The sequence below is a fragment of the Faecalibacterium sp. An122 genome, assembly GCF_002160895.1.
GTDB lineage: Bacteria > Bacillota > Clostridia > Oscillospirales > Ruminococcaceae > Faecalibacterium.
Genome location: NZ_NFLL01000001.1, coordinates 288,020 through 344,190 on the forward strand (window position 1 = coordinate 288,020; position 56,171 = coordinate 344,190).

The 56,171-nt window shown below is 60.7% G+C and carries 57 protein-coding genes (2 of these 57 running past the window's edge); 7 read left to right on the forward strand and 50 right to left on the reverse strand.

What is annotated here, in order from left to right:
• From B5E67_RS01325 to B5E67_RS01370, 11 genes are all read right to left on the reverse strand, one after another.
• On the reverse strand, positions 1-456 hold the 5' portion of the coding sequence (locus B5E67_RS01325; protein ID WP_087382008.1) for a SpoIIIAH-like family protein. The gene continues 186 nt to the left of window position 1, outside the view; only the first 456 of its 642 coding nucleotides appear in the window; its start codon is at positions 454-456; the stop codon falls past the left edge of the window.
• Positions 457-560: 104 nt separating this feature from the next.
• Positions 561-1,073 (reverse strand): stage III sporulation protein AG, encoded by a 513-nt coding sequence (locus B5E67_RS01330; RefSeq protein ID WP_242956700.1) that lies wholly within the window; start codon positions 1,071-1,073, stop codon positions 561-563.
• Positions 1,074-1,078: 5 nt separating this feature from the next.
• Entirely contained in the window at positions 1,079-1,558 is a 480-nt protein-coding gene (locus B5E67_RS01335) for a hypothetical protein (protein ID WP_087382011.1), read from the reverse strand.
• Between the two features lies 1 nt (position 1,559).
• Complete coding sequence (locus tag B5E67_RS01340) at positions 1,560-2,651, reverse strand: hypothetical protein (RefSeq protein WP_087382014.1); 1,092 nt, start codon at positions 2,649-2,651, stop codon at positions 1,560-1,562.
• The gene (locus tag B5E67_RS01345; RefSeq protein WP_242956701.1) at positions 2,633-3,019 is read right to left on the reverse strand and encodes a stage III sporulation protein AD; all 387 of its coding nucleotides are present in this window, start codon (positions 3,017-3,019) and stop codon (positions 2,633-2,635) included. The genes B5E67_RS01340 and B5E67_RS01345 overlap by 19 nt, the downstream gene beginning before the upstream one ends.
• A 10-nt stretch (positions 3,020-3,029) precedes the next feature.
• Entirely contained in the window at positions 3,030-3,224 is a 195-nt protein-coding gene (gene spoIIIAC / locus B5E67_RS01350; RefSeq protein ID WP_087228655.1) for a stage III sporulation protein AC, read from the reverse strand.
• A gap of 32 nt (positions 3,225-3,256) precedes the next feature.
• The gene (locus B5E67_RS01355; RefSeq protein ID WP_087382019.1) at positions 3,257-3,742 is read right to left on the reverse strand and encodes a stage III sporulation protein AB; all 486 of its coding nucleotides are present in this window, start codon (positions 3,740-3,742) and stop codon (positions 3,257-3,259) included.
• Positions 3,739-4,635 carry an ATPase, T2SS/T4P/T4SS family gene (locus B5E67_RS01360; RefSeq protein WP_087382022.1) on the reverse strand — a complete coding sequence of 299 codons (897 nt, stop codon included), beginning with the start codon at positions 4,633-4,635 and terminating at the stop codon, positions 3,739-3,741. The genes B5E67_RS01355 and B5E67_RS01360 overlap by 4 nt, the downstream gene beginning before the upstream one ends.
• A gap of 157 nt (positions 4,636-4,792) precedes the next feature.
• Positions 4,793-6,022, reverse strand: coding sequence for a SpoIVB peptidase (spoIVB, locus tag B5E67_RS01365; RefSeq protein WP_242956702.1), 1,230 nt, complete (start codon positions 6,020-6,022; stop codon positions 4,793-4,795).
• Positions 6,019-6,894, reverse strand: coding sequence for a hypothetical protein (locus tag B5E67_RS15790; protein WP_242956703.1), 876 nt, complete (start codon positions 6,892-6,894; stop codon positions 6,019-6,021). The genes spoIVB and B5E67_RS15790 overlap by 4 nt, the downstream gene beginning before the upstream one ends.
• 1 nt (position 6,895) lies before the next feature.
• Positions 6,896-8,353: a spore germination protein gene (locus tag B5E67_RS01370; protein ID WP_087382028.1), complete on the reverse strand. Its 1,458-nt coding sequence runs from the start codon at positions 8,351-8,353 to the stop codon at positions 6,896-6,898.
• A gap of 101 nt (positions 8,354-8,454) precedes the next feature.
• Between B5E67_RS01370 and B5E67_RS01375 the strand changes: the two genes are divergently transcribed.
• Positions 8,455-9,150, forward strand: a complete 696-nt coding sequence (locus B5E67_RS01375; RefSeq protein WP_087382032.1) for a YetF domain-containing protein — start codon at positions 8,455-8,457, stop codon at positions 9,148-9,150.
• Positions 9,151-9,166: 16 nt separating this feature from the next.
• Entirely contained in the window at positions 9,167-9,535 is a 369-nt protein-coding gene (locus B5E67_RS01380) for a DUF4363 family protein (RefSeq protein ID WP_158098833.1), read from the forward strand.
• A 92-nt stretch (positions 9,536-9,627) separates the two neighbouring features.
• Here B5E67_RS01380 and nrdR read toward each other — a convergent pair whose 3' ends face one another.
• The 34 genes from nrdR to B5E67_RS01550 all read right to left on the reverse strand — a co-directional run bounded on the left by nrdR (position 9,628) and on the right by B5E67_RS01550 (position 48,222).
• On the reverse strand, positions 9,628-10,089 hold the full coding sequence (nrdR, locus tag B5E67_RS01385) for a transcriptional regulator NrdR (RefSeq protein ID WP_087245772.1): 462 nt from the start codon (positions 10,087-10,089) through the stop codon (positions 9,628-9,630).
• A 56-nt stretch (positions 10,090-10,145) separates the two neighbouring features.
• A complete protein-coding gene (secF, locus tag B5E67_RS01390; RefSeq protein ID WP_087382040.1) occupies positions 10,146-12,464 on the reverse strand; it encodes a protein translocase subunit SecF in 2,319 nt (772 codons plus the stop codon).
• 156 nt (positions 12,465-12,620) lie between these two features.
• Positions 12,621-13,901: an aminotransferase gene (locus B5E67_RS01395; protein ID WP_087382043.1), complete on the reverse strand. Its 1,281-nt coding sequence runs from the start codon at positions 13,899-13,901 to the stop codon at positions 12,621-12,623.
• Between the two features lie 217 nt (positions 13,902-14,118).
• On the reverse strand, positions 14,119-15,450 hold the full coding sequence (gene clpX / locus B5E67_RS01400) for an ATP-dependent Clp protease ATP-binding subunit ClpX (RefSeq protein WP_087245778.1): 1,332 nt from the start codon (positions 15,448-15,450) through the stop codon (positions 14,119-14,121).
• A 45-nt stretch (positions 15,451-15,495) separates the two neighbouring features.
• On the reverse strand, positions 15,496-16,095 hold the full coding sequence (locus tag B5E67_RS01405) for an ATP-dependent Clp protease proteolytic subunit (protein ID WP_087364401.1): 600 nt from the start codon (positions 16,093-16,095) through the stop codon (positions 15,496-15,498).
• A gap of 157 nt (positions 16,096-16,252) precedes the next feature.
• On the reverse strand, positions 16,253-17,551 hold the full coding sequence (gene tig, locus B5E67_RS01410) for a trigger factor (protein WP_087245782.1): 1,299 nt from the start codon (positions 17,549-17,551) through the stop codon (positions 16,253-16,255).
• 203 nt (positions 17,552-17,754) lie between these two features.
• Entirely contained in the window at positions 17,755-18,438 is a 684-nt protein-coding gene (locus B5E67_RS01415) for a metallophosphoesterase (protein WP_087364399.1), read from the reverse strand.
• A 20-nt stretch (positions 18,439-18,458) separates the two neighbouring features.
• Complete coding sequence (thrC, locus tag B5E67_RS01420; RefSeq protein ID WP_204246507.1) at positions 18,459-19,919, reverse strand: threonine synthase; 1,461 nt, start codon at positions 19,917-19,919, stop codon at positions 18,459-18,461.
• Positions 19,920-19,921: 2 nt separating this feature from the next.
• The gene (locus B5E67_RS01425) at positions 19,922-20,326 is read right to left on the reverse strand and encodes a YraN family protein (protein WP_087245788.1); all 405 of its coding nucleotides are present in this window, start codon (positions 20,324-20,326) and stop codon (positions 19,922-19,924) included.
• Positions 20,326-20,970, reverse strand: a complete 645-nt coding sequence (gene rnhB / locus B5E67_RS01430) for a ribonuclease HII (RefSeq protein ID WP_087382049.1) — start codon at positions 20,968-20,970, stop codon at positions 20,326-20,328. The genes B5E67_RS01425 and rnhB overlap by 1 nt, the downstream gene beginning before the upstream one ends.
• Entirely contained in the window at positions 20,967-21,878 is a 912-nt protein-coding gene (ylqF, locus tag B5E67_RS01435; RefSeq protein WP_087245792.1) for a ribosome biogenesis GTPase YlqF, read from the reverse strand. Before ylqF ends, rnhB begins: the two co-directional genes overlap by 4 nt.
• Positions 21,875-22,432 (reverse strand): signal peptidase I, encoded by a 558-nt coding sequence (lepB, locus tag B5E67_RS01440; RefSeq protein ID WP_087245794.1) that lies wholly within the window; start codon positions 22,430-22,432, stop codon positions 21,875-21,877. Before lepB ends, ylqF begins: the two co-directional genes overlap by 4 nt.
• Before the next feature lie 151 nt (positions 22,433-22,583).
• Positions 22,584-22,925 carry a 50S ribosomal protein L19 gene (gene rplS / locus B5E67_RS01445; RefSeq protein WP_087245796.1) on the reverse strand — a complete coding sequence of 114 codons (342 nt, stop codon included), beginning with the start codon at positions 22,923-22,925 and terminating at the stop codon, positions 22,584-22,586.
• 206 nt (positions 22,926-23,131) lie between these two features.
• Positions 23,132-23,800, reverse strand: coding sequence for a TIGR03936 family radical SAM-associated protein (locus B5E67_RS01450; RefSeq protein WP_087245798.1), 669 nt, complete (start codon positions 23,798-23,800; stop codon positions 23,132-23,134).
• A complete protein-coding gene (locus tag B5E67_RS01455; protein WP_087382053.1) occupies positions 23,775-25,631 on the reverse strand; it encodes a TIGR03960 family B12-binding radical SAM protein in 1,857 nt (618 codons plus the stop codon). Before B5E67_RS01455 ends, B5E67_RS01450 begins: the two co-directional genes overlap by 26 nt.
• Positions 25,632-25,718: 87 nt before the next feature.
• Complete coding sequence (locus B5E67_RS01460) at positions 25,719-26,180, reverse strand: M50 family metallopeptidase (RefSeq protein ID WP_087382056.1); 462 nt, start codon at positions 26,178-26,180, stop codon at positions 25,719-25,721.
• On the reverse strand, positions 26,177-26,689 hold the full coding sequence (locus tag B5E67_RS01465; protein WP_242956704.1) for a M23 family metallopeptidase: 513 nt from the start codon (positions 26,687-26,689) through the stop codon (positions 26,177-26,179). Before B5E67_RS01465 ends, B5E67_RS01460 begins: the two co-directional genes overlap by 4 nt.
• A gap of 163 nt (positions 26,690-26,852) precedes the next feature.
• The gene (ppk1, locus tag B5E67_RS01470; RefSeq protein ID WP_087382062.1) at positions 26,853-29,270 is read right to left on the reverse strand and encodes a polyphosphate kinase 1; all 2,418 of its coding nucleotides are present in this window, start codon (positions 29,268-29,270) and stop codon (positions 26,853-26,855) included.
• Positions 29,271-29,298: 28 nt separating this feature from the next.
• Complete coding sequence (locus B5E67_RS01475) at positions 29,299-29,652, reverse strand: helix-hairpin-helix domain-containing protein (RefSeq protein WP_087364382.1); 354 nt, start codon at positions 29,650-29,652, stop codon at positions 29,299-29,301.
• Between the two features lie 66 nt (positions 29,653-29,718).
• On the reverse strand, positions 29,719-30,552 hold the full coding sequence (locus B5E67_RS01480; protein WP_087382066.1) for a haloacid dehalogenase: 834 nt from the start codon (positions 30,550-30,552) through the stop codon (positions 29,719-29,721).
• Complete coding sequence (locus B5E67_RS01485; RefSeq protein ID WP_087245812.1) at positions 30,549-31,481, reverse strand: RluA family pseudouridine synthase; 933 nt, start codon at positions 31,479-31,481, stop codon at positions 30,549-30,551. Before B5E67_RS01485 ends, B5E67_RS01480 begins: the two co-directional genes overlap by 4 nt.
• 3 nt (positions 31,482-31,484) lie before the next feature.
• The gene (lspA, locus tag B5E67_RS01490) at positions 31,485-31,955 is read right to left on the reverse strand and encodes a signal peptidase II (RefSeq protein WP_087364381.1); all 471 of its coding nucleotides are present in this window, start codon (positions 31,953-31,955) and stop codon (positions 31,485-31,487) included.
• 162 nt (positions 31,956-32,117) lie between these two features.
• Positions 32,118-34,910 (reverse strand): isoleucine--tRNA ligase, encoded by a 2,793-nt coding sequence (ileS, locus tag B5E67_RS01495; protein WP_087382069.1) that lies wholly within the window; start codon positions 34,908-34,910, stop codon positions 32,118-32,120.
• A 145-nt stretch (positions 34,911-35,055) separates the two neighbouring features.
• Positions 35,056-35,796, reverse strand: a complete 741-nt coding sequence (locus B5E67_RS01500; protein WP_087382072.1) for a DivIVA domain-containing protein — start codon at positions 35,794-35,796, stop codon at positions 35,056-35,058.
• A gap of 27 nt (positions 35,797-35,823) precedes the next feature.
• Entirely contained in the window at positions 35,824-36,645 is an 822-nt protein-coding gene (locus B5E67_RS01505; RefSeq protein ID WP_087382075.1) for a YlmH/Sll1252 family protein, read from the reverse strand.
• On the reverse strand, positions 36,629-37,090 hold the full coding sequence (locus B5E67_RS01510) for a cell division protein SepF (RefSeq protein ID WP_087382078.1): 462 nt from the start codon (positions 37,088-37,090) through the stop codon (positions 36,629-36,631). Before B5E67_RS01510 ends, B5E67_RS01505 begins: the two co-directional genes overlap by 17 nt.
• A gap of 192 nt (positions 37,091-37,282) precedes the next feature.
• Positions 37,283-38,626 (reverse strand): HlyD family efflux transporter periplasmic adaptor subunit, encoded by a 1,344-nt coding sequence (locus tag B5E67_RS01515; protein ID WP_087382081.1) that lies wholly within the window; start codon positions 38,624-38,626, stop codon positions 37,283-37,285.
• A gap of 6 nt (positions 38,627-38,632) precedes the next feature.
• Positions 38,633-39,580 (reverse strand): tRNA (adenosine(37)-N6)-dimethylallyltransferase MiaA, encoded by a 948-nt coding sequence (miaA, locus tag B5E67_RS01520; protein WP_343286506.1) that lies wholly within the window; start codon positions 39,578-39,580, stop codon positions 38,633-38,635.
• The gene (gene mutL, locus B5E67_RS01525; protein ID WP_087382083.1) at positions 39,564-41,684 is read right to left on the reverse strand and encodes a DNA mismatch repair endonuclease MutL; all 2,121 of its coding nucleotides are present in this window, start codon (positions 41,682-41,684) and stop codon (positions 39,564-39,566) included. The genes miaA and mutL overlap by 17 nt, the downstream gene beginning before the upstream one ends.
• 30 nt (positions 41,685-41,714) lie before the next feature.
• On the reverse strand, positions 41,715-44,330 hold the full coding sequence (gene mutS, locus B5E67_RS01530) for a DNA mismatch repair protein MutS (protein ID WP_087382086.1): 2,616 nt from the start codon (positions 44,328-44,330) through the stop codon (positions 41,715-41,717).
• A gap of 117 nt (positions 44,331-44,447) precedes the next feature.
• Positions 44,448-44,855 carry a YlbF family regulator gene (locus tag B5E67_RS01535; protein ID WP_087245830.1) on the reverse strand — a complete coding sequence of 136 codons (408 nt, stop codon included), beginning with the start codon at positions 44,853-44,855 and terminating at the stop codon, positions 44,448-44,450.
• A gap of 54 nt (positions 44,856-44,909) precedes the next feature.
• Positions 44,910-46,292: a tRNA (N6-isopentenyl adenosine(37)-C2)-methylthiotransferase MiaB gene (gene miaB / locus B5E67_RS01540; protein WP_087364367.1), complete on the reverse strand. Its 1,383-nt coding sequence runs from the start codon at positions 46,290-46,292 to the stop codon at positions 44,910-44,912.
• Between the two features lie 245 nt (positions 46,293-46,537).
• Entirely contained in the window at positions 46,538-46,945 is a 408-nt protein-coding gene (locus B5E67_RS01545) for a transcriptional repressor (protein ID WP_087245834.1), read from the reverse strand.
• A 14-nt stretch (positions 46,946-46,959) separates the two neighbouring features.
• Positions 46,960-48,222 (reverse strand): replication-associated recombination protein A, encoded by a 1,263-nt coding sequence (locus tag B5E67_RS01550; RefSeq protein WP_087245836.1) that lies wholly within the window; start codon positions 48,220-48,222, stop codon positions 46,960-46,962.
• 163 nt (positions 48,223-48,385) lie between these two features.
• On the opposite strand from B5E67_RS01550, the gene nth reads away from it, so the two are divergent.
• The 4 genes from nth to B5E67_RS01570 all read left to right on the forward strand — a co-directional run bounded on the left by nth (position 48,386) and on the right by B5E67_RS01570 (position 50,590).
• Positions 48,386-49,072, forward strand: a complete 687-nt coding sequence (gene nth / locus B5E67_RS01555; protein WP_087245838.1) for an endonuclease III — start codon at positions 48,386-48,388, stop codon at positions 49,070-49,072.
• A gap of 23 nt (positions 49,073-49,095) precedes the next feature.
• Positions 49,096-49,347, forward strand: coding sequence for a GlsB/YeaQ/YmgE family stress response membrane protein (locus tag B5E67_RS01560; RefSeq protein ID WP_242956705.1), 252 nt, complete (start codon positions 49,096-49,098; stop codon positions 49,345-49,347).
• 155 nt (positions 49,348-49,502) lie between these two features.
• Positions 49,503-49,940 (forward strand): MarR family transcriptional regulator, encoded by a 438-nt coding sequence (locus B5E67_RS01565; protein ID WP_087382089.1) that lies wholly within the window; start codon positions 49,503-49,505, stop codon positions 49,938-49,940.
• Positions 49,937-50,590 carry a DUF6198 family protein gene (locus B5E67_RS01570; RefSeq protein WP_087382091.1) on the forward strand — a complete coding sequence of 218 codons (654 nt, stop codon included), beginning with the start codon at positions 49,937-49,939 and terminating at the stop codon, positions 50,588-50,590. Before B5E67_RS01565 ends, B5E67_RS01570 begins: the two co-directional genes overlap by 4 nt.
• A gap of 329 nt (positions 50,591-50,919) precedes the next feature.
• Here B5E67_RS01570 and B5E67_RS01575 read toward each other — a convergent pair whose 3' ends face one another.
• From B5E67_RS01575 to B5E67_RS01595, 5 genes are all read right to left on the reverse strand, one after another.
• Complete coding sequence (locus B5E67_RS01575; protein ID WP_087368905.1) at positions 50,920-51,714, reverse strand: ABC transporter ATP-binding protein; 795 nt, start codon at positions 51,712-51,714, stop codon at positions 50,920-50,922.
• Entirely contained in the window at positions 51,707-52,654 is a 948-nt protein-coding gene (locus B5E67_RS01580; RefSeq protein WP_087245846.1) for an ABC transporter permease, read from the reverse strand. The genes B5E67_RS01575 and B5E67_RS01580 overlap by 8 nt, the downstream gene beginning before the upstream one ends.
• A 180-nt stretch (positions 52,655-52,834) precedes the next feature.
• On the reverse strand, positions 52,835-53,860 hold the full coding sequence (locus B5E67_RS01585) for an ABC transporter substrate-binding protein (RefSeq protein WP_087382094.1): 1,026 nt from the start codon (positions 53,858-53,860) through the stop codon (positions 52,835-52,837).
• 209 nt (positions 53,861-54,069) lie between these two features.
• Entirely contained in the window at positions 54,070-54,792 is a 723-nt protein-coding gene (locus B5E67_RS01590; protein ID WP_087382097.1) for a YkgJ family cysteine cluster protein, read from the reverse strand.
• A complete protein-coding gene (locus B5E67_RS01595) occupies positions 54,789-55,553 on the reverse strand; it encodes an AAA family ATPase (protein ID WP_087382345.1) in 765 nt (254 codons plus the stop codon). The genes B5E67_RS01590 and B5E67_RS01595 overlap by 4 nt, the downstream gene beginning before the upstream one ends.
• Before the next feature lie 430 nt (positions 55,554-55,983).
• On the opposite strand from B5E67_RS01595, the gene B5E67_RS01600 reads away from it, so the two are divergent.
• Positions 55,984-56,171: the start of an RING finger protein gene (locus B5E67_RS01600; protein ID WP_087382100.1), read on the forward strand. The gene runs 772 nt beyond the window's last position; 188 of the gene's 960 nt are visible here — the first part of the coding sequence; the start codon lies at positions 55,984-55,986; the stop codon falls past the right edge of the window.

A 56,171-nucleotide genomic window follows, 5' to 3' on the forward strand; every position in this document is an offset into this window, starting at 1 on the left:
GATCTCATTTTCAGCGTTGATGTCCTCCAGATTGGCGGTCATCTGTGCGGTGTACTCCGCTTTCTCGACGTCGGACAGGGAGGAATCCTTGAGGGTCTTTTGGATGGTGTCCAGGGCCTCGTCGTGGGCCTTTTCCCGCTTGAGGCGGGCTTCATCAAAGAACTGACTGCCGGTATCGTTGGCCACACTGACCAGCTGGGCCTCGCCATAATTTTTGTTGGCTGCCGATGCGGCCTCGGCCTCGGTGAGCAGAGCGTCGGTCACCTGCCCCGAGCTGGAGGACGAAGAATCCGACGCCGCCGACGATGCGGAAGAGGTGGCCGCGGCGGCGGTCTCCACCGCCAAGGTGTCCATATCGGTCCGGGCATACTGCCAGTTCAGGTAACAGGCCACCGCCAGCGCGGCAGCCAGCGTCACAGCAGTGGCACGGCGGGTATTTTTAGCCATACTTCTCATACAATGGTTCCTCCCTCAGGTTTGTTGCAGTTTTCGCATTTGCAGAAGAATATGCAGGCATCACCGGGGCAATACCGGCGCGGGATATTTGTGCTCAAAATGTACTAGCTGCGCTGCTCCACGCAGATCCGGTTGGACGGCACATCCAGAAGTGCGGAAACCAACGCGGTGATCCGCGCTTCCACCCCCACGTCGCCTCCCCCGTCACAGACAACCGCCACACCGCAGACGGTGGGCAGATAGACCGTCTCCTCCAGAGCGGTGCCGTCCTCCAGCAGGACGTGGGTCTGTTGGCTTTGGTCCCCGCCGGTCTGGGTATCCGTTGCATAGATCCTCTCCTCCCCGCTTTCCAGTGTAATCATGACGGTGGTCTCGCCTGCCCCGTTGATCTGTTCGATCAGGGCCGCCAGCTGGTTTTCCAGGCTGGCCCGGTAGGAGTCTGCGGTCTGCACCGTCTCCCCTCCAGGCGGGGCGGCCGGGCCGTCGGACGCGGGCCACAGCTCGCTCAGCAGGATCAGCAGCATGGCAGCGATCCCCAGTAGGACAGCCAGAGAGGCGGCCCGGGGCTTTTCTCTTGCCCCTTTCATCCAGCCTGTCAAACGTTCCTGCAGGGCCATTGCGTTCACCCTCCTTCCGCCTGTCCGGTCCAGGCAATGGCTTCCGCCCCGGTTTCCAGCGTATTGCAGAGCAGCTCCTGCACGGCAGTGCGGTCCTGCAGGGTGGTCCCGGCGGGGGCGGACACCTCCGCCCGCACCACCTGCACGCCGGTCTGTGTGGACGCCAGCACAATATCCAGAGTCACAGCCAGACCGGTCTCCTCTGCAATCTGTGCTTCCAGCCGGTCAGCAAGGCTGCGCTGGGCCTGCTGCAGGACAACATCCTCCATGGTGCCAAAGCTTGCGGCCGGCACATCGGGCGGCGCAAAGGAGGCCACCCCGGCCCGAATGCTGGGCAGGGCATGAAAAAGGGCTACTAGAATATATAGCCCCGCCGCAGCCTTTATGCACTGGCGGCCCCAGATGTCTCCCAGCAACCGGCCCACCAGCTCGGCGCAGATGCAGGCGGTGCAAAACACCGCCACCGCTGTCTTGAGCTGCTGCATCTCAGCCACCTCCCACCATAAACAGCAGCGCTGTTCCCAGCACTGCAATCCCAAAAACAAGGGCTGTGGCCGCCGCCAGTCCCTGCACGGCCTCCCGCAGGCAGTTGAACAGAGCTGCACAGCGGCCGATCCCTGCCGCGCTGCACAGCATCTCGCAGCCAAAGAGCAGCACCGCATGGACCATCAGAATCATGTACAAGGGCAGGAACTCTGCCGCCAGAAAAGCGATGGCCGCAAAGCCCAGCCCGCTCTTGAGCAGCTGGATGCCGCTCAGGACGGTGCTGGCGGCGTCACTGAGGCTCTGGCCGATGATAGGTACCGTGCCGGTCAGCAACTGACCCAGCTGTTGACTGGTCCGATCCAGCTGACAAGTAAAAATCCTTTGCAGGCTTAAAAGCGCTCCAAAAGCCCGTCCAGCCCAGCTCAGCCCTTTGCGGAACAGTCTCCCCACCCCGCGGCAGGCAGCGGACAGCGCCGCCTCGGTACTGATGCAGCAGGCCGTACTCAGGGCCAGATAACAGTGCAGAAGGGGCGGCACCCAGCTGCAAAGAAGCTGGGTCAGCAGGCACAACCCAGAGAGAAAGAGCCCTCCCGCCGCGGTGGCCGCGATGGCCTCTCCCCCCGCCAGCAAGACTCCCTCGTAAACCGGCACAAATCCCAGCAGGAAGACCCGCCAGCTGTCCAGCTTTTCACAGACCGTTTCTGCCAGCGCAGCCAGAGCCGTCCAGCACAGCAGCGCGCTGCCCCCTGCGGCGGCCAGGTCCAGCAGATCGGCCTTGTCCTCCCCCAGAAAAAAGGAGATGAGCATCACCAGCAGCAGAAACAGAAAAACCTGGGCATAACTGCCCACCGAGTCCCGCACAGTCCGCACCATATCCCCAGGAAGAAGCCGGCGCACTGCGTCCAGCGGGTCCTCCACAAAGTCCTCCATCTCCACAGGGGCGTCGTCCAGATAGGGCTGCCAGCTCTCACTGCCCGGCAGCAAGGCCTGTCCGTCCTGTGTTCCGGCCGCCCGGGCCGCCGGAGAACCAACCACCATCATCACAGCCAGCGCCCCGGCAAGGATGGTGCGTTTCAACCGGTCAATTCCCATATCATTCCACAGACCTCCTCCAGCAGGGGCCAGAGCGCCGCCAGGGTCAGCACCCGGCCCGCAAACGCCGTACACCAGGCCAGAACCTCAGCTTCGGCCTCCTTGCAGATGGTGCAGGCATAGTCGGTCAGGAGCAGGACGCCTGCACAGCGCAGCAAACTGGAAAACGCTATCCCATCCACCCGTCCAGCCAGGGCCGTCAGCCCTGCAATCATCCCCTGCAAAAAGAATACAAGGCGTCCCAGAATCACCACGCCTGCCGCCAGCGACAGCAGCATGGCAAAGGCGGGGGACTGCCTGCACAGCAGGCCATACAGGAGCGCCGCGGCAACCGCCAGGCCCAGAGTGGGCAGCAGACTCTCCATCATTGCCGCAGCCCTAGAGGGCAAAGAGGGACTTGATGGTCACAAACAGGTCGCTGATCTGCTGCACCAGCATGGACAAAACCACCACCAATCCGGCCAGGGTGGTCATCATGGCCTGATCCTCCCGGCCCGAACGGATCAGCAGCTGGTTGAGGACCGCTACAATGATCCCTATGGCGGCTATCTTAAACACGAGGTCGATCTCCAAGCCCTTCATCTCCTTTTCGTTTGCCGTTTCCTTTACAGCACCAACAGCCCCAGCATTACCCCCACCGCCAGGCCCAGCCGCCGGTCCAGGCTGGCGGAACGCTGTTCCTCCTCCCTGGCCTGGTTCAGGAAACCATCAAAGCGTTCCCGGTAATAGTCCAGACGGGCGCACTCCTGTTTGGCGTCGGCATGGCCCAGACCGCCAAAACAAGCGGCAAAACAGGCGACCTCCTCTTCCCGAAGGGTGGAGGGCGGCTGCATCTGTCCAAAGCCTTCTGCATCGCGAAAGACCTTCTCCAGCGGGCCGCCGGGGCTGCACCCTGCCGCAAGAACATCATAAAGCCGGTTCAGGTCGGTACGGCGATAGGCAATTTCCTGCCGAAGGCGGGTCAGCAGTTCCAGAACTGCTTCCAGTGCGCGCCGCCGGGCGGTGAGCTTCTGCCGCCGGGCCTCCCCCACACAGAATCCTCCCACCGTCAAAAGTACGGCCGCCGTCAGGCGAAGCACCGCGCCGCTCATAAGGCATACACCCCGGCAATCTGTCCCGGGGCTTGTCTGCCTGCCAGCTGGACGATGGCCCGCAGCATATTCTGTTCCTTCATGTAAGCCACCTGAGGACGGCAGAGAGCTTCTTCCGGGCTGGAGGCGTGGAGGCTGGCTATGTAATCCACACCGCTGAAAAAGCCCTGTTCCAGGCCGCGCACTTCTTCCATGCCGCCCAGCTCATCCAACAGAATAACCTGCGGCGCCAAGGTGCGCAATGCCATCTGGACCGCCTGTTCCTTGGGCAGGCCCGCCACAAAGTCCACCGGCGGCCGGCTAATGTTTTGCGCCGCAGGCCAAAGTTCCTCCCGCTCATCAATCACCGAAACAGCTTTCCCCAGCCCCGCCAAAAAGGAAGCGATGCTCCGCAGCAGGGTGGTTTTGCCGCTGTCCGGTTCGCCGGACACCAGCAGACCGGTGAAGTGCCCGTTCAGCATCTGGGTGAGCTGGGGCGGCAGAACAACCTGTTTGACCCGGGCAATCCGAATGTTGAGGGAATGCACTTCCTGCAACACCACCCCTTCTTGCGGATGGGAGAGATACCGCCCTCCCACGCCCACCCGATGCCCGCCGGGCAGCGTCAGATAGCCCTCCGCCAGCTCATTTTGATGGGTATGAACCGAACCGCCGCAGAGCGTATAGAGAATTTCCTCCATCTGGGCCTGGGTGGGACGCAGATTTTGCAGCCCGGACGGGCAGCCGGGCAGCTGCTGAGCCGGGCAGAGAGCTCCCCCGATGTTCAGCCAGACTGGACAGCCTACCCGCAGGCGCACCTCATGCACCCGGCCCGCCGTCTCTGGTCTGACTGCGCCCAGCGGCTCTGCCAAATAGCCGGGCAGCGCCTTTACAGCCTGTTTGTATGCTTCCATGGTGTTTTCCTCCCCGGCGCGCCTTTGGCCGCCGCCCCGGTCTGTCCGGGTTACCACACTATATGGGACAGCCTGTCTGTTTAGAACTGCGTGTCCATCCCCAGCAAAAAAGACCGCCGAGCCGCAAAAGGCTTGGACGGTCTTGGATATGTCAGTCTCAATCGGCCAGCTGTTCGGCCTGGCTCAGCATAGTCTCTGCAAAAATGGCGTAGCCGCGGGTGGGATCGTTCACCAGAACATGGGTTACTGCCCCCACCAGACGGCCATTCTGGATGATGGGGCTGCCGCTCATTCCCTGAACGATGCCGCCGGTTTCAGACAAAAGGTCCGGATCGGTCACATGAATCACCATATTGCGGACCGACTCGGCATCGGAGACCTTTTCAATCTCCACGTCATAGAGCTTGGCGGTCTGGCCCAGGGTGGTGGTCAGGATCTGGGCCGGGCCGGTGACCACTTCCTGTGCAAAGGCCACTTCCATCTCCTGCCCGTCAAAGGCAGAGCGTGTCTCACCATAGACGCCGTTCTCGCCATTGATGGCAATGGTGCCCACGGCATGGCTGCCAATGAACTTGCCTTTCAGTTCGCCGGGGCTGCCGGCGGTGCCAATGGTGCAGCCCACAATCTCACAGGGGACAATTTCGCCGCTGCGCAGGGCAATGCTCTGGCCGGTGTCTCCATCGCTGATGGAGTGGCCCAGACCGGCGAACACCTCATTTTCCTCATCAATAAAGGTCAGGGTGCCCACGCCGGCGGAAGAATCCCGCACCCACATGCCGGCACGCCATTCCCCTGCCAGCGAATCCCAGCATGGGGTGAGGGTGGTCTGCTGCTGTTCGCCATTTCGGACATAGACCACCCGAACCGGTTGACCGGCAGCTGCCTCCAGGGCCGCTTTCACCTGGTCGTTGCTCTCCGTATTGGTGTCCCCTATGCAGATCACCCGGTCACCCAGCCGCAGGCCCGCCTCTTTGGACGGGTTGACCGGTGTGCCGTTGGCGTCTGTGATATCGGTAAAGCCCACCACGAGAGCTCCCTCCGAGAACATTTTCACTCCGAAGGGGGTGCCGCAGACGGTGACGATCCGCCGGGGCGTGATGACCGCCTGTACGGTTTTGACCGGAAACACCCCGCCAATGGACAGGGTGGTCTGATAGCTGCCCACCGTCTGGGTGCTGACAACGTTCCGGGTGCTGCCGCTGCCCAGGGGCTCAATATAGGCAAAACGGGGCAACTGCAGAGCCTGCCCCGGTTCCAGAAGAATGTGATCCGGGAGGCTGTTGTACAGCCAGCCCAGAGCGACCGCCGATGCGGCCAGCAGATAGGCGGCGCAGGTGCGCCGAATCCGGCGGCCTGACCCAGCCTTGGAATTACTTTTCTTTCTCACGTTTGTGCTCCCTTGTTTTGATTCCTGATGCAGGCATTCTTTTCCATTCCGCTGTTGCGCTGCCAAAGCGTGCGCAGCACAAAAGCCAATAGACAAATCCTCCACAGAGCCGCCGCCGACCACAGCAACAGCAGCAGCGCATCCAAACGGGAAAAATACCCCAGCGCCCAGGCCCGTAGCAACTCCAGACCGGAATAGTCCGGCCCGGCGGCCTGCCCCAGCACCAGTTCCAGCACAAAAGCATAGCCGGCCTGTACGGCATAACTCCAGAACGGCAGCAGGGCGCCGCGGCGCACCTTTTTCCCCTGGCAAAGGAGAGGCAGGGCAAAGTATTCCGGGTAAATCAGGATTTTGGGCCAGCCGTCCGCCCACAGCGAGGGGTCCTCTGCTCCAAAGAGCCGGTGCCAGTGCATTTGGTCCCAGAGACCCGCCAGACAGGCCAGAATCCCGGCGGCCAGCAGCCACCAGATGGCCCGGGCCGAGCGGTCCAGGGCGCTGCCGTTCATCTGCCATGAAACCAGCAGCAGAACCGGCAGTACGGTGATCAGGGCGTTGGACCCAAAATGTTCCCGGCAGACGATCTGGGCAGCAGCTATGGTGCGGCCGGTTTCCAGGGCAAACCAGACAAAAAAGCCCCACCCTGCCAGTTTGGGCAAAAAGCCCTGACCGCTGAACAGATCAAACTTTTCGGCCAGAGCCGCAAACAGTCCTGCGGCAGCCGCCAGCCCCGCCGTACTCAAAAATCCCAGCAAAAGAATGCTGCGGGCCCCATAGGCCCCGGCGGAGCTGTAGAAACATTCGGCCAGAGATGCCGTTACCAGGCCCAGCCCCAGCGCAGAAAGAGAGAATCCTCTGTCTTGTTCCTGCTGCATCTCATCCCCTCCTCTGCCAGATGTTGAAGGGCTGGCGGGACATCTGCCGGTAGTCCCTCCGGATCACGCCATCATCAGCCAATGGCTTATGAGGGAACGGATGCTGTGCCAGATAGGGCACGCCCATGGCCGCCACCTCCGAAAGGCTGAACAGGAACACCAGAAAGACTCCCGCCAGTCCCACCGGCCCCGCCAGGCCGGCGGCCGTCACAACCATCAGCCGCAGCAAGGTGGCCGGTTCATAGAGGGACGGGGTGATGAACAGCGCCACCGACGTGATGCAGGCGGTCAGGATGACCGGCGTACTCATCAAACCGGCTGCCACGGCTGCGTCTCCTATAATCAGGGCTGCCACCAGGCTGACCGAATGGCCCAGCGACTGGGGCATCCGCAGGCCGGCCTCCCGGATGAGTTCCAGAATCAGGATCACCATCACCATCTCGGCAAACAGGGGCAGCGGCGTCCCCTGTTCGGCGGCGGCAATCTTGGAGAGGAGTTGGGGCGGAATCAATTCGGGCAGATAGACCGCCAGGCAGACAAAGATCCCCGGCAGAAAAATGGTCAGGTAAAAGGACACATATTTCAGAATGCGGATGAAGGAGGAGAAAAACGCTGTGGTGGCGTAGTCATCCAGGCACTCGAAATTTTCTGCAAAGAGGGCCGGGAGAACCATGGCCGACGGGCTGCCGTTGACCAGGATCAGGATTTTTCCCTCGCAGAGTTTGGCGGCCGCCACGGCGGGCCGTTCGGTGTAGCTGACCGGGGTGAACAGCCGGTAGCGCACCGGCAGCAGCCACGGCACAAAGTAACTGGAATCCAAAAGCAGCTCGGGCCTGGCCTCCTGCAGAATCTCCCGCACCCTGGCCACCATCTGGGCGTCCGCCTTGTCCCGCTGATAGCACAGAGCGTATTCGGTTTTCATGGCAGTGTCCGCCTGGGCCACCTCCATCACCAGGGTTTCGCTGCGGATCAGCCGCCGCAGCAGGCTCAGATTGATTCGCAGCAGGTCCGAGAATCCTTCCCGGCTGCCGCGGAGATTTCCCTCCCCGGAGGGCTCTCCCACCGAGCGAAATTTCAGGTTCTGAACCGCAAAGGCCATCCCCTGTTCGCACCCGTCCAGCAGCAAAACCGCAAATCCCGCCGTCATCCGCATGATGACATCGTCCAGGGTCCGCGCCGGGGTGCTCTCGGCCGGCAGATCGGAATGGTGCATCAGGTAATCGTACACCTGCTGGCCGGGAGCCGGGTTCTCCTCAAAATCGGTGAACTGATCCTCCCGGTTGACTGCGTCCAGCAGCAGAGTCCACAGGGACGAAAGGCTCCCCATGCCATCAAACAAAAGGATGGCTGCCGGACAGCCGCAGATGCTGATCTGCTTTGCATAATAATCGGCTGAGGCGCCAAACATGGTATTAAGCGCCGCCAGGTTCTCGCTGAGTTTTGTCGTGAGCTGCTGCATCCCTACAGTTTCACCGTCCTTTTCTGATTGCAAACCCAGTATGCCCGAAAGGCCCTGGATTCATACTCCCCCATTCCCACCCAAAAGGAGGACTGTTCCCTTTGAAGCTGCTGATCTTCCGCACCTTGTTGATTTATCTGTGCGTTCTGTTTGCCATGCGTTTGATGGGCAAGCGCCAACTGGGCGAATTGCAGCCCGAGGAGCTTGTCTCCACCATGTTGATCTCCAACCTTGCCTCCATTTCCATCGAGTCAGAGGAGGTGCCCATCACCGCCAGTCTGGTCCCTCTGTTTCTCATTGCGCTGCTGGAGCTGCTGAGCTCGGTGCTCAGCTTCTACAGTCAGGGCTTTTCCAATCTGGTGGCCGGCCGGCCCAAAACCGTCATTCAGAACGGCCGGATTGACCAGCAGGCTCTGCGGATGCTTCGTCTATCCGCCGCCGATCTGCTGGAAGCTCTGCGCTCCAAGGACATTTACGACCCGCGGGATGTCTCTTACGCCATTGTGGAGACCAACGGCACCTTATCGGTGGCCCTCAAGCCGTCCAGGGAACCGGCCACCCTCTCGGACCTGGGCATTGCCGTCCAGCGGGCACAGGCCACCATCCCCTTTGTGGTGGACGGGCAGGTGTTGGCCGACAATTTACAGTTTTGCGGCAAGGACATGGACTGGCTGGAGCGCACCGCCACAGCCAACACCCTGATGGTCAGCGAAATTCTGCTTTTGCTGGGCAATGACACCGAGGACTATTTTCTGCTGCGAAAAGAAAAAGGCGCCCCTGCCAAGGGCGCCCAGTGACAAAGGAGCTGATACCATGAAACGGATCTGGCTGTGTCTTGGGATCACGCTGGGAATTTTCATTTTGATGGGCTACAGCACCTTCAAAGTGCGGGCCTTTGCGGACCAGGTAACCGTTCAGGTGGAGGCCGCCGTCACCGCCCTGGGTCAGGACGATCTGCCTGCCGCCCATCAGGCCGTACTGGACGGGGCCGCCCTCTGCGAGGACATGCGCCGGAGCAGCGTCCTCTTTCTGCGCACCGAGGATTTCATCGAGCTGGAATCCAGCCTGCGAGTGGCTGCCAGCTATCTGGCCGAGGGTTCCCGGGAAGAAGCGCTGGGCGAACTGGGCCGGGCAGCTTTTCAGGCCGAGAGCATCGACTGGCTCACCCGGCGCTGGCTCTGAGTCCGCTTTTCTCCCCCGCTGACAGCAAAACAGCCCGGATGCGAAATTGCATCCGGGCTGTTTAAGGGTTTATGGAGTGGTTGGCCAGAAACTCAGGGCTTGCGGTCCTTCATCAGTTCTTCCAGCTCTGCAAAGAAGCTCTCCACATCCGCAAAGCGGCGGTAAACCGAAGCGAAGCGGACGTAGGCCACCTCGTCGATTTTTTTCAGCTCCTGCATGGCCAGTTCGCCGATCTGGACGCTGCTGACCTCCCGGTCATAGCCGTTGAGCAGGGTCTGCTCGATGTTGCTCACGGCCTGTTCCAGCTGTTCATAGCTGACCGGCCGCTGAGCACAGGAGCGGAGCATCCCGTTCAGAACCTTCTGGCGGTCAAAGAGTTCCCGCGAGTTGTTCTTTTTGATGACCATCAGGGGCAGCGTCTCGACAGCCTCGTAGGTGGTGAACCGCTTGTGGCAGGCCAGGCACTCGCGACGGCGGCGAATCCGCTCGCCGTCTTCGGTGGGGCGGGAATCAATGACCTTGGACTCCTCGCCGCCGCAATAGGGGCATTTCATATCGTGTCCTCCATGTTGTCAAAGTGGTCCGGCCAGCCTGGCCAGCCGCCTGCAAATCAATTCTTGCGGCTGTCCTTCCGGCCGATCCAGGTAACCCAGGCCGAGGTGGAAACGCACAGCGAAGTATAAACGCCGCTGATCATACCCACCATCAGGGGGAATGCAAAGGTGAAGATGCTGTCCAGGCCATAGAGCACCGAGACAATGCACATGACCGACAGGGCTACCACCGTGGTGATGGTGGTCATCAGGGTGCGGCGGAGAGACTGGTTCAGAGACTGATTCACCAGCTCACCGAAGGAGACCTTCTTGCCCAGGAGCTTCCGGTTCTCACGGATACGGTCGTAGATGACGACGGTATCGTTGACCGAGTAGCCCAGGATGGTCAGCAGGGCGGCGATGAAGTTGCCGTCCAGCGCCACACGCAGCACCACAAACACGCCGAAGATCACCATCAGGTCGTTCAGCAGGGCCAGGATGGCCATGGCGCCGCCGGTCAGGCCGCCGATGTTCTTGAAGCGGAAAGCGATATAGATCAGGATCAGGGCCAGGGCAAAGACCACAGCCACCAGGCTCTTCTGCAGGAAGCGGGCGCCCATGGCGGGGCTAACGTTGCTCAGAGAGAGCTGGGCGAAATTGTTGTCGGGGAAGCTCTCGGTCAGATTGTCCAGCAGGCCGGCCACCTGTTCGGTGGTGACGGTCTCGCGGCCGGGCATCGAGATCTTGAGGGTATCCTCACCGGTGGCCACATTCTCGCCGGTCTGAATGGTCAGGCTACTGGTATCCAGAGCAGTCTGGGCAATCTGCTTGACCTCAGACAGGTCGGGGGTGCCCTCATAGCTCAGGGTAATCATGGCGCCGCCGGTGAACTCGGTATCCATCTTGACCCCCAGCACCGCAGCACACAGGATGATCACTGCCATCAGGCAGGCGGAGAAGGTCAGGAATGCCTTGCGCTTGCCCACAAAGTCAATCTGCTTGCGCTCCTTGGGCTGCTTGTCTGCGCCGTAGAGCAAGGGGTTCTGCAGAGCCTTGATGGAGGCCGCACCGGCGATCATCACGCGGGTGCAGAACACGCCGAACACAAAGTTCAGCAGAACGCCGGTGAGCAGCGTATAACCGAAGGCGTAGATGGTGCCGGCGGTGGATGCGCCGAAGGCGAAGAACACGAAGTTCAGCAGCCGGGCAAAGAAGCCGTCGGTGGGACCAAAGGCGCCCATCAGGATGATGGCCACAATCACGATGGTGACGTTGCCGTCAATAACCGGGGTCAGGCCGCGGGCAAAGCCGCTCTTGAGGGCGCCGGGCAGGGACTTGCCGTTGCGCAGCTCCTCCTTGATGCGCTCCGCCGTGATGACGTTGGCATCCACGCCCATGCCGATGGCCAGGATGATACCGGCGATACCGGGCAGGGTCAGGGTGAAGCTGTTGAACACCGGGAAGTAGCCTGAGACAAACGCCAGGGTCGCAGCCACCTGGCCCAGCAGGGCCACGCAGGCCAGCGCGCCGGGCAGGCGGTACATAAAGATCATGATGGCAAAGATCAGGATGAAGGCGATGATGCCGGCGTAGACCATGGCCTCCAGGCTGTTCTCACCCAGGGTAGGGCTGATGGTGGAGTAGCTGTCCACCGTCAGGGCAAAGGGCAGCGCGCCGGAATTGATCTGGCGGGCCAGGGTGACCACGTCCTCCCGGGTGAAGTTGGACCCGGTGATGACGGCCCGGCCATCGGTGATGGCCGAGTTCACGGAAGCCACGCTGATGTTCTGGTCGTCCAGCCAGATGCTGATGCTGCCGCCCTCCTGATACAGGCGGGTGGTGGCGTCGCCAAAGGCGGCTGCGCCGTTGGCGTCAAACTCCAGAGCCACATAGTACTCCGAAGCGCCGCCGTTGGTCACCGGGCCATACTGGGCGGTGGCGTTTTCCACGCTGGAACCGTCCAGAATCAGGGCGCCGTCGGCGCTGCTCCCCTCCCGGAAGGTCAGGTAAGCGGTGGTGCCGATCTCCTGGATGGCGGCCTCGGGATCAAATGCGGTCTCATCGGACTGCCAGGGGAACTCCAGGATCAGGCTGTCCTGGTTGTAATCTGCATAGAGCTCGTAGTCGGTGATGTTCAGGGCAACCAGACGGTTCTCGATGACCGACTGGGCTGCATCCAGCTGCTCGTCGGTGGCATCAAAGCCGTCGGAGGGAAGGAACGTCACATTGACGCCGCCCTTGATATCCACACCAAAGCGGATATCGGACATGCCTTTGATGTAGGTGGTCGTCACATCTCCGTACTTCACCGACACGCCGAAGAACGCGGTGAATGCAAACACCACGATCAGCAGCACCGTGACCACGAGATGCCATGCTCTGCCTTTTGTCTTCATAAAATTTTGGAAACCTCCCAATTAAATAACCTCCCGCCCGCCGGTTTCCCGGACGGGCAGAGGAGATTTTTCAGGATGCATCTGAAAAGTCAAACAGGCCGAACCATGGCAAGCAAAGCGCTGGGGGACTTTTCAGACCGGCCCCGAGCCAGAGGCTCAGACCTTATTCTTGAGCAGGAGCTCAACGGTAGCCAGCCGGGTGCAGACGGTCAGCAGCTCGGAGGCCTGCTCCACCTCGCTCAGGCTGGGGTAAGTGGGGGCGATGCGCAGGTGCGAATCCTCGGGGTCCTTCCCGTAGGGGAAAGCTGCGCCGGCGCCCGTCAGCACCAGACCTGCCTCCTTGCACAGCTGAGCCACACGCTTGGCGCAGCCGGGCATCACATACAGGCTGATGAAGTAGCCGCCCTTGGGGTTGGTCCAGTGGGCAATGTCGCCGCAGGGGGTCAGCTTCTGGGCAAAGGTGGTCTTGACTGCGTCAAAGCAGGGCACCAGACGGCGGCGATGCTTGAGCATATGGGCCAGCACGCCTGCCTTGTTCTTCAGGAACCGCACATGGCGCAGCTGGTTCATCTTGTCGTAGCTGATGATCATGACCTCGAAGCGCTTGCAGACATACTTCATCATGTTGTCGCTGCAGGCCAGAGCCGAAACACCAGCGCCGGGGAACGTGATCTTGCTGGTGGAAGTGAACATAAAGACGCGGTCCTCGTGGCCGTAAGCCTTGCTCTCCTCCAGCAGAACGGGGGTCTCGATGATCTCATCGGTCAGGTGATGGACGATGTAAGCCTCATCCCAGAAGATCTTGAAGTCGGGGGCGGCGGTCTTCATGGCGGCAAAACGGCGCACCGTCTCATCGCTGTAGGTGTAGCCGTCGGGGTTGGAATACTGCGGCACACACCAGATGCCCTTGATGGTGGGATCCTCGGCCACCAGCTTCTCCACCATGTCCATGTCGGGGCCTTCCGGGGTCATGGGGATGTTGATCATGTCGATGCCAAACTCCTCGGTGATCCGAAAGTGGCGGTCATAGCCGGGCACCGGGCAGAGGAACTTGGGGTGATCCACCTGGGACCAGGGGCAGGGAGACTCGGGGAAGCCGAAGGTGTAGCCGACACTCACCAGGAAGTACATCAGCTGCAGGCTGGAGTTGCCGCCCACAAAGACGTTCTCCGGCTTGACGCCCATCACTTCACCGAACAGTCTGCGGGCCTCGTACAGGCCCTCCAGGTTGCCGTAGTTGCGGGCGTCGGTGCCGTCCTCCGAGGTGTAATCGGTGGTTTTGAACAGGTCCATCGCCAGATCCATCTGGTGAGGGCCGGGCTTGCCGCGGGCCATGTTCAGCTTCAGACCCATGTTCTTAAAGTTCTGATAGGCGCTGCGCAGCTGCTTCTCCTCTGCCTGCAGTTCTTCGGTGCTCATCTCCAGATAATTTGCCATATTCAGTACTCCTTTACTATACTTTCTGTCCCTATCACCGCTGCTTTTCCTGCCGGAGGAAGCGCGGCGGAAACGCCTTTTGCATCGGCCGGACCTGCCGGCGCGATCCCAGACCTTATTATTATAGTACACTTTGCTTTGAGAAACAAGAATTTTACACGAAAAAAGCCCGGCCAGAGGGCTTTCATCCCCTGGCCGGGCCTGGATTTCAGGAAACTCAGTTTGCCGAAATCTGATTCTTATAGCGCTTGCGGACAGCGCCGTACTCCATGTGAGGTTCGCCGCCCTCCACCGTATCCTGGTCGATGGTGACCCGGACAATGGTGGGGTCGCTGGGCACGGCGTACATCACCGGCATCAGCAGGCTTTCCATCACGCTGCGCAGGCCGCGGGCGCCGCTCTTGCGCTCGATGGTCTTGCGTGCGATGGCCCGCAGGGCATCGTCGGTGAAGGTCAGTTCCACATTGTCCATCCCAAGCAGTGCCTTGTACTGTTTGACCAGGCTGTTCTTGGGCTCCTTCAGAACCCGGACCAGGGTCTCCTCGTCCAGGTCGTCCAGAACGGTGATGACCGGCAGACGGCCGATCAGCTCGGGGATCAGGCCGAACTTCACCAGATCGTGGGGCTCCACCTTCCGCAGCAGAGCCTTCTGTGCGTCGGAGGAATTGTCCTTCAGCATGCTGCCGAAGCCCAGAGCCGAGTTGTCGGTACGGCGCTGGATGTATTTGTCCAGCCCGTCAAAGGCGCCGCCGCAGATGAACAGGATATTGGTGGTGTCGATCTGGATGAACTCCTGCTGGGGATGCTTGCGGCCGCCCTGGGGCGGGACGTTGCTGACGGTGCCCTCCAGGATCTTCAGCAGAGCCTGCTGGACGCCCTCGCCGCCCACATCACGGGTGATGGAGGGGTTCTCGCTCTTGCGGGTGATCTTGTCGATCTCATCAATGTAGATGATGCCGATCTGTGCCCGCTGCACATCGAAATCGGCGGCCTGGATCAGCTTGAGCAGGATGTTCTCCACATCCTCGCCCACGTAGCCGGCCTCGGTCAGGGTGGTGGCGTCCGCAATGGCGAAGGGAACGCCCAGCATCCGGGCCAGGGTCTGGGCCAGCAGGGTCTTGCCCACGCCGGAGGGGCCCAGCAGCAGAACGTTGGACTTCTGCAGCTCCACGTCGTTGCCCTTGCCGCTCATGATGCGCTTATAGTGGTTGTACACCGAAACGGACAGAACCCGCTTGGCGTCGTCCTGGCCGATGACGTACTGGTCCAGACCTTCCTTGATCTCCTCGGGAGTCATGATGTTGATCTGGGCGGGAGCCGCCGGCTGAATCCGGGCGCGGGCGCTGGGCGCGCCGCCCCGGCTGGGCCGGTTGCCGCTGGAGCGGTCAGGCTTTTCGCCCAGCAGATCGTAGCACAGGTTGATGCACTCGCTGCAGATATTGACGCCGGGCCCAATGATCATCCGCTCGACTTCGTCCTGATGCTTGCCGCAGAAGTTGCAAACAAGGTCTTTTTCATTCTTATCTCTGCCGGAATTGTTATTTGCCATAGCTGTACTTTCCTTTATTGTGCGTTTCTGCGCTCAGCCCTTGGTTCAGCGTGTGGTGATAACCTCGTCAACCAGGCCGTACTCCTTGGCCTGCAGGGCGGTCATATAGTTATCCCGCTCGGTATCCTCCCGGACACGCTCGATGGGCTGGCCGCTGTACTCGCTGAGCAGGCCATTGATCTTGTCGCGCAGGTAGACGATGTGGTCGGCATGGATCTTGATATCGGTGGCCTGGCCCGAGAGGCCGCCCCCCTGCCCGCCGGCGATCAGAGGCTGATGAATCAGAATCTCCGAGTTGGGCAGCGCAAAGCGCTTGCCCTTGGTGCCGCTGGCCAGCAGGAATGCGCCCATGGAGGCAGCCATGCCCATGCAGATGGTGGAGACATCGCACTTGATATAGCGCATGGTGTCATGGATGGCCATGCCTGCGCTGATGGAGCCGCCGGGGCTGTTGATATACAGGCTGATGTCCTTGTCCGGGTCCTGCCCCTCGAGGTACAGCAGCTGGGCGACAACCAGGCTTGCAGAAGTATCATTGACGTCCTCGCTGAGGACGATGATGCGGTCGTTCAGCAGACGGGAGAAGATGTCGTAAGAGCGCTCTCCGTGGGCCGTCTGTTCTACAACGTAAGGAACAAAACTCATAACAGTTCGCCTCCTGAAAATCAAATTGGATTCGCTATTTTTGCAAAATTGACCGATGCGGCATCAAAAAACCGCCGCATCGGTCAATTTCAACAACATGTGCACAGGCAGGATGCGTTTCGCGCTTTTCTGCCCGGACTCAGCTCACCGGCAGCGATTACTCGGCGTCGGCAGCCTTCTCCACGATATTGGCGTGGCTCTTGATGAAGTCGATGGCCTTATTGACAGCCAGGTCCTTCTTCAGCTCGTCCATGTTGACCAGCTCGCGGACCTTGTCCTCCTCCATCTTGTACTGGTCGGCAATGCGCTTGATCTCAGCGTTGACGTCCTCCTCGGAAGCAACGATGTTCTCAGCGGCAGCCACAGCCTCCAGAGCCAGACGGATCTTCACCTGCTTCTCAGCCTGGGGCATGAAGGAAGCACGGAACTGCTCCATGGTCTGGCCCATATACTTCAGGTAGGTGTCCAGGCTCAGGCCCTGCTGCTCCACACGGAAAGCAAAGTCGTTGACCAGCTCGTCCATGCGGACATCGTACATGGCCTGGGGAATCTCAGCCTCCATGCCGGCGATGACCTGATCCACCAGAGCGTTCTCAACAGCCAGGTCGTCCTGCTTGTTCAGCTGCTCCTGGTTGGACTTGCGGATGGACTCCTTGAACTCCTCCAGGGTGTCGTACTCGGAGCAGTCCTTGGCCAGCTCGTCATCCAGAGCGGGCAGCTCCTTGTACTTAACCTCGTGCAGCTTGATCTTGAAGACAGCGGGCTTGCCAGCCAGCTCAGAAGCCTGATACTCCTCAGGGAAGGTGACGTTCACGTCGAACTCCTCGCCTGCGCTGTGGCCCACAACCTGATCCTCGAAGCCGGGGATGAAGCTGCCGCTGCCCAGGGTCAGGCTGTAGTGCTCAGCCTTGCCGCCCTCGAAAGCAACACCGTCGGTGAAGCCCTCAAAGTCGATGTCCACGATGTCGCCGTTCTGGGCGGCACCGTCGCGGGTCAGCTCGCGGGCGTTGCGCTCCTGCACACGCTTGAGCTCGGCGTCAACCACCGACTCCTGCACAGTATGGACCGTCTTCTCCACGGTCAAACCGGAATATGCACCGATCTTGACCTCGGGCTTGACAGCGACCTTGACGGTCAGGACTGCGCCCTGATCATCGCTGGCAGACTCCACGGTCACCTCGGGACGGCCCACAGCCTCGATGTTGGCAGCCTTGACAGCAGCCTCGAACTCAACCGGGAACAGGTTGTTGATGGCGTCGTAGGTGAACACGTCGGGACCGTACATCCGCTCGATCAGATGACGGGGGGCCTTGCCCTTGCGGAAGCCCTGGACGGTGTACTTCTTGCCCTCGGTCTGGAAGACCTTCAGGACCTCGTTCTTATAGGTCTCAGCATCGATGGAAAACTGCAGTTCGACCATGCTCTTCTCGAGCTTTTCACACTTGATAAGATTCATTTTGCTTTTCCTCCGCTCAAAATTTGGTGCTGGGGCAGAGGATCCCTCTCCCCGCATCTGCGCCGCGCGCCCATTTTCTTTTCAAACGGCGCACGCGCCTTTGGGTACGACAATCGCGTCAGCGCTTATTATAACACGTTCGCCGCATAAAAGCCAGTTGTTTTTTCACATTTTGGGAATTTCCATTGGTTTTCCGGGGCATTTCATGTGATTTTATACGGGCAGAAGCGCAGCCCGTCCGCGCTGACCAGCTTATAGCGGATGCCGTCCACCTCGCCCTGCACGGCAAAACGAAGGGCTTTGCCATGCAGGTGGGCGTAAAAGCACCGCTGGATTCCATATTCCTTGAGGACGGCCACAATCTCGGGCGCGTCGGCTCCGGTGTACACCGGCGGGTAGTGGAGAAACACTAGCTTCTCCTTCCCCGGCTCGGCTGCCTCCAGGCTCAGCCGCAGGCGGCCGATCTCCCGGTTCATCACCTTTTCATCGTGGGGCTCCCCCACGTCGAACAGCCAGCCCCGGGTGCCGCACAGGGCATAATCCCCCACAGTGTAGGAGTTATTGTGCAGCAGCTGGAGGCTGTCGAAGCCCTCGGCCTTGAAAAAGGCGTTCATCTTATTGGCGGTGGACCACCAATAATCGTGGTTGCCCTTCATCAGGAGCTTCCGGCCCGGCAGGCTGTGGAGAAAGGCGAAGTCCTTGCGGGTATCCGACAGGCGCATTGCCCAGCTGATATCCCCCGCCAGCACCACCGTATCCTCCGGCTTGACCAGCTTGCGCCAGTTGGCCTCGAGCTTCTCCACATAGCCGTCCCAGCCCGGGAACACATCCATGGGTTTCGCGCCGCCCAGCGAGAGATGGGGGTCGCCCAGCACAAAAAGTGCCATTCGTTTCTCCTGTTCTAGTTTTATTCCTGATAGCTCAGCGCCACCCCGGCGATCTCAGCCGGGTCGATGACGGCGTCGAAACGCTCCGCCTTCTGGCGCAGGCAGGCCAGGCTGGCAGGAGCGGTGCGGCCGGTGGACTGTTCCAGAGACTGCATGGCCTCAAAATCGTTCTCCGGCGCAGCCTGGCCCAGAGCGGCCAGCACGCTGCGGGGAAACTTGAAGGGCGACGCGGTGGACAGAACCACCATCGGCACCCCTTTCCGCTTCTGTTCGCGGGCCACATGGAAGGCCACGGCGGTGTGGGTGTCGCAGAGATAGCCGTCCTTCTCCCAGCGGGTGCGGATTTCCTGGGCCACCTGGTCCTCCTCGGCATAGCCGCAGGCAAAGGTCTCCTGGATGGCAGCCAGGGTCTCAGGACGGACGGTGTAGCTCCCCTCCTGGTTCAGGCGGCTCATCAGAGAGGCCACCTCGGCGTCGCTGCCGGTGACATGGTACAGCAGACGCTCCAGGTTGGAGGACACCAGAATGTCCATGCTGGGGGAAGAAGTCTTATAGAAGGTCCGCTTGGCGGTATAGGTGCCGGTGCGCAGGAAATCGGTCAGGACGTTGTTTTTATTGGACGCGCAAACCAGACGGCCCACAGGCAGACCCATCCGCTTGGCGTAATAGCCCGCCAGAATATCGCCGAAGTTGCCGGTGGGGACGCAGAAATCCGCTTCCTGACCAAAGGATATCTTCCCCGCCTTGACTAGCTGGGCATAGGCCGCAAAATAGTAGACAATCTGCGGCACCAGGCGGCCCCAGTTGATGGAGTTGGCGCTGGAAAGGTGAATGTTCCGCTGGGCCAGCTGGGCGGCGATGGCCTTGTCGGCAAAGACCCGCTTGACGCCGGTCTGGGCATCGTCAAAGTTGCCCCGCACTGCGTACACCGCCACATTGGCGCCTTCCTGGGTGGCCATCTGGAGGCGCTGGATTTCGCTGGTGCCGCCGGTGGGATAGAACACAGCGATCTCCACACCGGGGATATCGTGGTAACCGTCCAGGGCGGCCTTGCCGGTATCGCCGCTGGTGGCCACCAGAATCAGGGTCTTTTCGGTGTGGTTCAGGTTGCGCTTGGCCTCCACCAGAAGCTTGGGCATCAGCTGCAGGGCGTAATCCTTGAAGGCGCAGGTGGGACCATGCCACAGCTCCAGCGCCCAGGTATCCCCTTCCACAGGGGCCAGATAACCCGCCTTGCCCCCAAAGGCGTCGCCGTAGGTTTTGGCGGCTGCCTCGGCCAGGAAGGCCGGATCATAGTCGGTCAGATATTCTTTGAGAACTGCGGCTGCCATGGCCGGATATTCCAGATCGCAGATGGCCTTGGCATCCACCTGGGGGAAGGACTCGGGTACAAACAGGCCGCCCTCATCCGACAGGCCCTGCACGATGGCCTCCGAGGAGGTCACACGCCGGCTCTGGTCTCTCGTGCTGAAAAACTGCATTTTCAATCGCTCCTTTTCCATCCTGAGTCGTAGTTTCGCTCGCTTGCATCAAATGCCCTTTTAATAATATGTACCATCCAGCGTCCACTGTCAAGAGGGGTTACTTCTGCCACATCGAAGTGGACAAAAGCTTCCTGCTGATTGGTCTCGGATAAATAATAGCGGGCCGCACGGATTAAACGCCGTTGTTTGGCCCTGGTCACCGAAGCGGAAGGCCGGCACACAGCGTTGGGATTGGTGCGGGTTTTGACCTCACAAATGACGATGTGTCCCTCCGGCGTGCGGAGAATCAGATCAATTTCCCCGCCGCGGATGCGGTAGTTGTGTTCCAGCAGCGTACAGCCCCGCTGGATATAATACAGCGCTGCCGCCCGCTCTCCACGCCGGCCCACCTCTGCGGGGTCCATCACTTCTCCTCCGTCCAGTAGCCCTGCTTTTTCAAAAAGCTGCGGCGGTAAAAAGGCTGGATGCCATACTGGGCGATCAGCTCATAGTGAAGCTTGGTGGGGTAGCCCTTGTGTTTGGCCAGCTGATACTGGGGGTACTGCCGGTCCAGTTCCATCATATAGCGGTCCCGGCTGACCTTGGCCAGAATGGACGCCGCACCGATGCTGGCGCTGGTGGCGTCTCCCTTGACCACAGGCTGGGCCGTCATGGCCAGCCCATCGGGGCAGCGGTTGCCATCCACCAGGACCAGGTTGGGGGTGATTTCCAGCTTTTCCACTGCCTCCCGCATCCCGTTCATGGTGGCTTTCAGGATATTGTCCCGGTCGATGATGTCCGGGCCCACAAACACGATGCTGTAGGCCAGGGCTTTTTCTTTGATTTCATCAAAGAGGGCTTCCCTCTTTTTTTCGGTGAGCTTTTTGGAGTCGTTGATGCCCCAGACCGGTTTGGTGGGGTCCAGAATGCAGGCTGCCACGCAGACCGGGCCGCACAGCGGACCCCGGCCCGCCTCATCCACCCCCGCAAAGCAGCCGTTGGCTGCCCGGACGGCGGCGTCGTAATCATAGAGCGGGCGGGAGATTTCCTCGTCGGTCTTTCGCTTCATTCCTCGATCTCCTCCTGGTCCTCACGGAAGGGCGGGCGCTCCAGGGTGATCCGGCCCCACTTGCAGGCCCGGAACTCATCCACCAGCATGATGGCGCACCGCTCGGTGTTGACCTCGCCGCCCCGGACCAGCAGGCCCCGCTTGCGGCCGATGGCCTCCATCAGCTCATAGGGAGGCAGAGCCAGGGCTTCCTGGTCCAGCTTGTACCGGCTGGCCACCAGTTCGGGATAGTTCCGGCGAACTTCGTCCAGCAGGTTCATGGCCAGCTCCTCCACATCCAGGATATCGTCCTTGATGGAACCGATGAAAGCCAGATTGGAGGCCGTGGTCTTGGAATCAAATTTCTTCCACAGAACGCCGGGCATATCCAGCAGGTCAAACTTGTCGGTGGAGACCCACTGTTTGCCCTTGGTGACGCCGGGGCGGTCGGCGGCCTTGGCCCGCACCGACCCTGCAAAGGTATTGATAAAGGTGGACTTGCCCACGTTGGGAATGCCGCAGAGCATGATCTGGGTTTTGGCGCCGCTCATGCCCCGGGCCTGGCGCCGGGCCAGCAGGCCCGACAGCTCTTTCTCAATGGCGGCGCGCACCGCAGCGGTGCCGCCCTTGCTCTTGGCGTTGATGGCCACACAGCCGGCGTCGGCGGCCCGGAAATACCGGATCCACTCCTCGGTGACGGCGGGGTCGGCCAAGTCGGCCTTGTTCAGGGCGTAGAGCCGGGGTTTGCGGGCGGTGATCCGCTCCACCTCCGGGTTGAGGCTGGACAGAGGAATCCGGGCGTCCAGCAGAATCAGGCTGGCGTCCACATGCTGGATCTCCTGCTCCATCACCCGCAGGGTCCGGGCCATATGGCCCGGGAACCACTGGATATTATATTGATTGGAAAATTGAAGTTCTTCGTTGTTCACTTGACCACTCCTGCATCCTCCAGGGGCAAAAAGCAGAACAGCACTTTGCCCAGGATATCCTCCTCCGCAATGCACCCGATGCTGGACGAACGGCTGTCCAGCGAGGCGTTGCGGTTGTCGCCCATCAGGAACAATTCCCCTTCGGGCACGGTATAGGGAAACTCCACGTCATAGCCCAGGAAGGTGGGCTCGGCGATATAGTCCTCCTGCAGCACTTCCCCGTTGACGGTCACGGTGCCGGAGGTATAGTCAATGGAGATGGTATCCCCGCCTTTGGCGATGACCCGCTTGACCAGGGGCTTGCCATAGGAGGTATAGTCATCCACGATGACCACATCGCCCCGCTGGGGGGTATAGCCTGCCCCCCAGACCACCAGCTTGTCCCCGTCCCAAAGGGTCGGGTTCATGGATGCGCCGTCCACCTGAATGATCCGGAAAAAGAAGGAGAACAGCAGCACCATGACCACCAGCGCAGAGATCAGCGCTTCATACCACTCAATCACACCCTGCCCCGGCATCGATGCCGCCTCCGGTTCACGCTTTGCGTTTGTCATCCATTGCACCCCGCATTCCTTGACGTTTTCCCTGTTATTTTACCACACAGCCTGCCCCGGTAAAAGAGGCAGGCTGTGAAAGGATAAAGAAAAAAGGGACAACAAGTGTCCCTTTTCCCTTCGACCAGCCTGACAGGCAGACTGTGGATGATCAGATATCGCTCTTGACCTTGGCAGCTTTGCCGGTGCGGTTGCGCAGGTAGTACAGCTTTGCGCGGCGGACCTTACCCTTGCGGACAACGGTCACCTTCTCAACGAAGGGGCTGTTGACGGGGAAGACACGCTCGATGCCCACGCCGTAAGCGACGCGGCGAACGGTAAAGGTCTCAGCGACGCCGCCGTGCTTCTTGGCAATGACGGTGCCCTCGAAAGCCTGAATACGCTCACGCTCGCCTTCCTTGATGCGGACGTCCACACGAACGGTGTCGCCAACGTTGAACTGGGGGCGCTCAGCCTTGATGCTGCCCTCGGAAATAATCTTCAGTGCGTCCATTTGATGATCCTCCATTTGTTTTAGACGTTCATACACGGCACATCTGCCGTCAGAGGACCGCCCGTTTAATGATTGCTTGTCATTAACCCCGCTGTGGTCTCAGCGGACACTAACGCCTAACTATGATAGCACAAACCCGCCGGGAAAGCAAGCGTTTTCACCAAAAAACGGGCGAAAATTTTTCTGCCTTCCCTGCCCGGCTTTTTTCAGACGGCACCGGCCGTCTGACCGGCACAGAAGGGGGTCTTGTCGGCCTTAAGCAGGGCGGTGCGCAGGATGGATGCCTCCGCCGAGGACAGCCCAAACTGACTCTCCAGGAAGGCCGTCAGCAGGGCCGGATTCAGGTTCAGCTCCTGGGCGGCGGGCAGGCAGACATCGAACTCCACCCGCTCCCCTGCCGCACGGCAGGCAATGGACGGGACATAAGCCTTCAAATCCACCTGCTTGGACTTCTTTTTGCCCTTCTTCTCCACCGGAGCTGCCTCCAGAGCATTGTAGGCTTCCAGCTTGGACTGGGCCGCAGCGGGGTAGCTGATGGTGTAGCAGGCAAATGCGATGGCGCTGGCCTTGTCCTGGACCGGTTCCACCTGATAGACATGGATGCCCGCCGGCATGATGGCGTTCAGCTTGTCCTGCCAGGCCCGGAAATCCGGGGCCTCCTCCTCGGTCTTGACGTCCACGCTCTCACACAGGCTCTCCTGCCCCAGAGACAGCGGACAGGTAAAGGTCATATAGATATGGGGATTGAAGCCCAGGGTGTGCCAGACCGGCAGGCCGCTGCGCTTGAGCACCCGCTGCATCACCCGCTGCATATCCAGCAGAGAGATGTACGAGGCTTCATTTCGTTTTTCAAACCAGATCCGAACTGTAATCAAAGCAGGGTCCTCCCAACAGACGGTTTGCGCCGCATCCGCCGCAGGCGCGGTTGCAGGGCGGGGTGGTCTGGGCAGCCAGTGCCCGCTTGTACTCCCGCACCAGGTATTCGTGGGTGATGCCGTAATCCATATGGGACCAGGGGGTCACCTCGTCCAGGCCGATGGCCCGGTTGCAGTAGAAATGGGGATCGATGCCCAGGTCCTCAAAGACCTTCATCCAGGTGTCGTACTGGAAGCACTCCTCCCAGCCGTCGAAGTAGCAGCCGCGGCGGTAGGCCTCCACCAGCGCCGGAGCCAGGCGGCGGTCGCCCTTGGCGAAAACGCCCTCCAGGAAGCTGGTCTTGCTGTCGTGGTAGTTGACCTTGATCTTCCGGCTGTGGACGCTCTCCAGCAGATGCTTCTGCTTGGCCTGGAGGGTCTCAGCGGTGTCCATGGGGACAAACTGGAAGGGCGTATGGGGCTTGGGCACAAAGCAGGCACAGCTGACCGTCACCTGCACGCCCTTTCCCTTGGCGTGGTCCATGCTGTAGTAGAGGTCCACCACCTTCTGGGCGGTGTTGGCGATGCCCTCGATGTCCTCCATGGTCTCGGTGGGCAGGCCCATCATGAAATACAGCTTGACCGAGGTGTACCCCGCCTCAAAGGCGATGCGGCAGGTCTTTTCGATCTCGTCCCAGGTGACATTTTTGTTGATGACATCCCGCAGGCGCTGGGTGCCGGCTTCCGCCGCGAAGGTCAGGCCGCTCTTGCGGACCCGGGTGGTCTTTTCGATCAGGCTCTCGGAGAAGTTGTCCATCCGCAGCGAGGGCAAAGACAAGCTCACGTGCTCCTGGGGAGCCCAGCTGTTCAGGTCGTCCAGCAGTTCCTCCAGCTGGCTGTGGTCCGAGGTGGACAGGCTGGACAAGCTCAGCTCCTCATAGCCGGTGTTGGCGCACAGGTCCTGCGCTGCCTTGTTCAGCAGGCCGGCGTCCCGCTGGCGCATGGGCCGGTACAGGAAACCCGCCTGGCAGAACCGGCAGCCGCGGACGCAGCCGCGCAGCACTTCGATGCTGGCCCGGTCCTGAATGGCTCCCACCATGGGCACCACAAAGTTGGTGGGCGGGGCAAAGTCGTTCATGTTCTGGATGATGGCCTTGGTCACCACCGCCGGGATGCCCGGCTCATTGGGGGTGATGGCCTTGACCCGGCCGTCCTCGTAATAGGTCACATCATAGAAGGCAGGGATATACACGCCGGGGATTTTGGCAATCCGCAGCAGCAGCTCCTTTTTGGAGATGCCCTCCTTCTTGCCCTGCTCGATGGCGGCGCAGATGGCGGGCAGCTGACGCTCGCCCTCACCCAGCTGGATCACATCGAAGAAGGCCGCCACCGGCTCCGAGTTGCAGGTGCAGGGGCCGCCGGCCACGATCAGAGGCCATTTCTCATCCCGGTCGGCTGCATAGAGGGGAATCCCCGCCAGGTCCAGCATGGCCAGAATGTTGGTGTAGGACAGCTCATACTGGAGGGTAAAGCCCACCGCGTCGAATTCAGTGAGGGGGTCTTTGCTCTCCATGGTGTACAGGGGCAGACCCAGACGCTCCATCTCGGCTTTCATGTCCAGCCAGGGCATGAAGGCCCGCTCACACCACCAGTTCTCGTGGGCGTTTAGGAGCTCATACAGGATCTTCTCCCCCAAAAAGGACATACCCACCTCGTAGGTATCGGGGAAGCAGAAGGCAAAGCGGACGTCCACCTTGTCCTTTTCCTTGTAAACGCTGCCCGGCTCGCCGCCGGTATAACGGCCCGGCTTCTGCACATGGCTCAGCGCTTCTTTCAACTTTGGGTCAAACATTGGGTTCCTCCACTATCGGGTTTTATCCCGTTTTTATTTCCTTGGTTTTCTTATTGTACCCTATTTCGGGCCGGATTGCAATTTTTTTCATTTCCGATGGGCCAGAGCGGCGGCCATCTGCGCGCCGTCCAGGGGCGGCACCGGCAACAGGTTGAACAGACCCGTCAGGACATTGGCCGCCCAGAAGGCCGCATCCCACACCGTGAACTGCTGGCACAGCCGCAGATACCACGCCGCCGCCAGCAGCGCATTGGTCCCCGGCCCGGCGGCCGCCAGCCCGAACCTCTGCCACGGTTTCATGGCGAGGCCGCGGGTCTGCATACAGAACCCCGTCATGGTCACCTCGATGACCGGCAGGCGTCGGAACAGCAGGCAGAACACCAAAATATGCCCGCACTCGTGCAGACAGGCGGCCAGCAGGCCGATGCGCAGAAACTGGCTGCTGTCAAAGTAGAGCAGCAGATACAGCAGGCTGCAGGTAAAGAAGGGATCCCGGAAAACCACCGGCCCCACCTGCACCCGCCGCGGAAAAACCGCCCCCCGCCTCATACGGCGTCCTCCAGGCCCAGCAGGGCCGACGGATCATAGCGGACCGCCCGATACAGCAATTCAAAATGCAGGTGGGGTCCAGTGGCCCGCCCGGTCTGCCCCGCTGTGCCCAGAATCTCCTCTGCCCTGACCACCTGGCCGGGCCGGGCGTAGAGGTATTGGAGATGGGCATAGAGGGTCTCGGTGCCGTCGGAATGGGTCAGGCGGATGTAATTGCCATAGCTGGCGCTCCGCCCGGCGGCAAAGACCACCCCGTCCATGGCAGCCAGAACCGGCGTGCCCTCAGCACAGGCCAGATCCACCCCCTGGTGGAAATCCTCCTGTTCCTCATCAAACGGGTCCACACGCCAGCCATACCCCGACGAGACATACCAGCCGCTTGTCCCCAGAGGAAAGACAAAGTCCTGGTCCGGAACCCGGCTTTTCAGGCTGCAGCCCGCCGGGGCCTCCTCCCGGGCACAGGCCCGCAGGGCGGCCGCCGCGGCACAACACAGGAGCAGCCCGCACAAAAGAGCTGTCAGGCGGCCTTTTCTCCGCCCGGCAGCCCTTCGACGGGCTGTCCATGAAAATCTGGTTCGATTCTTTTTTCGCTGCATCCGCCTTGCCTGCACCCCAACGCCCCCTTTTCATCTGGGGCTATTGTATGCAGGGACAGGCAGGTGCATGCCAAAATTACTGGTTCTTATTGCCAAAGAGGGCTTTCCGCAGACGGGAGAACAGACCCTCCTGGGGCTGCTCCTTCACCACCACAATGGTCTCAGCGGGCTTGGACGGCTCCACCGGGGTGGGAGCTTCCATCACGCAGGGAGCCGGCTCAGCCACAGGCTGGACGGCGGGTGCGGGACGGACCGGCTCTGCAGCCGTTGCAGCGGGCGCTGCAGGCGCGGCAGGCGCAGCGGGCTCTGCCGAGGTCACCGGAACAACAAGCTGGGGAGCAGGCTCCTGAACGGGCACCTCTGCTGCCACCGGTTCGGCCACTGCGGCCGGCTCCGCCGGGGTGTGCACATTCGAGTGGACATAGCGGCCGCCGGTCCAGTCATCCCGCAGCAGCTCGTACATCCCCATCTGGCTGTTGACCAGGGGCTCGCCGGGGGCATGCTTGACCTTCTGATAGCTGCCATCGGGCTGCATCTCCCGGGCGTTCACGTTGTCGGCCAGCTGCATCTCCAGGATGTCGGACAGCTTCTTGACCAGCACCGGGTCCTTGATCCGGACGCCCACTTCCACGCGGCACTCGGTATTCCGGGTCAGGAAGTCGCCCGAAGCGATATACACCCGGGTCTCCCGGCCATCAAAGAAGCTGTAAATCCGGGCGTGTTCCAGATAGCGGCCCACAATGCTGCGGATATGCAGATTCTCGGTCTTGCCCGGCACACCGGCGCGGACGCAGCAGATGCCGCGGACAATCATATCGATGCGGACGCCGGCACAGCTGGCCTCCTCCAGCTTGAGGATGATATCCCGGTCGCTGATGGAGTTGTTTTTCAGGATCATGGACGCGGGGCGGCCCAGACGTGCCGCCTCGATGACCCGGTCCATCTCATCCAGCAGGACGCTCTTGAACCGCAGCGGAGCCACCAGCATCTGATCGGTCTCCTCGGTCAGCTTCTGAACTGCCAGGTTCTGGAAGACACCTGCCGCCTCCTCGCCGATATCGGGGTCGGAGGTGATGAAGGAGAGGTCGGTGTACAGCTCACTGGTCTTTTCGTTGTAGTTGCCGGTGCCGATCTGGGTGATGTAGGAGTAGCCGTCGGCGTTCTTCCGGGTAATCAGAGTCAGTTTGGAGTGGACCTTATAGTCCTCGAAGCCGTACACCACCGTGCATCCGGCCTCTTCCAGCTGCTTGGACCAGTCGATGTTGTTCTGCTCGTCAAAGCGGGCCCGCAGTTCCACCAGGGCCACCACTTCCTTGCCGTTCTCGGCGGCGTCCATCAGAGCCTGCACAATCTGGGACTCCCGCGCCATACGGTAAAGGGTCATCTTGATGGAAATGACCTCGGGGTCCCGGGCGGCCTTCTTCAGCATGGCGATGAAGGGACGGATGGACTGGTACGGATAATAGAGCAGCACATCCCGCTTCTGCACCTCATTGGTCAGGCTGTAGTTGAGGGGCGGCAGCATGGGACGGGCCGGCGAATAGAACAACTCAGCGTGGCCGTCGTTCTCCATCCGGGCATCCAGCTTATAGAAAAAGCTCAGGTCCAGCGGGCTCTTCTGGTCAAAGACCCGGCGGTGATTCAGCTCCAGACGGGTGCAGAGCATCTTGACGATCTCGGGCGCCGGAGCCGGGGTCACCTGCAGGCGGACCGCCGCCAGCTTGCGGCGGCGCTTGAGCAGCTCGGTCATGATCTCGCGGTAGTCGATATCATGATCCATCATGCCCTCTTTGACGTCGATGTCGGCGTTGCGGGTCACACGGAACAGGCATTTTTCCAGGATAGTCTCCTTGGCAAACACCATGCTGACGTAGTGATAGACCATTTCCTCGGTGAGGGCGAACAGGGTCTCCCCGTCCCGCTTCAGGAAGCACAGGCGTTCCATCTGGCTGGAAATGGGGATGATGCCCAGGCTCACATCCCCTTCCTTCTTGTCCTTCAGCAGCACGCCCAGGTAGATTTCCTTGTTGCGCAGGAACGGGAAGGGATGGCGGTTGTCCACAATCTGGGGGCTCAGGATGGGGAACAGCTCATTCTGGAAATATTTCTTCCAGAACCGCTCCTCTTCCTTGGTGATCTTATCAAAGTTAACCTTCCGGTAGCCGTGCTCGGCCAGGGCTTCCAGCGCCTTGTGATAGTACTTGTCGCAGTCCATCTGCAGCTCCGCCGTCTTGGGCATGATGGCGTTCAGCTGCTCCTCGGGGGTCATGTTGGTCTTGTTCTCGGGCTTTTCCTTCTTGCCCTTGAGGTTGGCCCGCTCCTGCAGCGAGCCCACACGAACCATGAAAAATTCGTCCAGGTTGGACCCGTAAATGGCCAGGAACTTGAGCTGTTCGGCCAAAGGAACGTTTTTGTCCTTGCCCAGCACTAGAACCCGCTGGTTAAAATCCAGCCAGCTCAATTCCCGGTTGATAAAAATGCTTTCTTCCTTCATTGTCCTCATTCCCCTTTTGTCCGGCCTGTCAGCTCACATAGGCGATCCGCGTCCAGTTCCGGATGGTGTTTTGGGTAATTCCGCTTACCCGTGTTACGTCCTCGACCCGCTCATATGGGCCGTTGGCGGCGCGGTCGTCGAGGATGGCCTGCGCTTTCTTTTCCCCAATGCCAGGCAGAGTACACAGTGCTTCCAGGCCGGCGGTGTTCAGATCCACCTGCGCGGCATCCAGCAGCGTATCCGCCGCATACGTGTTCCCATCCTCCTCCGCAGGGCGCAGAGGTGCTGCATCCAGAAAGGCCAGCCCCAAAATGAGCGCTGACGCCGCAAGCGATACAGCCAGAAAGACAATTTCCTGTCTGGTCACACGTTTCCTTTTCATTGTACTGTATCCTCTCCAAAAAAGAAAGCCCTCCGCACGAAGTACGGAGAACTTTTTACAGGAATTTTACCTCTGCCCCTCGCTGCTCCGCACCAGTTGGTAGAGATATTCTGCGGCGGCACCCTCAGCGGCGCGGCAATAGGTGATCTGCCCTGCCGCCAGACGGACTTCCGCCGGCGCATCAAAGGCCGCTGCACTCTGGCCCGCCAGACGCATCAGGTCCACCATGGGCCCGCTGCCCGCCAGGACGGTGATATTTTCCGGGGAAAGCCGGGCGGAAGCGCACACTGCGCTGAAGGCTGCCCCCACGCTCATGGCGTCGGGGGTCAGGGCCAGGCAGTCGATGGCCAGCCGTTCCTGGCGGACCGGCACGCCGGCCTCCTCCACGGCCTTCTCAAAGGCCTGCAGGGTCGGGATGACCTTGGCGTCCTGATACAGCAGAATCCGCAGCACATCGGCGCTGTTCACCCCGCCCGGTGTGGTGAGCAGATACGGGGTCCACTCCCGGCGGAGATGGCGTTCCAGCGCATGACTCATCCGGCAGACCCGGGTGACGCCGTCCTTCATTTGGAGGGCCACGCCGACGCCGGGCACCGAGGGCAGCTGGGAGAGAAACGCATCCCCCAGCATTTCGAAGCTGCTCATGGCCTGGCCGGTGCCTGCGGCAAAGCTGTACACCAGGGTGCCGCCGCACAGCATCGTAGGCGCCGCCAGAGACACGCTGCCCAGAATGGTGCGGACCGCCTTGGGGGTCTTTTGGGAGAACACGGTCAGGCGGCCGCCCCGGGCCGTGAACAGCTGCAGGACATCCCGCAGCACCTGGGTCAGGTTGCCGTCCGGCCCCAGCATCAGGGCGTCCAGGTCACAGAGGACCAGCGTGGATTCCAGCGGCTGTCTCATGTCCGTCCCCTCCTTAAGGAAGCCAGAAAATGGGTGAAATAGTCGGGCAGTTCGCTGTCAAAGGACATCCACTCCCCCGTTGCCGGGTGCACAAAACCCAGGGTCTTGGCGTGGAGGCACTGCCCATGGAGGCTGGTGATGCAGTTCCGGGGGCCGTAGACCGGGTCCCCTGCCACCGGGTGATGCAGCGAAGCCATATGCACACGGATCTGATGGGTCCGCCCGGTTTTCAGGCGGCATTCCAGCAGGGTGAACTCCCCCAGCCGTTCCAGCACCCGCCAGCCGGTGTAGGCATATTTGGCGTGGGGCTCGCCGTCGGGGCAGACCGCCATCTTTTTGCGGTCGGTTTTGGACCGGCCCAGATAGCTCTCCACAAAGCCTTCGTCCTGGGCAAAGCCTCCATAGACCACCGTCTGATAGGCCCGCTCCACGCTGTGTTCCGCCATCTGGCGGGACAGGCCGATGTGGGTGGGGTCATCCTTGGCTACCACCAGCAGGCCGCTGGTGTCCTTGTCGATGCGGTGAACGATGCCGGGGCGAATCTCGCCGCCAATCCCCGACAGGCTGCCCCGGCAATGCCACAACAGGGCGTTGACCAGGGTTCCGTCCGGGTTGCCGGGCGCGGGATGCACCACCATCCCCTTGGGTTTGTTTACCACCAGCAGGTGGGCATCCTCATAGACCACGTTCAGGGGGATATCCTGGGGCACGGCGGCAATGGGCGTCGCGTCCGGGATCTCCACCAGAATGGTATCCCCTGCCTTGAGCTTGAGGTTTTTGGCCGCAGGGCGGCCGTTGGCCAGGACATGGCCGTCCGCCATCAGGTTTTGCAGGGCGCTGCGGGACAGGCCGGTGTCTTCCCCTGCAAGAAAGCGGTCAATCCGCTGGCCCGCGTCCTCTGCCTCTACCGAAAACTCTCGCTGTTCCATGGCTTATTCTTTTCCTTCCGGATGACGGCGCTCCTCAAGGATCACCGCCAGAATCCACAGGCCCATACCCACACAGATGCAGATATCGGCGAAGTTGAAGATGGCGAAATCCATAAACAGCAGGTTGAGATAGTCCACCACGCGGCCCTCGGCGATGCGGTCGATCAGGTTGCCGATGCCGCCGCCCAGAACCAGAATCCAGGCCCAGCGCTGCAGCTGGTCATTGCGGCAGCGGGTGAACAGCCACCAGGCAATGGCCAGCAGGCCGATGCTGGTAGCGGCAATCAGAAAGCCCTGTTTGCCGCTGAGGAGGCTGAAGGACATGCCCTCATTGTAGACAAAGCGCAGCTCGATCACATGAGGGATCAGGGGCATCGAGCCAACCGGCTGCAGCGAGTGGACGGCCCAGAGCTTGATCGCCTGATCGATGCCCACCAGGGCCGCGATGCAGACGAGATTCAGGAACACAAACATAAAACGACTCCTGTGAGAGAGCCAGGGCCCGCAGCATTCATGCGGCGGGCCCCGCCCTGACAGTTTCTTTCAAAAACGGCGTTTGCAAAGAACGGCGCTCCCCAAGACAAACCAGAGGGAACGCCGCTCTTCTATTTTTCACAAAAAACGGGGATCAGGCCATCAGCCCTCAATGACGCTGGCGCAGCGTGCGCACAGGGTGGGATGAGCCGGATGGGTGCCGATGTCGGCAGTGTACTTCCAGCAGCGCTCGCACTTGTCGCCCACAGCGTGTTCGGTGGTGACGCCCAGGCCCTCCAGTGCGGAGGCATTGCCGCCCTCGCCCTTGACCAGCTCCACGCGGGAAACAATCATCAGGTCGGCCAGCTCGTCCATGGGAACGCTGTTCAGCAGGTCGTACAGCTCATCGCTGCAGTACAGGGTGACGGTAGCTTCCAGAGAAGCGCCGATCTTCTTGTCGTTGCGGGCGATCTCCAGGGACTTCTTCACCTCGTCGCGGACGGCGATCAGCTTGGCCCACTTGGCCTTGAAGGTCTCATCGGCGGCATACTGGCCGGCGTGCGGCATATCCTCAAAGACCACATAGCGGTTCATGCCCTCCATCTTGGGCATGAAGTCCCAGATCTCCTGGCTGGTGAAGCACAGGATGGGAGCGATGATCTTGTCCAGGGCCACCAGGATCTTGTACATGGCGGTCTGGGCAGCCTGACGGGCTGCGCCATTGGTGCAGTACAGCCGGTCCTTGGTAACATCCAGGTAGAAGTTGGACATGGCCACAACGCAGAAGTTGTAGACAGCGTGGTAGACCTTGTTGAAGTTGTAGGCTGCATAGCCTGCATCGGTCTCCTGCAGCAGGTCGTCCAGAGCAGCCAGAGCCCAGCGGTCGATCTCCTGCAGCTGATCCACCGGCAGCATGTCGGTGTTGGGATCAAAGCCGTCCAGGTTGCCCAGGATGAAGCGGGCGGTGTTGCGGATCTTGCGGTAGGCCTCGCTCAGCTGCTTGAAGATGTTCTTGCCGGCGCGGACGTCCACGGTGTAGTCGGAGGAAGCGACCCACAGACGGATGATATCGGCGCCGTAATCCTTGATGATCTCGGCGGGCTCCACGCCGTTGCCGGCGCTCTTGTGCATCTGCTTGCCCTGCTCGTCCACGACCCAGCCGTGGCACAGAACAGCCTTGTAGGGAGCAACGCCGCAGCTGGCGACGCTGGTCAGCAGGCTGGACTGGAACCAGCCGCGGAACTGGTCGGCCCCCTCCATATAGAGGTCAGCCGGGAAGTGCAGCTCGGAGCGCTCCTCCAGAACGGCGCGGTGGGTGGAACCGGAGTCGAACCACACGTCCATGATGTCGGTGTCCTTGGTCCACTCGGTGCCGCCGCAGTTCTCACAGACCTCCCCTGCGGGGATGATCTCTTCGGCCTCGTACTTGTACCAGGCGTCCGAGCCCTCCTTGCGGAACAGATCGCTGACAGCCTTGATGGTGGCGTCGGTGATGTGGTACTTGCCGCACTTCTTGCAGTAGAAGGCAGGAATGGGCACGCCCCAGGTACGCTGACGGCTGATGCACCAGTCGCTGCGGTCGCGCACCATGCCGTACATACGGTCATGGCCCCACTCCGGCATCCACTGGACGCCATCGATGGCCTGGTAGACATCCTCCTTGAAGGCGTCGATGGAGCAGAACCACTGCTCGGTGGCGCGGAAGATGATGGGGTTATGGCAGCGCCAGCAGTGAGGATACTGGTGCTTGATGTGGACCTGGCCCAGCACAGCGCCGGAAGCGGTCAGGTCTGCCAGGATGGTCTTGTTGGAAGCCCAGACCTTCTGGCCTGCGTACTTGCCGGCCAGCTCGGTCAGGTAGCCGCCGTCGTCCACAGGAACGGTGATGGGCACATTGTACTTCTGGCTGACGTTGAAGTCGTCCACGCCGTGGCCGCCGGCAGTGTGAACACAGCCAGAGCCGCTCTCCAGGGTGACGTGATCGCCCAGGATCACGGCGCCCTCCTTGGGCAGGTAGACGTGCTGATAGCGCATCAGCTCGAACTCGGAGCCCAGAACCGGCTGGCCCACCACCTCATACTCGGTGATGTTGCAGGCCTTCATGACACTCTCGATCAGGTCGGTGGCCATGATGTGGTACTCGCCGTTGAACTTGACGAAGGAGTACTCCAGAGCGCCGTTCAGGCAGATGGCCTCGTTGGCGGGCAGGGTCCAGGTGGTGGTGGTCCAGATCACGAACCAGGTCTTGTCCATGGGGATGCCGTACTTGGCCAGCACGCCGTTGGGGTCCTGGGTGACATGGAACCGGACGAAGATGGAATCACAATCGTCCTCGCCGTACTCGATTTCGGCCTCGGCCAGAGCGGTGCGGCACTCGGGGCACCAGTAAACCGGCTTCAGGCCCTTGTAGATATAGCCCTTCTTGGCCATCTCGCCGAAGATCTCGATCTGGCGGGCCTCAAACTCGGGCTTCAGGGTGAGGTAGGGGTGCTCAAAATCGCCAATAACGCCCAGACGCTTGAACTGGTCGCTCATGATGTCGATGTGCTCGGTGGCGAACTTCTCGCAGATCTGGCGCAGGCCCAGCTTGGAGATGTCCTTCTTCTTGTCGCCGACCGATGCCAGAGCCTTCAGCTCGATGGGCAGGCCGTGGGTATCAAAACCGGGGATATAGGGGGCCTTGTAGCCGTCCATGTTCTTCTCGCGGATGATGATATCCTTGATGATCTTGTTCAGGGCGGTGCCCATGTGAATGTTGCCGTTGGCGTACGGAGGGCCGTCGTGGAGCACAAAGGTGGGCTTGCCCTCGTTGTGCTTCATCAGCTCATTGTACAGATCGTTCTTGTTCCAGTCCTCCAGCATGGCGGGCTCCTTCTTGGGAAGGCCGGCACGCATTTCAAACAGGGTCTTGGGCAGATGCAAGGTGCTGTCGTATTGGGATTTTGTCTTAGGCACTGGTTCCACACTCCTCAATAATCTTTCATTCAATGCGCTCAGGGCGCGGCTGTGCCGGCTGACCCGGCACATGGGAAAAGCAGGGACAGGCGCTCAACGCCCCTGCCCTGCTGCATCACGCGGAAAACCGCGCGGGGATGTACGGTTATTTGCTGAACTGGACGCCCTGAAATGCGGAATAATCCACTTCGGCGGGGCGCTTCTGCTCAGGGGTTTTCAGCTCGCTCTCGTCCTTGTCCCAGAAGTCCTCGTTCTGGTCGGCGTCCTGGGCATCCACCTCGGCCTCGGCGGCGTCAGCGTCCAGCACATCGGCGACGGCGTCTGCGGCAGCCGTATCCGGAGCAGCTTCCACCGGGTTGTCGGGGGTATACTCGGGCAGGCGGCTCAGGGACTCCACGTGGCTGCGGTAGAGGTTCAGCACGTCCGCCTTGAAGCGGGTGACTTCCAGGCGAACCCGCTCATACTCCCGCTCCTCCATCATCCGCTGGTCACTGGCCTCGCGGACGATCTCGTCGGCGCGGTCGGTGGCCTTTTGCAGCAGGTCATTGGCATCACGGATGATGTCGTCGCTGCGGATGTTGGCCTTGTGGATGATCTCCTCCGCCTTCTGGTTGGCCTCGCGGATGACGTTTTCGCCGATCCGCTGGGCATTGATGAGGGCGGACTTCATGATCTCACCGTCGGCGCGGTAGTCCTCGGTCTCCTTGGCCAGGCGCTGGTTTTCGCTCTGCAGCTGCTGAATCTGCTGCTGCAGACGCTCCAACTCATTGGCGTTGCTCTTGAGCTGCTCCTCGATTCTGTCCAGGAACTGGTCCACCTCTTCGATCCGATAGCCGCGGAAGCCCTTTTCAAACTGGACAGAATGCACGTCCTGCGGTGTCAGCATAACTGATTTCCTCCTGTTATTCTACTACTAATACTGGAAGAACGCAACAATCTGGCGGTCCTTCCTTGTTTTACCCGGGAGCCCGGTCAGAGCAAAGCGCCCCTTGCCCCGAACGGTAAAAATATCCCCTTCATATACTGGGGCGTGAACATTTTCGGTGGGCAGATGGTTGATCTCCACCCTGCCCGCCTCGATCAATGCGGCCGCAGCGCCGCGGCTGCAGTGCAGCATCGCCGCCAGCACGGCATCCAGCCGCAGGGAGGACACCGCCGCCGTCCGCACAACCCGCTCGCCCGGCGACAGGTCGGGCAGCTCGTCCAGAGGCTGCAACGTGCAGCTGACCTCGGCGCGGCCCACCTGGCACAGTTCCTCGCAGATCAGACGGGCTGCCGGCTCCAGCGCAAACACATAGGCTGTGCCGGGGGTATCCGGCGGGAGGACGATGTCCCCCAGGGCTTCCCGCTTCAGAGCAAGGCCCATCAGGCTGCCCAAATAGTCTTTGTGGGCCGGCAGATCTGCCCCGGGGGCTGCCCTGCATTCCAGCCGGACACAGGTCAGCGGACTATCGGTCCAGCTGTCCTCCGGCTCGATGGCAACCAGCTGCCGCTCGGCGTCGGGGTGTCCCCCGTCCAGCCGCCAGCAGCTGCAGCCCGCCCTGGATAAGGCGGCTTTGGCCAGCACCTGTTCCCTGTCGCTGAGGAACGAAGAATACTTGGGGATGCCGCGGGCCTCGGCCGTGCGGGCCAGGTCCTCGATGTGGCGCATCAGAAAACGCTCTTTGTCGTTCTGGGGCGGAATAAATCCGCGGACTGGATTCCGGGCGCCGGAATCATCAATAGAACGCGCCATTGCTCTCCAGCTCGTCCAGCAGATCGCCCATAATGTCGACGTTATAGGGCGTGATGATAAAGGTGCTGTTGGCCACCCGCTTGATCTGACCGTTGTTGGCGTAGGCCACGCCGGACAGGAAATCCACCAGGCGGCGCGAGACCTCTTTATTGGTGGACTCCAGGTTCAGCACGACGGTGCGCTTGTTGTTGAGGTGGTCCGCAATGGTGCTCGCATCCTCAAAGCGCTCGGGCTTGACCAGAACCACCTTGAGCTGGGTGGTGGCATTGATGTTGACCACGCGGTTGCTGCTCTTGGTGTTCTCGCTGCTGTCATCGTCGTAGGAATCCGACACGCCGAAGCCGCTGTTGTTGTTCACCATCTGAGGGCCATCGTCAATGTACTGATCGTCGTAGCCGTCATCCTCGCCGAAGAGTCCTTTTTTGATATTTTCCATAAAAGACATCGATACCGCTCCTTTCATCTGCCATGCAGATGCCATTCGCTATGAAAGACGCCGCTGTCCTGCACAGCGGGACAGACAAAAAAGAATAGCTTTTTATATTATCTGTTTTTTTGTTCCGGATGTCAAGTAATCGCAGCATAAATCTGGCACAGATTCCCAAACCGCCGCCAGCCCGTCCGGAACGGGCCCAAATCAGGACAGCAGTTTTCCGTCGTAGAGGTTCTGGCCCTCCACAATCACCTGGTCGTACAGGCGCACTTCGCTGACCGAACCCTCCGTCCCCTTGGGAGACACAATGATGTAGTCGCCGTCGGTGACCAGGGGATGTTCGTCGTCCACCGGGTCAATCCGGCAGAAACGGGCCAGGTTGCCAAACTTGACGTAGACGCCGGGGATATAGTTTTCCCCTGCCGGAACGGTTCCCGAGGCGGCGCTGTCTGCCTCCGGTGCGGCCTCCCCTGTCTCAAGAACATAGTGGACCGATGCCGCAGGCACCCGCAGGCCGGTGGTCTCATTGACAATGATCTCCGCCGAGGCCTGACCCAGCCGCAGCACGTCCGCGGTGATGGAATCACAGGTCAGGACAAAGCGGGCCAGGCCCGACGCCTCGTCGATGGTCACCTCGGTCAGTTTGCCTTCCAGAGCCTGGTTGGTCTGGCCGGGGAAACGAATCTTCACCGTCTTGGTCAGAGGGGTGCCGTCGGCCCGCAGGAGTTTCTGGGCCTCTTTGGCGTCGCAGACGCCGCAGTAGGTCCAGCTGAACCCCGACACCATCTTGCCGGCGCATCCCGCCAGCGGGGCGTCTGCGCCGCCGTCCAGATAGGCCTTGAGGGTGGCCGCATCCATCGCCAGAATGGCGTCGGAGGACTGGCTCAGCTGGCGGGCGTTGGCACAGCGGACAAAGTAGCCGGTCAGGGGCGCGGTGATCTGGGCAGGCGAGCCCAGCCGGCTCCGAATCTGATCGGCCTCGGCCTGCAGGGCAGCAATCTGGGCCGCGAAGCCCGACGCCTCCCCCGTCACCACCAGAATCTTGTTTTGGGTCAGGAGATAGTCCTCTTTACCGTCGTCCAGGTCTTCCAGTTCGCCCCGGTCCACTGCGTCCATCAGGTCGTAGAGGGCGGTGGTGCGCTCCTGGATCATGGTGTCCACCTGGGTGGCAGATACGTTCTCGGCACGCTGCAGCAGGTCAATCTGTTCGTTCAGGTCGTTCAGCTCAGCCCGCAGGGTGCTCTGATCGTGGCTGGTGTAAACTTCCGCCACCACGGTGCCGGCCGAGACGCGGGCGCCGTCGTCCACCAGATACCCCAGATCCCCGCTGCCGGGAATCATGGTCTCCTGAAACAGCAGCACGCCGTCCGCCTGCACCTTGTTCTCCACGGTGGCGGTCAGGACAGTTTCGTAGGTGTTGGGCGGGTTGACCAGGTGCATGATCTGATAGCCCACATAGCACAGTGCAATGAACAGCAGAACCACCACGATTCCGCCCAGAATGGTGAGCCAGTTTTTGGGGGAAGCGGTTTCCGAATCCTTTCTCATCCAGCATCACCCCTCTTTGAGAAACGCGGCGGCCAAGTCTGCCGCCTGATCAATCAGGTCCGGCGCGTCGGCCTGCAGCCAGACCACCCCGTCCATATGGCGGAACCAGGTCAGCTGCCGCTTTGCATAGCGGCGGGAGGACTGTTTCAGCTGCTCGGCACAGCTCTCCAGCGTAGCCTCCCCCGCAAAGTAAGGGAAGAATTCCTTGTATCCGATAGCCTGTGCCGCGGTACGGTAGGTCTGCCGGTTCTGATAGACCATCCGGGCTTCTTCCAGAAGGCCCTGTTCCAGCATCCGGTCCACGCGGGTGTCAATCCGGCGGTAGAGCACCGCCCGGTCTGCAAAATCCAGCCCCAGCACCAGAGAGCGGTAGGGCCGCTCCGGCGGAAGGGAGGCTGCTTTCTGCTCGCTGAGGCGGCGGCCGGTGGCCCGGTAATGTTCCAGAGCCCGCAGCACCCGAAGGTGGTTGTTGGGATGGATGGCCGCTGCGGCCTCGGGATCAGCGGCCTGAAGCTCGGCATACATGGCCTCGGGGCCCCGGGCAGCCAGTTCCGCCGCCAGAGCCTCCCGCAGGCCCTCTGGGGCCTTTTCCTCGGCAAAGCGGACGCCGTACAGGAAGCTCTGGACATAAAGCCCCGTCCCGCCCACCAGAATGGGCAGACGGCCGCGAGCGTCGATTTCCTCCACCAGGCCGCCGGCCAGGGCCGTAAAATCGGCCACACTGAAGGCCGTCTCCGGGGACAGGATATCCACACAGTGGTGCGGCACGCCGCGGGTTTCCTCCGAGGTTACCTTGGCGGTGCCCACATCCAGTCCCTTGTAAATCTGCATGGAGTCAGCGCTGATGATCTCGCCCCCAAACCGGAGGGCCAGTTCTACGCCCAGGGCGGTCTTGCCGGTGGCGGTAGGGCCCACCACCGCCATCACCGGGCGCTTTTCATTCGATTCTGCCAAACTGCTTTTCCAGCTCCTTTCGGGTCAGCTTGAGGACGCAGGGACGGCCATGGGGGCAGAAAGGCGGCACCTCGCCCGAGAGGATTTTCTCGGCCAGGGCCATCAGCTCCTCGGGAGAGGTGCGGTCCCCGGCCTTGATGGCGGCGCGGCAGGACACCGAGTGGAGAACCCATTCGGTCCGCTCGCTCAGCGCGTCGCGGCTGCCCCGGGCCAGCTTGTCTGCAATTTCCACCAGCATGTCTTCCAGGTCGTCCTGCTCCACGTCGCAGGGGACGGCCCGCAGCAAAACGGTGTTGCCGCCAAAGTCCCCCACTTCAATGCCCACGTTTTCCAGCAGGGGGATGTTCCCCATCAGGGCCTGCTTCTCCTCTGCCGAGAGGGTGATCACCAGCGGCGCCAGCAGCAGTTGGCTGGGCACGTCGCCATAGCTGGCCGCCAGCTTCTCATAAATCTGGCGCTCATGGGCTGCGTGCTTGTCAATCAGGCAGAGTTCTTCCCCACGCTGGGCGATGATGTAGGTTTGGAAGGCCTCCCCCACATAGGACAGCGGGATGGGGGCATCTGCCCCCGGGAGCACCGTCTGTTCCGGCTGGACGGATGTTTCCTCCAGCTCTGTCTCGGGGGCTTCCATGGCCTGCTGCTCCGGCTGGGCGGGCTCAGGTTCCGGCAAGGGATTGAACACCGTTTTTGCGGACGCATCCGCTTTTGCAAACGGGTCGTCGGGGGTCCATTCCTCCGGCTCTTCCAGGCTGATATCCAGCTTGGATTCCTGCTCAGCGGGGCGGAACGTCTGTTTGGGACGGGCCGGTTCGGGGCTGCGAAGCTCCATTACTTTGGGGATGGGCTCCTCGATTCCCCACCAGTGCCGCTTGGGCTGGAGGGGCTCGGATTGGATCTCCGGTTCATCCGGTTCAGGGGCCAGTTTTGCTGCCGATTTGAGCACGCCGGGCTCCGATTGCCCCGGAATGACCGCAGAAAGTCCTGTAAAGCTATCTTGCTTTACAGATTTTTCCGTTTTATTATCGTTTGTTTTTTCGATTGCCTTTGCGTTGTCGGAATCGGACGCTTCAAAGGTCTCTTTGGATGAATCAAAGACAAAACGGCGTTCCCCGCTGCCCGGAGTGGCCAGCGCCAGCTTGACGGCGTGGTAAACCACATCAAAGACGTCGTTCTCCCGGGCAAAGCGGACTTCGGTCTTGGCCGGGTGGACGTTGACGTCCACCAGATCCGCCGGCATCTCCAGCATCAGCAAACCGCCCGGGAATTTTCCCTGCATGGTGGTGCCCTTGAAGGCGGTCTCCATGCCGGCCATCATGGTACGGTTGCGCACATAGCGCCCGTTGATGTAGAAATATTGCATGCTGCGGCTGGCGCGGCAGCTCTTGGGCGGAGTGATGAGACCGTGAATCCGGTACAGGTTGCTCTCGTCGTTTACCTCGATCAGGTCCCGGCTGAACTCCCTGCCCAGCACTGCATAGGCTGCGCCCCGCAGATCCCCGTCCCCGGGGGTGACGTACTGGGTTTTGCCTTCCCGCACAAATTTGAAGCTGACCTCCGGATGGCTGAGAGCCAGCCGGGTCACCACATCGGACACAAAGGTGCCCTCGCTGGAGTCCTTTTTAAGGAACTTCATGCGGGCGGGGGTGTTGTAGAAAAGGTCCCGCACCCGGATGGTGGTGCCCACCGCCCGGGCTGCCGGTTCACAGGGGCCCTCTTCCCCGCCCTCGTTGCGATAGAGGGAGGCGAACTCGCTGTCCTCGGTACGGGTCAGCAGTTCCACCCTGGCCACGCTGGCGATGGAGGCCAAGGCCTCCCCGCGGAAGCCCAGGGTGTGAATGGAATTCAGGTCCGCCTCCACCGCAATCTTGCTGGTGGCGTGGCGGATGAAGGCCGTGGAAATATAGGCCGGCTCGATGCCGCTGCCGTTGTCGCTGACTTCGATCAGCTTGACACCGCCCGACTCAATGGACACTGTAACTTGAGTGGCGCCCGCATCGATGGAGTTTTCCAGCAGCTCCTTGACAACCGACGCAGGCCGCTCCACCACTTCGCCCGCCGCAATCAACTCGGCGGTATGTTTATCCAGCACATGGATGACTGCCATGCAGACACCCTCCTTTCGTTGTTTCTAAACTCAGCCGGAAATGCTGCCCTTGAGGGTCTTTTTCAGCTCATAGAGGAAGTTGAGGGCCTCAATGGGGGTCAGCGTCTCTAGGTCCAGCGCCTCCAGCTTGTCCACCAGTTCGCTGGGCACCGCAGGAGACTGATACTCTTCCAGCGTGCCGAAATCCATCTGCTCCACATTGTTCTTGGGGGCAGCGGCCTCCAGTTTGCGCAGAACTTCATGGGCGCGGCGGGTGACGCTGCCCGGCAGGCCGGCCAGTTTGGCCACCTCGATGCCGTAGCTGTCATCGGCCGGACCCCGGACGATCCGGCGGAGGAAGGTGATGTCCTCGCCCCGCTTTTTGACCGCAATGTTGTAGTTCTTGATGCCCTCCACGCTGCCTTCCAGGTCGGTCAGCTCGTGGTAATGGGTGGCAAACAGGGTCTTGCAGCCCAGGCCGGTTTTGGGGTCGGAGATGTGCTCCACCACCGCCCGGGCAATGCTCATGCCGTCAAAGGTGGAGGTGCCGCGGCCGATCTCATCCAGAATCACCAGGCTGCGCCGGGTGGCATTTTTGAGGATTTCGGCCACCTCGGTCATCTCCACCATAAAGGTGGACTGACCGGCGGCCAGGTCATCCGAGGCCCCGACACGGGTGTACACCGCATCCACAATGCCCACATGACACTCCTTGGCCGGGACGAACGAGCCGATCTGGGCCATCAGGGCAATCAGGGCATTCTGGCGCATATAGGTGGATTTGCCCGCCATATTGGGGCCGGTGATGATCAGGCAGCGGTTTTCGCCGCAGTCCAGCTGAGTATCGTTGGGGACAAAAAGGCTCCCCTTGAGGACCTGCTCCACCACCGGGTGACGTCCCTCCCGGATCACCAGCTGATCGCTGTCATCCACGATGGGGCGGCAATAGTTGTTGTCTGCCGCCACGGTAGCCAGCGAGACATAGACGTCCAGCTCAGCCACCGCCCGGGCGGTCCGCTGAATCCGGTCCAGCTCCCGGCCAATGCCTTCCAGCAGGTCTGCAAACAGCCGGTGTTCCAGGCTGATGAGCCGCTCATGTGCACCCAGAATCTTGTTTTCCAGCTCTTTCAGCTCGGGGGTAATGTAGCGCTCACCGTTGGTCAGGGTCTGCTTGCGGGTATAGTTGTCGGGAACCATGTTTTTGTAGCTGTTGCTGACCTCGATGTAATAGCCAAACACATGGTTGAAACCGATTTTCAGCTTGGGAATCCCGGATTCCTGCCGCAGGCGGGCTTCCAGCTGGGCCAGAATCCCCTTGGTATTCTCCCGGATGGACCGCAGTTCATCCACTTCGTCGTTGTAGCCCGCAGCAATGACGCCGCCATCCTTGAGGGTGGAGGGGGCTTCCGGGTCGATGGCCGCATAAATGCGGGCCTTGATGTCCTCCAGGGGGTCCATTTCTCCGGCCAGGGTTTTCAGCTCCTCGCAGCTGCAGTCCCCTGCCAGCTTTTTCAGCTCGGGCAGACGGTCAAAGGTCTGGGCCATGGAGTAGATTTCCTTGGGAGTGGCGGAGCCATACACCGTCCGGGTCATCAGGCGCTCAATATCGGTGATATAGCGCAGGGTCTCGGACAGCTCTCCCCGGGCCATGGTCTGTTTCACCAGGCACTCCACCGCGTTGAGGCGGTGGTTGATGATGGCACTGGACACCAGCGGCTGTTCCAGCCAGCTGCGCAGCAGGCGCTTGCCCATGGCGGTGGAAGTCTGATCCAGAACCCACAGCAGGGTCCCCCGCTTCTCCCGGCCCCGCATGGTCTCAGTGAGCTCCAGATTGGAGCGGGTCACGTTGGACAGGTGCATGTACTGGGCCTCGGTGTAGCGGATCACCGTCTTGAGGCGGCCGACGCCCTTGATCTGGGTGTCGTGCAGGTACTGCAGCAGTCCGCCCATGGCGTATTTCACCAGGCCGTTGGCGCCGATCTCGGTGGTGTCGGCCCAGTCCCGGCCAAACTGTTCGGTCAGGGTGGACTCGATGAGGCCGGGAGCGTACCGCTCATCCTCCATCAGTTCCACCGCACAGTTGAGATACTTTTTGATGTAGTTGGTGATTTCCCGATTGGCGAGAACGCCCTCATTCATCAGCACCTCACTGGGATGATAGCGGCACAGCTCCGCAATGACCGCCAGCCCCAGCTTGTTGCTGGACAGCTCGGTGACATGGGCTGTGCCGGTGGAGACATCCGCAAAGCAGATGCCCGCCTGCTCCCCTTTCAGGTAGAGGCTGGCGATGTAGTTGTTTCGGTCATCCTGCAGCATGCTGCTCTCGATGACGGTGCCCGGCGTCACCACGCGGACGATATCCCGCTTGACCAGGCCCTTGGCGGTGGCCGGGTCCTCCACCTGTTCACAGATAGCCACCTTATAGCCCTTGGCAATCAGCCGGGCCATATAGGTCTCATAGCTGTGGAAGGGCACGCCGCACATGGGGGCACGCTCCTTCTGGCCACACTGCTTGCCGGTAAGGGTCAGATCCAGCTCCCGGGAAGCCGTGATGGCGTCGTCGTAGAACATCTCATAGAAATCGCCGATGCGATAAAAAAGGATCTCATCCTTATGCTGTTTTTTGATATCCAGATATTGTTTCATCATGGGCGACAGATCCGCCATGGCATTCCCCTTCTTTCCCCGGATGCGTCCCGCATCCCTCCGTCCGGTTTGTTCCCGGTAACCATTGAGACAAGGAAACGCGGCTCTGCAGATGCACAGCCGCGTTGATCACCGGACTCAGCCGCAGCCGCCGCAGGTGGAGCAGCTGCCAGAGCAGGAACTGGTGGGCTCCTGCACGGTCATCGGGTCGCCGCCATTCATCGCGGTGTTGATGATGGCGTCGATATAATTCACAAGGGCCTCGCACTCCCGCTTGGCGTCGTTGTAGGCCAGCATGCCCTCGTCGTTCATGATCTTGCTGTAGAGGGTGTTCACCTTCTCGTTCAGCTCGGCCACCCGGGCGTCGTTCCGCTCGGGCTTGCTGATCTCGTTGTTCAGGTCCATCCGGGCCAGGTTGAACTCCCCGATCATGTTCTGGAGCTCCTCATCGCCGTCGTTCATCTTGCGGGCCTTGTCCAGGGCCAGGTAACGGCTGTCGGTCTGAAGCGCCATGGCGGCGCGCTTGAAAAGATCAATGCAATCCATTGTAAATATTCTCCTTTTATTTTGTCAGTCTTGTGGTTGTATCTTGTCCCGAAATCACTGGACCCATTCGCCCAGCAGGACGGTGGCCCGGGCCCCGGTCAGGTGCACCATGGCATACTGTCCCATCAGGGAATCTTCTGCGGCAAACTCCACCGTCAGGTTGTTGTCCAGGCGGCCCGACAGAGTGCCCTCCAGCCGGCCATACCCTTCCACCAGAACCCGGACGGTCTGGCCCACCTGGGCCTTGACCAGGCCCATGGCGATCTCATCCTGTACCGCCAGCAGCCGGGCCATCCGGTCGGTCTTTTCCTGCCGGGGGGTGTCGTCGGGGTAAGTGGCCGCCGGCGTACCCTCCCGCTTGGAATAGATGAAGGTGAACAGCTGCATGTAGCCCACCTTGCGGACTAGATCCAGCGTACCCTGGAAGTCCTCCTCGGTTTCCCCGGGGAAGCCCACAATGATATCGCTGGAGAAGGTGATGCCGGGCACCCGGGCCCGGGCATACTCGATCAGATCCAGGTAGTGCTCCACGGTATAGTGGCGGTTCATCTTGGCCAGCAGCCGGTCCGACCCGCACTGCACCGGCAGGTGCAGGTGTTTGCACAGGTGGGGCTGTGCCGCGATGGTATCAATCAGCTTGCGGCTGGCATCCTTGGGGTGACTGGTCATAAACCGGATGTGATAATCCCCCGGCACGCTGCACAGCAGGTTGAGCAGGTCGGCAAAGTCGATGGATTCCTCCAGGCCCTTGCCATAGCTGTTGACGTTCTGGCCCAGGAGGGTGATCTCCTTGTAGCCGGCCTCCACCAGACCCCGGAACTCCGCCAGGATATCCGCCGGGCGGCGGCTCTTTTCCCGGCCGCGGACGTAGGGCACAATGCAGTAGGTGCAGAAGTTGTCGCAGCCATACATGATGGGCAGCCAGGCCCGGAACTCGCTCTCCCGCCGGATGGGCAGGTTTTCCACGATCACCGGGCGCTGGGCCGGCTCCAGCAGAATCCGCTTGTGCTTTTCCAGTTTGCGGACAATGAGCTCGGGCAAGGTGTCGATGCCATCCACGCCGAACACCAGATCCACATAGGGATAGCTCTGGCGGAGTTTCTCCACCACATGTTTCTGGTTGGCCATACAGCCGCACAGGCCGATCATCAGTCCGGGCTTTTTCTCTTTCAGGCCCTTGAGGGCGCCCACGTTGCCAAACACCCGCTGTTCTGCGTGCTCCCGCACGGCGCAGGTGTTGAACAGAATCAGGTCGGCATCCTCGGGTTTATCGCACAGGCCATAGCCGATATCCACCAGCACGCCCTTGATCCGTTCGCCGTCATTGACGTTCTGCTGGCAGCCATAGCTGTGGACATAAGCCAGCGGCGGCGTTTCATAAAACCGGCTGATGACGCCGGCCGCCTCCGCGTTGTGTTCATAAGTGATGTATTCCAACAATCTACCATCCTTCATCCCGGACGGCCAAAGCCGTCGGGTTCCTTGTTTTTTGGGCCTGGGGCCCGTCCTTCATCCTGTCTATTATACAGGTTTCTCCCCCGCGAAACAAGGGAAAATTTCACGCCGGACCCAAAGCGCCCTGAAAAAGTTTTCCGGCCGGCCTTTCGTCCGGCCGGGCCGGAAACAGCAGCGGCCGCATCGCTGCGGCCGGCGCATCCAAAAGCGGCTGGATGCCGTCCCTTTCAGAGGGACGCAGCCGCCTGGAGTTTTTCTCCTTCTTCTTCCCGGGCACAATCCTCACACAGGCCAATCCAGGTCAGGACGCAGTCGCTCACCCGGCCGGGCTGGCTGTTCAGCAGGCGCTGCATCACCTCACTGTCCAGGTCCAGGTCGGTCACCTGGCCGCACCGGGTACAATACAGGTGGCTGTGCCACGACAAAGTGTGGTCAAACCGGTCCGGCTGGCCCGGAATCGGCACCCGGCGGACCCGGCCTGCCTCCACCAGGCTGTTTAAATTGCGGTAGACGGTGCCAAGGCTCAGCCCCGGGCACTCTTTGAGTGCATTCTGATAGATTTCCTCTGCAGTGGGGTGGTTGTTCATGGCTTCCACCTGCTGCATGACCAGTTCCCTCTGTTTTGAGTAGCGCATATTTGTTGCCCCCTTTACCCTTCCCCTTTGATCTTGGCCCAGTAGGCCTTGGCGGCCTGTTCCGAGCGGTTGTCTCCGTAGGTGTAATATTTGGCGTCTTTGATGGCGTCGGGCAGATACTGCTGCTCCACCCAGTGGTTTTTATAGGCTTGGGCATACTTGTAGTTCTGCCCTTTGACCAGGGCGTCGGCCCCGTCGAAATGCTTGTTCTGCAGCTGGCGGGGCACCGGACCGGTGCGGCCCGCACGCACGTCCGCCAGTGCTGCGTCGATGGCTGCCTCGCCGCTGTTGGACTTGGGACTGGTGGACACCAGAATGACTGCGTCGGCCAGAGGAATCCGTGCCTCCGGCAGGCCCAGCATATTGGCCGCATCCACCGCCGCCTTGACAATGGGAATAATCTGCGGGTAGGCCAGCCCAACATCCTCACAGGCACAGACCATCAGGCGGCGGCAGGCCGACGGCAGGTCCCCTGCCTCCAGCAGCCGGGCCAGATAGTGCAGGGCCGCATCGGGGTCGGAGCCCCGCATCGACTTCTGATAGGCCGAGACGATGTCGTAGTGTTCGTCGCCATCCTTATCGTACCGCATGGCGGTGCGGCGGGTCACCTGCTGGATCATTTCCAGGGTGATGGTTTTGCCATCCGGCCCGTTTTCCGCGGCGGCCACCGCAAATTCCAGGCTCCCCAGCGCTTTTCGCATATCGCCGCCGGCACTCTCTGCCAGATACTGGGCCGCCTCGTCGGTGATGGTCACCGGGCTTTCCTCCGACAGGCGGGACACCGCATTGCGCACCCCGCGCTCTATGTCCTGCGCGGTCAGGCTCTTGAACTCAAAGACGGTGCAGCGGGAGAGCAGTGCATTATAAATGTAGAAATAGGGGTTTTCGGTGGTGGAGGCGATGAGGGTGACCGTCCCGTCCTCCAGACACTCCAGCAAGCTCTGCTGCTGCTTTTTGTTGAGATACTGAATCTCATCCAGATAGAGCAGAATCCCCCCTGCCCCGGCCAGGGTTCCGATGTCCTTAAACACCGCCTTGATGTCCCCGGTGCCGCAGGAGGTACCGTTGAGTTTGTGGAGGGTCATGCCGCTGTTTTCGGCGATGATCCGGGCCACGGTGGTCTTGCCGGTACCGGAGGGACCATAGAAAATCATATTCGGAATATGCCCGCTGTCGATGGTGCGCCGGAACACCCGTCCCGGGGCCAGCAGATGCTGCTGGCCGCAGACATCCCCCAGAGTCTTGGGCCGCAGGCGCTGGGCCAAAGGTTCCCGCATAACAAACCACCTTTCCATACCGGTTTTCAATAGTGCGAACGATTACGACTATTATACAGCATTTTACTGGAAAGGACAAGGGCACCCAGTCACAGTGCGAAATATTTACAAAATCCTCAAAACGTGATATCATCACAGCAACAGCTTCCAGGAGGTGGCCCCCATGCCCAAAAAACAGATGTCCGCCGCAGAACTTGCGGCCAAAAAAGAACTGGCCCTGGCCGTCATCGAACGGCTGAAGGCCGAATATCCCGACGCTGCCTGCAGCCTGGACTACGACCACGCCTGGCAGCTGCTGGTCAGCGTCCGGCTGGCCGCCCAGTGCACCGACGCCCGGGTCAATGTGGTGGTGGAGGATCTCTTTGCCAAATATCCCAATGTGGCCGCCCTGGCCGCCGCCGAGCCGGAGGAAATCGAAGCCATCGTCAAGCCCTGCGGCCTGGGTCACTCCAAAGCGCGGGACATCTCGGCCTGCATGCGGGTGCTGCGGGATCAATACAACTGCCAGGTTCCCACCACCTTTGATGAGCTGCTGAAACTGCCCGGCGTTGGCCGCAAGAGCGCCAACCTCATCATGGGCGACGTCTTTGGCAAGCCCGCCATTGTCACCGACACCCACTGCATCCGCCTGTCCAACCGGATCGGCCTGGTGGACAACGTCAAGGAACCCCAAAAGGTGGAAATGCTTCTGTGGCAGATCATCCCTCCCGAGGAGGGCAGCGATCTGTGTCACCGGTTTGTCTACCACGGCCGGGCCGTCTGCGACGCCCGCAAGCCTCTGTGCGAAAAATGCTGTCTGGCAGACATTTGCCGCACCGCCCAGGCCAACCAGGCGGAGGCCCAGTCATAACAGCCATTCAGGAGGATTGAACCATGATTATTTCTCTGTTTTCGATGATTTTCAGCCTGCTTGTGGGCGCTCTGGCCGGTTATGTGGCCGGACGTCTGATGGGCAGCTACACTTCCGCCCTGCGCAACGTTGTTCTGGGTATGCTGGGCGGCGTTGTAGGCAGCTTCCTGCTGGGGCTCATCGGCCTGCGGGCTGTGGGCTTCGTGGGCGACTTCGTTGTCTCGGTGGTGGGCGCCTGCGTCTGCATCTGGATTGCCCGCAAGCTTTCCCGCTGAATCGAATCTTTCCCGGCCCTGTCGCTCAAAAAAGCGGCAGGGCCTTTTTGTTTGGTATATTTCTTTACAGGGAGATCTTGACAAATTGTGAAAGAAGTCTTATTATAAGCTTCGACACAATAAGCAAGCTTATTATTCAAAAAGAAGGTAGAGCTATGACCAACGAACCTCTCCACCGCCTGCTGCTGCGTGCTCAGTCCGCCATGAACCGGGACGTCCTGGCCCGGGCTTCCAATCTGGGGCTTTCCCCCGGTCAGCCCAAAATCCTGGAGTTCCTTCTGCAGACCGGCGAGTCCAACCAGAAGTCCATCGCCGACTACTGCGAGATCGAGCCCGCCACCGCCGGCACCATTCTGGGCCGGATGGAGCGGGACGGGCTGATTGCCCGCGCACGGCACGAGGGGAACCGGCGTTCCCTGTACGTCACCCTGACGCCCCACGGCCGGGAGGTGGCACAGGCCATGGATCTCGCCTTCCGCCAGGCCGATCAGGCCGCCGCCGCTCTCCTGTCTGAAGAGCAGTGCGCCCAGCTGTGTGCCATGCTGGCTGACGTATGTGAAGCATTGAATCGAGAAAGGAAGAATCCCACGTGAAAAAACGCTCCCGCAACAATCTGGTTCGCCGCTATCTGACTCTGCTGGTGGGTCTGCTCATCATGTCCTTTGGCGTGGCCTTTTCTATCAAGGCCGGGCTGGGCACCTCGCCGGTTTCCAGCGTCCCCTATGTCCTCAGTCTGATTGTTCCCATGACGGTGGGCGAAACCACCATCCTGATCAACTGCCTCCTGGTGCTGCTCCAGATTCTCCTGCTCCGCCGCCAGTTTGAGCTGGTGCAGCTGATTCAGGTGCCGGTGGCCATCGCCTTTGGCTATCTGACCGACCTGGCTGTCTGGGTCCTGTCCCCCATTGTCCCCGCCGCCTACTGGCAGCAGTGGCTGTTCTGTATTCTGGGCATCCTGCTGGTGGGCATCGGCGTCAGCTTTGAGGTCACTGCCGACGTGGTCACCATGGCGGGTGAAGGCGTCGCTCTCGCCCTGTGCAAGACCACCAAGCTCCCCTTTGCCAAGGCCAAAATCACAGTGGACTGCTCTCTGGTGGTCATTGCCGTTGTCCTGTCCTTCCTGTTCCTCCACACGCTGGCCGGTGTCCGGGAAGGCACCATCGCCGCCGCCCTCTTTGTGGGCATGACCGCCAAGCAGGTAAACCGTCCCATGAGCCGGATCGGCAATCTGCTGCTGGCCTGATCTTACGTTTGCTCCCTCCTGATTGAAAACACACAAAAAAATGCCCGCACGGACCCTCGCTTGGATCCCGGCGGGCGTTTTTGTTGTTCTCCATTGTCGCGATGGGCTGCGGCGGGGTCTCTGTGTGGTCAGTCCTGCCGGCTGCCCTGCTGGTACTGCTTATGAGGTCAGCATGCAGACTCCCCCAGACATTCACAGCACCGTCCCGCCGCAGGTGGTACACGAGGTTATAAGACTGCGGCCTTTTCAGGACAGAAAAACGCCCCCGGATGCAGCGTTTGTTCTGCATGCGGAGGCGTTTTTTCAGGAGACAGGAAACTTCGATTTTATCAGGAAAGAATCATCCGGTCATTGGCCAGCTCGTCGCCGCTGGCGGTCTGGAACTTGGCCAGCAGGTCGGCCACCTTCAGCTTCTTCTTTTCCTCGCCGCTGACGTCGTAGATGATATGGCCCTCGTGCATCATAATCAGGCGGTTGCCGTATTTGATGGCGTCCTTCATGTTATGGGTAATCATCAGGGTAGTCAGGTTGTGCTCCGCCACCAGCTTGGCCGACAGAGTCAGCACCTTCAGGGCGGTTTTGGGGTCCAGAGCGGCGGTGTGCTCATCCAGCAGCAGGAGTTTGGGCTGGGTCATGGTGGCCATCAGCAGGGTCAGCGCCTGGCGCTGGCCGCCCGACAGCAGGCCCACTTTGGCGGTCAGGCGATCTTCCAGGCCCAGGTCCAGGGTCTTGAGCAGCTCGCGGTATTCCTCCCGCTCCTTTTTGGTGATGCCCACCCGCAGGGTACGGGGTTTGCCGCGGCGGGCTGCCAGGGCCAGGTTTTCCTCAATCTGCATGGTGGCGGCGGTGCCGGTCATGGGATCCTGGAACACCCGGCCAATGTACTTGGCCCGCTGATGTTCACCCAGGCGGGTCACATCGGTGCCGTCGATCATGATTTTGCCGGTATCCACCGGCCAGACACCAGCCACCGCGTTCAGCATGGTGGACTTGCCTGCGCCGTTGCCGCCGATGACGGTGACGAAGTCGCCCTCGTTCAAATGGAGGGAGAGATGGTTCAGGGCCGTCTTTTCGTTGACGGTGCCTGCGTTAAAGGTCTTGGAAATGTTCTGGATATCAAGCATGGGTTTCGTCCTCCTTCTGAACCTTTTTGGGGACGGGCTTGGAGAAGTACTTCCCCTTCCAGTACGGGACTGCCAGGAAGATGGCAACCACAGCGGCCGACAGCAGCTTGAGCAGGTTGGCATCAAAGCCCAGGGTCAGAACCAGCTGGATGACAATGTAGTAGATCACAGCGCCGATAGACACCGCAAACAGCTTGAGGGCGAAGTTGCGGAAAATCCGGCCAAAGATGGCCTCGCCGATGATGACGGCGGCCAGGCCGATGACGATGGCGCCGCGGCCCATGCTGACATCTGCAAAACCCTGATACTGGCTCAGCAGAGCGCCCGACACCGCCACCAGCGCATTGGACACCATCAGGCCCAAAACGATATTGAAGTTGGTGTTGATGCCCTGGGCGCGGCTCATGTTGGGATTGGAACCGGTGGCGCGGATGCCGCAGCCCAGCTCGGTGCCGAAGAACCAGTAGAGAACCCCGATCAGGACCGCCGTAATCAGGATGACCATAAACACCGGGTTGCGGAGGGCCCATTCCTTGACCCAGCGCAGAGAGATCAGCAGGTTGTACTTATCCACGTTGATGGACTGGTTGGCCTTGCCCAGAATTTTCAGGTTGATGGAGTAGAGGGACAACTGAGTCAGGATACCGGCCAGAATCGCCGGAATGCCCATAAAGGTGTGGAGCAGACCGGTGACCAGGCCGCACAGCAGGCCTGCCACCAGAGCCAGCAGCAGGGCCACCCAGATATTGCAGCCCGCCAGCAGAGCCATGACGCAGACCGCGCCGCCGGTACCGAAAGAGCCGTCCACCGTCAGGTCGGCCACATCCAAAATGCGATAAGTGATGTACACGCCGATGGCCATAATACCCCAGATCAGGCCCTGCGCGCAGGCTCCCGGCAGAGCGCCGGGCAGATTTGCCAGTCTCGCTAAGACTTCCAAAACAATTCCTCCTCATTTTTACGTAGTTCCGCCGGATCTTCCCTGCCCGGCGGCGCCGGAACAAAAACCGTAAATGTGCCCGCGACCGCCGGAGCAAAAACGCCCCGACGGTCGTGTACGCAAAAGGCGGGGCGGATGGCTTCCCATTCTCCCCGTCTGGTTTGATTTAAGAAAGAGGATTTACGCCTCGATGGCCTCGTACCCCTCCGGAACCGTCAGCCCAAGCTCATCGCAGATGGTCTGATTGTACTTCTTGGTGACGTTGGTATACTGGATGGGCATGGTGGAGATATCCGCCTCGCCGGTCAGGATCTGGGCGGCCATCTCGCCGGTGGTGTAGCCCAGGTCGTAGTAGCTGATGGACAGGGTGGCGACGCCGCAGCCCTTGCAGATGCCCTCCTCGCCTGCGAAGACCGGCTTCTTCATGGGGCGGCAGATGCCGTCCACAATGCCGGTATTGGCGGCGACGGTATTATCGGTGGGAACATACAGGATGTCGTTGTCGGCGGCAGCCTGCTGGCAGACCGAGGACAGGTCGTTGGAATCCGAGAAGGGATACTGGGTGACGGTCAGGCCGGCAGCCTCCAGCTCAGCCTGCACCACATCCACCTGATACTGGCTGTTGGCCTCGGCCGAGCAGTAGAGCAGGCCAGCGGTCTTGGCCTCCGGCATCCACTCCAGAATCATAGCAGCTTGCTCATCCAGAGGAGCCAGGTCGGAAGTGCCCGAAATGTTGCCGCCCACGGTGCCGTCAAAGTCATCCAGACCCAGGGCCACGCCATACTCGGTGATGGAGGTGCCCAGGACAGGGATATCGGCGGTGGCGGCCTGTGCGGCCTGCAGGGCAGCGGTGGCGTTGGCCAGAATCAGGTCCACGCCAGCCGAGACAAAGCCATTGCAGATGGTGGCACAGGTGGCGGTATCGTTCTGTGCGTTCTGCAGGTCAAAGGTGACGGCGTCGCCGAACTGGTCGGTCAAGGCGTCCTGGAAGCCCTGGGTAGCGGCGTCCAGCGCCTCATGCTCCACCAGCTGGCAGATGCCCACCGTATAGCTCTCACCCGATGCGGCCGAACCTGCCGAAGCAGCGGCAGACGAAGCGGTGGATGCCGCGGTGGAAGACGAAGAAGAACCGCAGGCCGACAGGATGCCGGCAGCTGCAGCAGCCGCAGAAACAGCCAGGAACGAACGACGGGAAATCTTACGCATAACAAAACTCTCCTCTATCTTATACTGCGTGTGCCGCGGGGAACAGGACCCGCAGGAAACCAGCCGCCCAAAGGCTGCCCTTTCACTTCACACGTGTGAACTGCTTTACGCTTGTGAAGTATAGCACACTTTCCCATGGATTACAAGACGAGAGCCGGAGATTTATTCTCCTGAAGCGCCCCAATTATCGATTGTGTCGAATTTATCCATTACTTTTTTCGATGAATATTCTGCTGCATCTTTTCCAGGCGGGTCCGCTCCTCTTTCAGCCAGGCAAGATTTTCTTCCAGCTGCTCCAGCCAGGGACGGTTCAAATCGTAGCGGTAATAGAGGGCCTCCCCCAGTTTTGCCTGAAACCGCCGCAGCACCACCGGGTGGAGCGTCTGCTCCCAGGCCGGAGCTTCCTGTTCCAGGGCCATACAGCACTGGGCCCATCGGATGTCCAGCGGTTCCCGCTGGGCAATCCCCTGGCCTTCCAGATAATCCGTCAAATTCGCCTGATGGACCGGGCCGCCGCACCGGGTGGCCTGGAAATAATACCGCACCTCCCCCGCCGGGCTGATTTCCTGTCCCAGCGGATAGAGGGCACAGACCAGCGGGCGGGCTTCGTGGACAGCGCAGCGGTTTTCGGTGAAAAAGGGGCAGTTGTTGTGTTCCTCTTTAACAGGCATCAGCCGGAGCACCGGGAGGTGGCTGACCGTCCCAATGTACATTTTGCAGAAGGCCCGGGCGGTCAATTTGGGCGGCAGGCCCAGACGCCGGGACAGCCGGTAGAGGTCATATCCCGACAGGACGATGTCCTCCCGCCCGCGGCAGCATCCGCCGCAGCCGGCACAACGGAACGAAAAGGCGGCATCCCGTTCCAGAAAGGGCATTTCCGGGCTCCGGCCGCCGTTTTCAGCGCCGCACAGGTCAATCTCGTGGTCTCTCATACATCCTCCTCGTCCTCCCGCAGAAGCTGTTCGATCAGCCGTTCCCGGTTCTCCAAAAACAGCTGTGTCAGCTGGTAGCTTCCGGTTTCTTCATAGGTGCAGGGGCGGACGCCGGTCTCGTCAAAGGACAGAATCCGGGCATCCGGCGCGCCCAGCAAAATCGGCGAGTGAGAGGCAATCACAAACTGCGCCCCCGCCCGGGCCATCCGAACCATCTGCACCAGCAGGGCTAGCTGACGCTGGGGAGAGAGCGCCGCCTCCGGCTCGTCCATCAGGTATAGACCTTGTTCATTGCAGGATTGAAACCACCCCAGAAAGCTCTCTCCGTGGGACTGCTCATGAAGGGCCTTTCCCCCAAAGCGCTCATAATAGATCTCTTTGGGAACCGGCCCCAGGCCGCTGTTGCGGTAGACTTCCGCCTGGCTGGCCACATTGAAAAAGCTCTCTGCCCGGAAGAAATAGCCGAAGGGCGGCCGGCGGAACCCTCTGGACACCCGCATGGCCTGCGCCAGCCCGTCTCCCTCGTCGAAGGTGGAAAACCGATAGTTGATGGTACCGCCCTCCGGGTTGAAGCCGCAGTTTACTGCGATCCCTTCCAGCAGAGTGGACTTGCCGGTGCCGTTTTCTCCGGCCAGAAGGGTGATGTTGCGATCAAACCGCAGCTGTCCCAGCTGACGCAGGGCCGGAATATCCCGCAGCCAGGAATCCCTCGGCAATTTGCTCCAATCGATTTCCACCGCCCGGAGATAGCGCTCGTCCATCTTGGTCTCGCCTCCCTTTTCCTCTTGTTCCATGTAAGGATAGCACGGCGCGGCGGGCGCTGTCAATTTTCCGGGCCGCAGAATTTCCCGTCCCCATCCACTGCGGCGTCCCAGCCGCCTTTTCCGTGGCAGAGGCGGGCGGACAGGTCCTTCTTTTTTAAAAATTCAAACGCAATCCGGGATTTGTTTTTAGTTTTTTCAAGATTTCGTGCTATAATGACCCTATCTACAGAGCATCCCGATGCTCTGCCCCGCCGTTTGCCCGCGGTAAAGGCCCATTCCAGGCCGCTGCAGGCGAGGGGGATCTGGTTTTTGCCGATTCGTTCTTTCAAAATCAGCGGCAAAAGCCGGAATTTGAAACTTTGGCTTTTCTTTTCTACGCATAGAGAGTATACTAAGCTTACAATATCACTTGAATCCGGAGGCTTTTATGTATCAATTTACCGGTTGTCCCTGTTCGGTCTGCGGCAAACCTCTGACCGATACGGACGATATTGTCGTCTGTCCCGACTGCGGTGCACCCTATCACCGGGTGTGCTACGAGAATCAGGGCGCCTGTGTCTACGCTGACAAACACGGTTCCTTTGAATGGACGCCCCCTGCTTCGGCCCGGCCGGA

Excerpts from the sequence above, each read along its gene's own strand:
- B5E67_RS01330 (WP_242956700.1), bottom strand. The coding sequence starts at position 1,073 with ATGGCCCTGCAGGAACGTTTGACAGGCTGGATGAAAGGGGCAAGAGAA.
- B5E67_RS01335 (WP_087382011.1), bottom strand. The coding sequence starts at position 1,558 with ATGCAGCAGCTCAAGACAGCGGTGGCGGTGTTTTGCACCGCCTGCATC.
- B5E67_RS01340 (WP_087382014.1), bottom strand. The coding sequence starts at position 2,651 with ATGGGAATTGACCGGTTGAAACGCACCATCCTTGCCGGGGCGCTGGCT.
- B5E67_RS01345 (WP_242956701.1), bottom strand. The coding sequence starts at position 3,019 with ATGATGGAGAGTCTGCTGCCCACTCTGGGCCTGGCGGTTGCCGCGGCG.
- B5E67_RS01355 (WP_087382019.1), bottom strand. The coding sequence starts at position 3,742 with ATGAGCGGCGCGGTGCTTCGCCTGACGGCGGCCGTACTTTTGACGGTG.
- B5E67_RS01360 (WP_087382022.1), bottom strand. The coding sequence starts at position 4,635 with ATGGAAGCATACAAACAGGCTGTAAAGGCGCTGCCCGGCTATTTGGCA.
- B5E67_RS15790 (WP_242956703.1), bottom strand. The coding sequence starts at position 6,894 with ATGCAGCAGGAACAAGACAGAGGATTCTCTCTTTCTGCGCTGGGGCTG.
- B5E67_RS01370 (WP_087382028.1), bottom strand. The coding sequence starts at position 8,353 with ATGCAGCAGCTCACGACAAAACTCAGCGAGAACCTGGCGGCGCTTAAT.
- B5E67_RS01380 (WP_158098833.1), top strand. The coding sequence starts at position 9,167 with ATGAAACGGATCTGGCTGTGTCTTGGGATCACGCTGGGAATTTTCATT.
- nrdR (WP_087245772.1), bottom strand. The coding sequence starts at position 10,089 with ATGAAATGCCCCTATTGCGGCGGCGAGGAGTCCAAGGTCATTGATTCC.
- secF (WP_087382040.1), bottom strand. The coding sequence starts at position 12,464 with ATGAAGACAAAAGGCAGAGCATGGCATCTCGTGGTCACGGTGCTGCTG.
- B5E67_RS01395 (WP_087382043.1), bottom strand. The coding sequence starts at position 13,901 with ATGGCAAATTATCTGGAGATGAGCACCGAAGAACTGCAGGCAGAGGAG.
- clpX (WP_087245778.1), bottom strand. The coding sequence starts at position 15,450 with ATGGCAAATAACAATTCCGGCAGAGATAAGAATGAAAAAGACCTTGTT.
- B5E67_RS01405 (WP_087364401.1), bottom strand. The coding sequence starts at position 16,095 with ATGAGTTTTGTTCCTTACGTTGTAGAACAGACGGCCCACGGAGAGCGC.
- tig (WP_087245782.1), bottom strand. The coding sequence starts at position 17,551 with ATGAATCTTATCAAGTGTGAAAAGCTCGAGAAGAGCATGGTCGAACTG.
- B5E67_RS01415 (WP_087364399.1), bottom strand. The coding sequence starts at position 18,438 with ATGGCACTTTTTGTGCTGGGCGACCCCCATCTCTCGCTGGGCGGCGCG.
- thrC (WP_204246507.1), bottom strand. The coding sequence starts at position 19,919 with ATGCAGTTTTTCAGCACGAGAGACCAGAGCCGGCGTGTGACCTCCTCG.
- B5E67_RS01425 (WP_087245788.1), bottom strand. The coding sequence starts at position 20,326 with ATGGACCCCGCAGAGGTGGGCCGGCGTGGAGAGCGGGCGGCAGCGCTG.
- rnhB (WP_087382049.1), bottom strand. The coding sequence starts at position 20,970 with ATGAAGCGAAAGACCGACGAGGAAATCTCCCGCCCGCTCTATGATTAC.
- lepB (WP_087245794.1), bottom strand. The coding sequence starts at position 22,432 with ATGACAAACGCAAAGCGTGAACCGGAGGCGGCATCGATGCCGGGGCAG.
- rplS (WP_087245796.1), bottom strand. The coding sequence starts at position 22,925 with ATGGACGCACTGAAGATTATTTCCGAGGGCAGCATCAAGGCTGAGCGC.
- B5E67_RS01455 (WP_087382053.1), bottom strand. The coding sequence starts at position 25,631 with ATGTTTGACCCAAAGTTGAAAGAAGCGCTGAGCCATGTGCAGAAGCCG.
- B5E67_RS01460 (WP_087382056.1), bottom strand. The coding sequence starts at position 26,180 with ATGAGGCGGGGGGCGGTTTTTCCGCGGCGGGTGCAGGTGGGGCCGGTG.
- ppk1 (WP_087382062.1), bottom strand. The coding sequence starts at position 29,270 with ATGAAGGAAGAAAGCATTTTTATCAACCGGGAATTGAGCTGGCTGGAT.
- B5E67_RS01475 (WP_087364382.1), bottom strand. The coding sequence starts at position 29,652 with ATGAAAAGGAAACGTGTGACCAGACAGGAAATTGTCTTTCTGGCTGTA.
- B5E67_RS01480 (WP_087382066.1), bottom strand. The coding sequence starts at position 30,552 with ATGAGACAGCCGCTGGAATCCACGCTGGTCCTCTGTGACCTGGACGCC.
- B5E67_RS01485 (WP_087245812.1), bottom strand. The coding sequence starts at position 31,481 with ATGGAACAGCGAGAGTTTTCGGTAGAGGCAGAGGACGCGGGCCAGCGG.
- lspA (WP_087364381.1), bottom strand. The coding sequence starts at position 31,955 with ATGTTTGTGTTCCTGAATCTCGTCTGCATCGCGGCCCTGGTGGGCATC.
- B5E67_RS01500 (WP_087382072.1), bottom strand. The coding sequence starts at position 35,796 with ATGCTGACACCGCAGGACGTGCATTCTGTCCAGTTTGAAAAGGGCTTC.
- B5E67_RS01505 (WP_087382075.1), bottom strand. The coding sequence starts at position 36,645 with ATGGCGCGTTCTATTGATGATTCCGGCGCCCGGAATCCAGTCCGCGGA.
- B5E67_RS01510 (WP_087382078.1), bottom strand. The coding sequence starts at position 37,090 with ATGTCTTTTATGGAAAATATCAAAAAAGGACTCTTCGGCGAGGATGAC.
- B5E67_RS01515 (WP_087382081.1), bottom strand. The coding sequence starts at position 38,626 with ATGAGAAAGGATTCGGAAACCGCTTCCCCCAAAAACTGGCTCACCATT.
- mutL (WP_087382083.1), bottom strand. The coding sequence starts at position 41,684 with ATGGCAGTCATCCATGTGCTGGATAAACATACCGCCGAGTTGATTGCG.
- mutS (WP_087382086.1), bottom strand. The coding sequence starts at position 44,330 with ATGGCGGATCTGTCGCCCATGATGAAACAATATCTGGATATCAAAAAA.
- B5E67_RS01535 (WP_087245830.1), bottom strand. The coding sequence starts at position 44,855 with ATGGATTGCATTGATCTTTTCAAGCGCGCCGCCATGGCGCTTCAGACC.
- B5E67_RS01545 (WP_087245834.1), bottom strand. The coding sequence starts at position 46,945 with ATGCGCTACTCAAAACAGAGGGAACTGGTCATGCAGCAGGTGGAAGCC.
- B5E67_RS01550 (WP_087245836.1), bottom strand. The coding sequence starts at position 48,222 with ATGCGGGAACCTTTGGCCCAGCGCCTGCGGCCCAAGACTCTGGGGGAT.
- nth (WP_087245838.1), top strand. The coding sequence starts at position 48,386 with ATGCCCAAAAAACAGATGTCCGCCGCAGAACTTGCGGCCAAAAAAGAA.
- B5E67_RS01560 (WP_242956705.1), top strand. The coding sequence starts at position 49,096 with ATGATTATTTCTCTGTTTTCGATGATTTTCAGCCTGCTTGTGGGCGCT.
- B5E67_RS01565 (WP_087382089.1), top strand. The coding sequence starts at position 49,503 with ATGACCAACGAACCTCTCCACCGCCTGCTGCTGCGTGCTCAGTCCGCC.
- B5E67_RS01575 (WP_087368905.1), bottom strand. The coding sequence starts at position 51,714 with ATGCTTGATATCCAGAACATTTCCAAGACCTTTAACGCAGGCACCGTC.
- B5E67_RS01585 (WP_087382094.1), bottom strand. The coding sequence starts at position 53,860 with ATGCGTAAGATTTCCCGTCGTTCGTTCCTGGCTGTTTCTGCGGCTGCT.
- B5E67_RS01590 (WP_087382097.1), bottom strand. The coding sequence starts at position 54,792 with ATGAGAGACCACGAGATTGACCTGTGCGGCGCTGAAAACGGCGGCCGG.
- B5E67_RS01595 (WP_087382345.1), bottom strand. The coding sequence starts at position 55,553 with ATGGACGAGCGCTATCTCCGGGCGGTGGAAATCGATTGGAGCAAATTG.